This is a genomic window from Microcoleus sp. C2D2, assembly GCF_036702495.1.
Classification (GTDB): domain Bacteria; phylum Cyanobacteriota; class Cyanobacteriia; order Cyanobacteriales; family Microcoleaceae; genus Microcoleus.
Genome location: NZ_JAUBTO010000041.1, coordinates 1 through 55,277, shown reverse-complemented (window position 1 = coordinate 55,277; position 55,277 = coordinate 1). Strand labels below are relative to the sequence as shown.

Genomic DNA, 55,277 nt, shown 5'->3' with positions numbered 1-55,277 from the left:
TCTGGCTTTTCGCTCATCTGACTACATTACCATATTTTTCGGCTCTCTGCGGAACTATTTTTTACCTGAATCCTTACATAAAAGGTAATGCGGCAATGGGGAGAAAAAGTGTTAGAACAGATAGAAGAAGTAAGTATAGACATGAGTGGTAATTATAAATAATTAGTACGAAAAATTTGCCCAAGTGCTGAGGTAACAGTAGACAGATTTCAGGGGGTGACAACCCGGTCTTGACCCATAGCTAACAAAGGTTAGACCCATTTATGGTAAAAAAAGATGGGGTCACTTTTCATAAGCAACCCCATCTATATAAAATGTTACCTCAATTTTACTAAAATTGTTTTTCAAGACAACTAAAAAAAGCGGAATACTTAACTCGGCAAATTTTAGTTTTTCTGCTACAAGCACATCAACAAGTAAGCATTGAATTGCTAGCAACAGTCATGCCATACCCGCTCGCATTTGAGAGTAGAAGGCGCGCCATTCAAATATTTGTGAAATTACCGGATCGAACTATTGAAAAACTGTGGTTTCCTCTGATTAAATACTTCTTTTGGACTCAATTCAACAAACAGAAAGAATTGATAGTTGCTATTGATAGGACGCAGTGGCGTGACCGAAATATATTTTTCATCTGCCTAATTTGGCAGCAAAGAGCTTTACCATTGTACTGGCAGATTTTACCCAAAAAAGGGTGCAGTAATATCCGAGAGCAAAAAAAATTAATTATCACAATTTGTCCGCTGAAAAGAAAATATAAATTCGCGGTCTCCTATGAGCGCGAATTTGGTAGCGTCAAACTTGCCAAATGGTTAGGCGAAAAGAATGTAAGGTTTGTTTTACAGCGGTTCCCGCTGTTATGAGGTACAATCAATAATAAAATATCATTGTGTAATCAAAGCTAATGAAAGCATATTCACTCGATCGAGCGAAAAAAAATAGTGACAGCATATTTAGTAGGAAAAATGTCAATTAGGAAAGTAGCCGACTAATTTAATGTTAGTAAAATTCAAGTTCAAAAACTGCTCAAGCAACAACCAACTGAGGGAAATTTACAATCTAAACAAAGGGGAAAACCGCAATGAGCGTCATCTGACTTCTAAATCTGAAGAAGTCAGAGCGCTAGTCGCAGAGCATCCCGATGCCAATGCAGGTAGAGTTGTGTGAATTATTTGCACAAAAAACCGGAAATTGGGTGAGTCGGGCAGCCATGTGTCGTTACTTACAAAAATTAGAGCTAAATCGAAAAAAAAACATGGTACAGTAGCCAAGCTGCGACAGAAAGAGTCCAAAAATTGAGAGTGGACTATTGGGAGAAAATCAAGGATATCAAGCCAGAAAACTAGCGTGCTTTTGGATGAAATAGGTATTTTATTGAGTTTGACTAGGACTCATTCTCGTTCTCAGTATGGAACAAGAGTTGCCGAAATTCAACCATTTTATCGAGGGGCAAAAGTCACAGCTATTGGCGCAATTAGTATGAACCAAGTGCTAGCAGTGATGACAATGAATGATTCAATGGATGGACGAGCATTTGCCGTATTTATTGAAAAATTTTTATGTCCTCAATTATGGAAAGGAGCCGTAGTAGTTATGGATAATACCAATTTCATAAAGTTCTGCTACAAATATAGTCTCTAAAATGAATTGCCATCCCGTCAAAGAACCAATGATTTCATTCGTCAACTTGTTTAACTCTTTTTGCACCGCAGCTCTCAACTCCTCTATTTGTTCAAATCTCAACCATTTCAATTGTTCTTTTATCTACCCTCAGAGTCTTTCTATTGGGTTTACTTCCGGGCTGTAAGCAGGTTGAAACAATAAAATCACATTTTCTGGTATACTCAAATTTAAAGAGTTATGAAATCCGACCTTATCTACTTAAATTATATGTAAATCAAGTGGATACTTACTAGCAAATAGCTCTAAGAATTTTTCAAAGCATACTGTATCCAGATGCGTAAACTTGTAAAAAGAACTCTCTCCTGTTAGTGGTTCTACTGGCCCGTACAGCCACAAATAAATAAAATCACATAGCACTTGGACTTGCGGTTTTATATCGCTCCTAGTTAACTTTCTTCTTTGAATTGTATGCAACCCCATTCGACTTTCATTTTCACTCCAATATCGCACTTTTTTCCACTGTTTTAAAAAGCTCTCACTCTGGCTCAGACTGCTTTTAATTAGAGATGACAGTTTTTTTAAAATTCTTCTACTGCCCCTGCTTTCTGTTTTTTACTCACAGGACGTGGGACTTTTAATTTTCCTTTGAGCCTATATCTGGTCCACTGATGTACTGTCCGATATGCCACTTTTACTTCACAGCAGCTTGCCAACCATTGATGTACTTCTTTGTAGCTACTGAATCCTTCTGGCTCTTGCAATTGGTTTGATAATCTCTCTATAGTTTCGCAGTTCATTATTTTTGGTCTTCCCGAACGGGGTTTCTGAAATAATAATTTTTCTATTCCTCCCGCTCGATAGCTAGACAACCATCTTTGTATTGTGGTACGATATTTTCCTAACCGCACAGCAGCCGATAATACGGTTTCTACCGTTTGCGTCTTGAGCCAATACAGGACTTGCAGTTTTTCGTAGCGAGTCGCATCTTTTTCTTTCCTCAGAAGAGCTTTCTGTTCAGATTCTGTTTCCCTAATTTCAATCTTGACACAGGACTGACATTTTTCTCCTTATATTTTGGTACTAATTCACAAAAGGTACACCTACTAACTGTAGCATTATTTTAGTAAATTTCTATAACTTACCCGCCCATAAATTAGCATCAATTGTACCAATAATTAAATCTTGCGGTGCAAGTGTCCGGAGCTTATCTCCATATTCTCCAGATTTTAATCCCATTGAGGCAATGGTAGTCACAGCTTAAATCTTTTTTACGAAGATTCACTCCAAAAACCACGTCAATGATTGATAAAATTATTGGAGTTTCCTTAAGTTAATGAACCATAAACATTTAAGAAGTTGGTTTACTCATTGCTGCTACTGTACCTCATTACAGCGGCAACCGCTGTAAGAATACAAAAAGGGCGATATATTGAAGAAGGAGAAAATTTTAAACGGTTAAGTGATTTAGGTTTAATGCCAGGTACTAGCTTTTATTTTAAGGATGTTCAAGAACCGCAAGCAAAAAGGGTTTGGCTTATTTGATATTGCAGGTTATTGTCAGCGTCGATATAGAGGTCATGGGGAAGACGAAGGTTGGTATCTGCTCACAAATTTAGGAACTCTGAAAGAAGCTGTCGCCACATTTAAATGTCGGAGTGGAATCGAAGCTATGTTCAAAGATTGTAAAACTATCGGCTATAATCTTGAAAAAAGTCACGTTTCTAGTGAGCGCTTGAAAACTTTAATTTTATTGATAGCTTTGGCGTACATTTGCGCCACTTTACAAGGAAAAGCAATTCAAAAAATTGGTATCCAAAAATATGTGGGCTGCCTCAAAGAAGTTAATCGAACTATACGCCGACATAGTAGTTTTTGGATGGGATTGTATGGTCATTCTTGGGTAATAGGAATAGAAGGTTGTGAAAAAATGATTGAGGAATTAATGGCAATAAGACGGAAAATCTACCAGTTTTCCAGAGGGGTTTGAGGGCTATGTCCCTGATGATACAGACGTTTTGACGGCGTTGTCACCTCGTGAACCAATTCAGCGCCCAACCTCAATATTCGGTCTTTATGAGTTAAAACTAGACGACCTACATCACCCTGCATAATTCGTTTAAGAAGTTTTTGAAGTCCTCTTTTGTTATAGTTTAGACTACTACCTAAATCTTGGATTGTTTCAAATTGCTAGCCATTAGTAGCACTAAAAGCTTCTAATACTTGCGCTTGACGTACTCTCGTCAGCTTTCTGGTCATGACTACTAACACGGGCATAATTAATAGTTATGCGGTCGTCTAACTGATTGAAATCTCGGTTGAGTGATCCGCTTGATATCTGCGAGAAAGAAACGTCGTTGCCCTGTGGGCGACCGCTCAAACTCGATCTTCGCAGTATCCGTCCAACGTCTTAAGTTTTGGTGGATATGCCTAATTATGAGGCGGCATATCCAATACTTATGGTCACTTCAGAAATATTCTCCCTATCGGTTGATGATAGAAACTACAGCTTAATAGTTACCCATTTGGGGAGGAATGTCAAGGGATGTCTAATAAATATCTTTCAGTTACTAACCTTCGTCAGGGGGTATTTTTATCAGTGGTCAGGCTTGGGGTACTTATTAAACCAAGAATCCTTCGCAGGAATGACGAGGAAGTGTCAAAATTAAGGTAGTGCTGCCAGAAACAGGGAAAAGGAAATCTAGCCTGTACTGGTGGCACGCTGGCAACATTGATTCCTCGCTTGTCGTGCTTGCAGGTGGTGGCGGACGGTTCGTCGCATTTAATCTCAACAGTAATTGTCAGTAACTCAAGGCTAAAGCCGTTGAGCTTGTAAGAGAAATCGAAGCAAGCTGTACTGACGAGACCGCTCGAAAGAGCAGCCGTTATTTGGGTCACAACACTCCTTGAATGCGAAGCTAGTTTTCCGCTCTGTCGCTTTCAATTAAACAGTTCTAAAGTCACGCTCAACAGTGTTGTAAGCCGAAAGAGCCCAGATAACCAGGTCGAAGCTAACATTACCCCGCAAGGGAGGCTCATAAAAGAGCAAACATTATGCGTGAGCGGGTTGCGACCTTCGAGATGGTAATTGTCCCATCGAAAGTACATCACAGAAGTACACCGAATTTAGCAATCCCCGTGTAATGGAAAGATTCACGGCGGTTGAAACCGCCGAGCCGTTTTCCACGAGCGGTCTAAAGACACGCTCGTTTCCCACCTCCCGAATTTTTTTATGAAAGATCTCACTCGTTATCGAAATATCGGCATTTTCGCCCACGTAGATGCTGGCAAGACCACCACAACAGAAAGAATCCTGAAACTGACAGGTAAAATCCACAAAATTGGTGAAGTTCACGAAGGGGCGGCGACGACTGACTTCATGGAACAGGAGCAAGAGCGCGGTATTACGATTCAATCCGCTGCTACCACCTGCTTCTGGAACGAGCATCAGCTCAACATTATCGATACTCCCGGACACGTCGATTTTACGATCGAGGTGTACCGTTCTTTGAAGGTTCTTGATGGTGGCATTGGTGTGTTCTGCGGTTCGGGTGGAGTTGAACCGCAATCTGAAACAAACTGGCGCTACGCTAACGATTCCAAAGTCGCTCGCGTCATCTACATCAACAAGCTCGATCGCACGGGTGCAGATTTTTACCGCGTTGTCGAGCAAGTCGATAAAATCCTTGGCGCTAAACCGATGGTGATGGTATTGCCGATCGGCATAGAAGAAAAGTTTTGCGGCGTAGTCGATTTGCTGACCCGCAAAGCCTGGATCTGGGATGACTCCGGCGATCCGATGAACTATAAAATTAAAGATGTCCCCGCCGATATGGTCGATGATGTCGAAACTTGGCGCGAAAAGTTGATCGAACTGGCCGTCGAGCAAGACGACGCAGTGATGGAAGAGTATCTCGAAGGCAACGAGCCGAGCATCGACGACCTCAAGCGCTGCATTCGTAAAGGTACTCGCGATCGGGCATTTTTCCCCACCTACTGCGGCTCATCGTTTAAAAACAAAGGCGTGCAGTTGGTTCTCGATGCCGTAGTTGACTACCTGCCGAACCCGATGGAAGTCACACCGCAGCCAGAAGTCGATCTCGAGGGCGAGGAAACCGGCGAGTTTGCGATCGTCGATCCCAACAGGCCATTGCGGGCACTGGCGTTTAAGATCATGGACGATCGCTACGGTGCTCTAACCTTCACGCGCCTGTACTCCGGTACTCTCTCCAAGGGCGACACCATACTCAACACCGCCACAGGCAAAACCGAGCGCGTCAGCCGTTTGGTGGAAATGCACGCCAACTCTCGCGAAGAAATTGAATCGGCCCAAGCCGGGGACATTGTGGCGATCGTGGGCATGAAAAACGTCCGCACCGGACACACCATCTGCGACCCCAAAAATCCCGCCACCCTAGAGCCGATGGTATTCCCCGATCCCGTTATTTCGATTTCGGTCAAACCGAAACAAAAAGGCGGCGAAGAAAAAATGGGAGCAGCCCTCACCAAGATGGTGCAAGAAGACCCATCCTTCCACATGGTGACGGATCAAGAAAGCGGCGAAACGATTCTCAAGGGGATGGGCGAGTTACACCTCGACATCAAAGTAGACATTCTCAAGCGCACCCACGGCATCGAAGTAGAAGTCGGCGAACCACAGGTAGCCTACCGCGAGTCGATTACCAAGCGCCTCGAAGACGAATACACCCACAAAAAGCAATCAGGTGGTTCCGGTCAATTTGCCAAAATCGGCTATGTGATCGAGCCTGGTGAGGTTGGAAGTGGCTTCCAGTTTGAGTCAAAAGTGACCGGTGGTAGCGTGCCGAGAGAATATTGGCCAGCGGTCGAAAAAGGCTTTGAAAGCTGCATCGACAAAGGCGTCTTGGCGGGATTCCCCTGCTTGGACTTGAAATTCACCCTACTAGAAGGCGGTTTCCACCCCGTTGACTCGTCAGCAATGGCTTTTGAAATTGCTGCTAAAGCGGCCTACCGGCAGTCTCTGCCTAAAGCGGGGCCTCAGTTGCTCGAACCGATTATGAATGTTGATGTATTCACTCCAGATGATTACATGGGCGACGTGATCGGCGACCTCAACCGCCGCCGGGGGATGATGAAATCTCAGGAGACAAGCCAGACAGGAGCACGGATCAAGGCAGATGTGCCGTTGAGCGAAATGTTTGGTTACATTAGCGACTTGCGTACTATGACATCTGGGCGCGGCCAGTTTTCCATGTCCTTCTCGCACTATGCTCCTTGTCCGAGCAACATCGCGGAAGAAGTGATCAAGGAAGCGAAAGAGCGTCAAGCCGCCAAGTAGTTAATTCAATGGGTTCCTAGGCTCGGCCTGGGAACCGATGTAAGCGAGGAAGAGCCTCGATCGCACAGGCAAACAGGAGGCAGAGTCTCCTGTTATGCGTCCCCCGTCGGAGAAGATCCTCCGCTACCGCACAAAACGTTCTTTCGCATAATCCCTCACCAGGGGTTGCAAGCCAGAATCAGCAGCAGTCCTTTCGATGAGCGATCGCGCTTTCAGGAACTTCAGAGAGTCTAACAGAACTCTTGTTGAGCTGGGGGGGGGTAACAAAGAGGTGTACGATATCTACCCCATAAGGGTTGCAGCCTGTATACCCTGTTGATAAAAGCGACGTTTATTTCGAGTTAACTTCATTAACTCGCTTGATTTCTAATGAATGTCGCTCGAGATACAGCATATTGCCAGCTTATGGATGACAGTAAAAGCATTTAGTAAACCAGTTTTTTAGATGTTGAGGATTCATTAAATCGAGGGATCCGGCAATTAATGTATCAATCATTTTTGTCATAGTTGGATAAAAGTGACGCAGAAAAGACCTGACGGGGTGACAACCCCGTCAAAAGCCCCACCGATGGCGGATTTGGCCAACTCGCAGCTCCAAAAAGATGGGGTCTCTGTTGTTTAAGTGTCCCCATCTACATAATTATGTTTCCTCAATTTTACCAAAACCATCTAGAAAAACAACTCAAACCGACAGAGTACCATAGGCTCAAAGCTCTGGTATATCTGTTGCAGAGCCATAAACAAGTTAGTATTACCTTGCTGCTTCTTTCTGGCCTTATCCGATTCAATTTGAGAGTCGGAGGCGTAGCCTACAAAGATTTCTGAAATTAGACTCCCTGAACATAAAAACCCTATGGTTTCCACTTGTTAAAAAAATTTAACAAGCTAAATTTAAAAATCTCAACCTTTGAAACTTGCGATCGATAGAACGCAGTGGCGATCGCATAATGTATTTATGGCCAGCCTAATTTGGGAAAAACGAAGTATCCCCTTATACTGGCGATTGCTAGACAAAAGAGGATGTAGTAATATTGACGAACAAAAAGCTCTACTCACTCCTGTGTTAGAGTTGCTATCAGATTATGAAGTGATTGTGTTAGGCGAGCGGGAATTTGGTAGTGTCAAGCTCGCATCGTGGCTCTGTCAGAGACAAGTAAAGTTTATTTTTAGAGTCAAAAAAGGGCGCTATATCCAAGAGGAGAACTCTGATTACACTCGCTGATCTGACAGGGGTTTAGTGCCGGGAACCAGTTTTTATTTAGTCTCGACAAAATTTACCAAACAAAAAGGTTTTGGGAATTTTGATATTGCTGGTTATTGGCTCCGACAAGATCGAGTAAAACAAGAAGATGTTGCGTTGGTATCTTTTGACTACTGTCGGCAGTTTAAAACAATCGATCGATACTTTCAAATATCGCAGTGGGATTGAAGCGATGTTTAAAGATTGTAAGACAGGTGGTTATAATGAGCGAGAGAAGTCACGCTAATAACCAACGATTAAGCAGTTTAATATTATTGATAGCGCTCGCCTACAGTTGTGCGATAATACAAGGTCAAAAAATCAAGACAATGGGAGTGCAAAAATATGTAGGTAGGGTAACTGAGTGCGGGCGTTCGATACGTCGTCATAGTAGTTTTTGGATAGGATTCTTGGCGTCAATGTTGGGCCCAGCGAAGCGGAGGGAATTGGCATGGAATTTTGTCAAGATATTATTACTGAATTAATGAGAATCCGGCCCAATAAACTACCTTTTTTTCAGAGGGGTATAAGGGCTATGTCCTTTATTTTATCCATGTTTTGACGGGGTTGTCACCCCGTTAGCTCCATCCAGTTTTAGTCCATTATTCACTCCAGTCAGTTTTAGTCCATGAAAATCTCGTTCTCCATTGGCATAACGAAGCAAAAAATTTTGTTGGTCTATTTCAATATTTTCAGAAACTTCTAATTTTCCTGCGGATGAGTTAATGTCTTCATTTGAGTTATTTAAGCTAGCCTCTGTACTCGCGTACAAAAGATTTTGTTGGTCTATTTCAATATTTTCAGAAGCTTCTAATTGTACGGCGGATGAGTTAATGTCTTCATTTGGGCTATTTAAGCTAACCTCTGTAATTCCGGCTGAAGCTATTTTGTTTTGATTGTCAGTATGTAATGAATTCAAAATCCATTCCGTCTGTGATCTTATTGGTCTTGCACGAAGACTATCTGTTCTCCATCCAGAGTTAGTCTTTCTTTTTACTGATACATGATTAACAAAAATCCTTTCTGGTGGAATATACCCTCTAGGTTCTAGAAAAATTTGAATTTTTTGAGTGTAGCAGTTAAAACATTATCCCCTTCCTCTATTTTATCAACAGAGCAATGTCCTGGTGTACCAGAAACCACTCGCACATCAAGCCTGGTTTGAGGTAGAGATATGTGCTTGACTTCTGATTCAAAAGCGTGAAAGGCTTGCTCTAGTAAATGGTGAGTATTGATTTGTCTTGCCGTATGTTTTGAACTCAAAAACTAACATGATTTACCTCCGATTCTTATAAGAACACACCCATAATAAACTAGAGCCGAATCAAGAAAAGCAGCCCTAGAAGGGCAGGGCTTTAGACCCATTGTTTCGGTAACTACTGTGCCGTCTGAGTCTCTGCCTCCGAGCCTGCTGATTTTGACAGCGCTGTTGGGTGCTAGCGCAGCGTTGCTGCTGTTGGCTGATAGGAAGTTGGTTGGGTGTTGACTGCGCGCTGATGGCGGTGGTGACAGTGGCTCTGGGCTCGGAACCGTTGTTATTGCTGGGTGCGGGGTCAAAAGTGGTCGATCGGCTCCCGGATGTATGGCTAATGATGCCCGTCGCTGGAACGACTAATTTTACATGGCGGTTGGTGTTGCTGCCGCTAGTCAAGCTGGGAATTGTTGGGAAGGTGACAACCCCTGTCACTGCGTCGTAAGTCCCGTTATTGGATGCCCTGACTCCCGTTAAACCGGGAATGATGCTGTCTGTAATCACTAGGTTTTCAGCAGCATTCGGTCTTTTGTTGGCGGTAGTTATAGTATAAGTCACAGAACTGCCAGCAGGAGCAGATGCGAGAGAGAGCTTAGACGTCACCAGGTCGGCGCCGGCTGCATCGATCGAGGTGGTGACTCGACCCCCCGCCTGACCGGGCCCTGCGACTATCGAGCCGTTGTTATTCGTTAAGTCGGGGTCTGGAGTGTCCGATCGGCTCAATACAATGTTAGTGATGCTCGTCAGGGTAGGCGGCGGTACAAAGCTGATGGTGCGGCTCTGGTTGGTGCCGCTGGCTAAAGTCGCGATCGCTGGGAAATCGATCGCCCCTGTGGCCCAATTGTAGGTTCCGCCGTCAGACACGGTGACATTAGTTAAGCCGGGAATCAGGCTGTCGATGATGACGGAGTTGGCCGCGGGACTCGGCCCGTTGTTGCTAGTAGTAATTGTATAAAGGAGCGTGCGGCCCCCGTTGATGCTGGCCGGAGCCGTTTTTTGGGTGACAACATCGGCCACAGCATCGATCGAGGCGGTGACGGTGGCGTTGGGGTTTGTACCGTTGTTGTTTGCCGGAGTGGAGTCGGGAGCGATCGAGGTACTTCTGGCCGTGTTGCGGATGGAAGTTAGGGTGGGCGGTACTCTGAAGCCTCTAGTCCGGGTGAGTGTCTCACGGGCGATTGCCACGGGCCCTTCGGGGACAATGCCTGTCGCTGGCTCGTAAATGCCGCCGTTAGATGCCGTGACTCCGGTTAATCCGGGAACTATGCTGTCAGTGATGGTTACAGATTCTGCTGGACTCGGGCCTAAATTGGCTGTGGCAATCGTGTAGCTGACCGAGCTACCGGGGGTAGCACTCGTAGAGCCGGTTTTGGTGGTTGCGAGGTCGGCGTTGAGCGCAATTCTTCTGGTAACCGTAGAGTTAGTAGGAGTACCGTCTTTGTTGGTTGGCGAGCCGTTGTTGTTAGTGGCTCGGCGATCGAAAGTCGCCTCGCTGCTCCGGGCCGTGTTGCTGATGCCGCTACGGGTGGCTGGGGCTATTACGGAATCAGGTCTCAAAAAACCAATAGAGGAGCCGGGAATCCGAGGCGGCTCCTGACCTCCGGACCCTTCTGTGGATGTTGAAAAATTGCCAAACTCGTCAAGCTCAAGGCCTAAATCACCTCCCTCCATACCGGGTATACCCGATCGGGTCGCGTAGGCACCAGAACCGCCATAACCCTCAGTCCTTTCTGGGCTGGCAGTGCCGTCAATCAAGAAGAAACCCAGGCCGTCCCCTGGCTGAGGGTTAATAGAGGGGTCCTGAGCATTATATTGCTCGTTTGAACCGTTTGAATAAAAATCAAACCGGACTGTGAAACCGTCGGTTGAACTAATGGGGTTGTTGTATATGACAAAGGCTTCCGGGTCATCTGCTGCTTTCGTCGATCGCAGAGCGCCATCGCCGGGACTCGAACCGCCCAAAGCCGGAATCATGCCGGATACTGTGCCTCCGGTAATGCCGGGGATACGTTGATTTGCTGCTGGAACCCCGTTGCTCGGATTCAACAGGGCCCCGTCGTTTCCCCCGTAAATCCCAGGCCCCCTAACTGTGGAGTTCTTGAAAGTTTCGTTTTTGCCAAGCGCGTAAGTGTAGGCTTCGAGCACTTCTTTTTCAATGGCGATACTCGCCTTTATTTCCCCGGTCGCAAAGTTTAATTCCCAGTCGCCGCCGAGTGCGGCACTCCCCGTCAAGTTGTCGGAAGCTGCAATATCTGCACCTGCAATAAAGCTCAGCCGCCGCACGAAGGCCGCGCCGCTTTCCCCCGCTGCGACGCTGCACCCGAATAACAAGATATCTCCTTTCTCGCTGAGCGCTTTTCCCCACTGCTGCAACAAATGGCTGTAGGTTTCTAAGTTGTCGCGCCACAGTTCGATCGATCCGAGTTGCACTCGGGCTTCTCGACCGTGAGAAACTATCTGAAGGCTGTCTAAATCTCTGCAATTAGCCAGAATTCTAGTAATTTGCTCGACTCCATCCCGCGTCGAGTCCAGTACAAATACCTCTGTATCGGCTGTTGCTCCTCTTGCCAAGCTGTCCCAGTTCTCTACTCTGGCATCGACGAACAGTACATTTTTTACAATCGGGGCGCCCACAGACTCGGTTGCTCGCAAAAATTCTCTGTGGGGATGCCCAATTCCCGCGCCGCCACCGAGTTTCTGGGACAGGAAACACTCCTCTGTTTTTACTTGTTTTATTGGTTTTTTCAGATGATAAGTTGCTGTTGTTCGGGAGCTTTTTCCAGCAATCCTGGCGGTAGAGTCACCTATTTTTTTGCTTAGAAGAATTGGTTTGTTGCAGATGCTTTGCATAGTCAATTTGTCTCACGGATTGTATATGATGTACCCACTTTAAGATAATAATAATTATTACCTATTGAAAAGGTTTAATTGCAGAGTAAGAGGCTCTGCTGCTCGACTTCGATCGAGAGCAACAAGCGAATTTAACTCAGCACAAAGCAGTGCTATCTTGATATTGGATAGCAGGGCAAATATCGCCGACAGAAGCGCTGAGGATTTAGAGTTTAAATCCCAATAATCTATCTATGGGGTGATATTTTGCCTTCGGCTTTCTTTTCTGTTAGCGAGCGTATCTGTTAGACACATATCTCTTACATCCCGCAGTAGATAATAACAGGACTTCTCAAAAATTTACTTGATGAGGTTTTCTGTATATCGTCTAATGGACTTTATTTGCAGAGAATTTTCACTGTTTATGGACGCATAAACCGGATTAGAGGGACGAAAAGGCTTCGTTGCAGCCCTCCATCCCGGTAAAATACTCGGTTTTTTTGGTTTTGGTGCGCAAGCCCTGTTCACAATAGCAACCAGACATTAATTAGGGAGTTATAGCCGTGACATAATTATGCCGGCCGTGCCCGAAGTGTCATTCAATTGAGATCTTGCACCATTGTCAATAACCCTTCTATGGGCGGGCTCTCCTGCCCAACCCCTACTCCCCACAAGAAAATGAACTTTTTGTGGAACAGGCCCGAAAGGCTTTTTAAGCGAGAATGGTGCCACATATGAGATGCAATTGAAATCGGCATACCCTGTACCGACGAGGCGTCTTAAAAATTCCTGACTTGCAGTCTGGAGACAGCAATGTAGGTTTGAGGCTGCGAAAGCTGCGATCGCAAAAACAGATTACTGTCGCCGACAAGCAACTTCTCAAACTGTCAACAAGCGAGTCTTCGAGCGGGTTTCTGTTTAAGGTAAATGCTCGGGACAATTGTTCGTGCACAATTTTTCAGGATGTTTTGGAGAAACTGGCTTGGAGATTTGCCCATCAGCTACTTGCGATTTTTGTCCGCTAATTTTCTTAACTGCAGGAGTTACGCCCAGGAGACTAGAAACCCTATTTATTCCGAGATTTCTCGTCGCCCAAACAAAATTTATCGTCTAAACTTGGTTTGCGATCGCAACTCCTCAACTAGAAAAACACCGATCGGAATCCGCCAGTTATGGCAACTGTCACCCAGCAATACTGCTCGATTAGGTTTTAATTGCTGAGTTTTGGCCCGGGTCGTCCAAAACAAGCTCAAACAATAATCCTTACACGTAAGTACATACTAACTCATTGATTACAACATCTGCAAATATGCGTACATATAAGCTATATCTTTTCACCGCGAGCGTCAAGAGTTCTGGCTTGGTAGTACCGACAATCTTGACAGGGTCCAGAAGGATTGACGGCGCAGCGAATGTAATTAGAGCGGGCGTTATACTCGCAAGTGATATCCCCGATCGGATAACCGAGACCTTCTATGTAGGTGCGATCGGCAATTGGTAGTTGAGTTCGCATGGGTCTATTTGCTACCGCAAGCCTAGCCACTGCAATTCTATGGCGGGCTTGGCTCTCGGCAGAGCGCATCACCCACAAAGACAGCAGCGACGGAGCTAAACCTATGAAAATAATCAGGAGAGCGGTTAACACTTTTTCAAAGCCTGCAGGTGGGAATATTTTTTTTAATTTAGACGATCCGTAACAGAAAATCCTCCCGGAAAAGACGGTTTTAAATCACAAAAGTTCCGGGCCAAGTCTGAAACTATTATGCCGTTAACCGCCCGTGTGTTAACCGTTTGTTGGCGGGTGTATCGCTTCCGGTTGCACCGTCGCTGCTTGTTGACTGTTGACTGTTGACTGTTGACTGTTGACGAATGACTAATGACTAATGACTAATGACTAATGACTAATGACGAATGCAAGTCATCATAAAAATCAGAGGACTTGGATTCATCACTACAGACGCGAGGCGAGGTTATTCTACAGGGCTAGATATGAAAAACCGGGTCGAGTTCAAAAACAACCAAGCCAGAAAAGAGCGCAGCTATTGTTTGAGAAACTCGGTTTCTCTCAAAAACCAAAACGGTTACACTTTAGCAACCTCCCTCGCTAAATCCATTACCGCACCGGAAGCCTCTACCTTAGCAACATCTAACAAAGTCTTCAAAACCGAATCGGGATTCAAACTAATCGAATCAATTCCCAACTCAACCAAGAAACGAGCAAACTCAGGATAATCGCTGGGCGCTTGACCGCAAATCCCAATCTTGCGATCGTAATTCTTCGCCGCTTTAATAGCAATTTCTATCATTCGCTTGACAGCTTCATTCCGTTCGTCAAAAATGTGCGCGACTAAACCAGAATCCCGGTCTAATCCTAATATTAGCTGAGTTAAATCGTTAGAGCCGATCGAGAATCCGTCAAAAACTTGCGCGAATTCGTCAGCAAATATGACATTGCTCGGCAATTCGCACATCACATACACTTGCAAGCCGTTTTCGCCCTTGACTAAACCGTGTTTTGCCATCTCGGCCAACACTTTCCGCCCTTCCTCCGGGGTGCGACAAAATGGAATCATCGGAATCACATTTGTCAAGCCCATTTCGTCGCGAACTCGCTTCAATGCTTTGCATTCCAAAGCGTAAGCTTCGCGGTAATTCGGGTCGTAATAGCGAGACGCGCCGCGCCACCCGATCATCGGGTTTTCTTCCTTGGGTTCAAACTGCCGCCCTCCCAAAAGGTTAGCATATTCGTTGCTCTTGAAATCGCTCATCCGCACGATGACTTGATTTGGATAAAATGCGGCGGCAATTGTGGCAATTCCGTGAGCTAGTTTGTCGGTGAAAAAATCGGGTTTGTGTTGGTAAAGCGCTGTCAGTTCTGCAATTTCTTCCTTGACTGATTCATCGGCCAATTCGTCAAAGTGAATCAGTGCCAGCGGGTGTGCTTTAATGTGATTGGCAATGATAAATTCCAGCCGCGCCAAGCCTACGCCGTCGCAAGGAATTGCTGACAAACCAAAAGCTTCTTCTGGATTTCCCACATTCATTAAAATTTGAGTGCGGGTGCGGGGCAAATTCTCGATCGCAGTTTCTTGAATTTCAAAAGGAAGCAAACCGGCATAAACTTTGCCTTCGTCTCCTTCCGAACAAGAAACAGTGATTTCTTGATGGTTTTTCAAGATTTGGGTGGCGTCGCCGGTGCCGACAATGGCGGGAATTCCCATTTCTCGGGCGATGATCGCGGCGTGACAAGTGCGGCCGCCGGAATTGGTGACGATCGCACTTGCTTTTTTCATAATCGGTTCCCAATCCGGGTCGGTTTTGTTGGTAACTAAAACTTCTCCTGCTTGAAATTCAGCGATTCTGTGAACATCTAAAATCACGCGGGCTTTGCCTTGTCCGATTGATTCGCCAACGGCGCGTCCTTTTGCCAAAATTGCACTGGAACCTTGCAATTTGTAGTTGCGCAAAACTTTAGCCGACTTTTGAGATTGTACTGTTTCGGGTCGCGCTTGGACGATAAACAATTCGCCCGTATTGCCGTCTTTTGCCCACTCAATGTCCATCGGGGTATAAGTCCCGCGCACTTGAGAGTAGTGTTCTTCTATGACTGCGGCCCACTCTGCTAGTTGCAGAATTTCATCATCTTGTATGGCAAATTTATTTTTTTCGGCTGCTATCACCGATACGTTTTTGGTGTATTTAGAACCGCCGATATCGTACACCATTTTGAGTGTTTTGCTGCCGAGGCGTTTGTCTAAAATCGGGCGAAAACCTTGTTTTAATGTTGGTTTAAAGACGAAGTATTCGTCGGGGTTGACGGCGCCTTGGACGACGTTTTCGCCTAATCCGTAGGCGGCGGTGACTAATACGGCGTTTTTGAATCCGGTTTCGGTGTCGATGCTGAACATGACGCCGGAGGATGCTAAGTCCGATCGCACCATTTTTTGCACGCCGACAGACAAGGCGACTTCAAAGTGGTCGAATCCCCGCTGTTGGCGGTAGGAAATCGCTCTGTCGGTGAATGTGGAGGCGAAGCATTTGTGACAGCATTCGAGGACGCCAGCGCAAGCTTGGACGTTGAGGTAGGTTTCTTGCTGTCCCGCGAAACTGGCGTCTGGTAAGTCTTCGGCGGTGGCGGAGGAACGCACTGCTACGTCGGTATTGTCGCCGTAGCGATCGCACAATTTCTCGTAAGCATCCGCGATCGCCGCTTGCAATGCTCGCGGAAACGGCGTATCCAGAATCAATGACCGCGCTTGCTTGCCTTTTTGTCGCAGGCTCTGCAGATCTTCTACGTCTAAATCCGCAAAAATTTCGCGCAATTTAGCTTCTAAACCCGCCGACTCGATGAAGTAGCGGTAAGCGTGTGCTGTAGTTGCAAATCCATTGGGAACCCTGACTCCTTTGGCGCTTAACTGTTGAATCATTTCCCCCAAAGAAGCATTTTTCCCACCTACTAATGGGATGTCGGCGATGCCGACTTCATCAAACCACAATACTAAGGCTTTTTCTTTGGGAATTAAAACTTGTTTTTCTTGAATAGCTAATTTTTCGAGCATTGCTTTTTTCCTCTCAACTTCAGCTCAGTTCGGTCAAAAAACAGTAAACAAATGACAGTAAAAAAACTGCTGTCATTTTTTTGACGTAGTTTTGTTGCGAAAAATCTCTAAGTTCTCCCGAGGCTGTATCAATCGACTTTTCGATTTCCTCTATTTCAAGATTATCACTTTTTTGCTAAATAGCAAGGCCTGTGGAGATAATTTATTTAATTGCAAAAAGTAAAGAAATGGCTCTGGGGAGATTATGTAAGCTATCATAAAAAGACTGGTGAACAGATGAATATCGAAGATAGTTGCCACCGCTTTTTTGGCGCTGAGCGCGAATTGGTGCGGCGATCGCGCTCGGATTGTGTTGCTAGGGGAATCGAAGGGCAACAAAGGGTGGGTTTCGCTCGCGCGAGCCAAACCCACCCAAAAACGGATACAAGTTTCCGACAAAAGTCGTGAGCCGGCCAAAATTTTATACTAAGGTTCAACCTCCCCGATTCATCTGTGGAGTAAATCTCAAATCTCAAATCTCAAATTGACTGACAGGGGATCTCGCCCAAAAAACAAAACACCAAGCAGCTTAGTTTCCTCCTGAAACCGAGCTTCTAAAAACCGTAAAAATTTTTCCTTTGATTGCGTAGATTTACTTAGAGCAAAAACACAGTCGTAGAGAGTGGATTGTAATTTTTGAACCCGAGAGTTTTTAACTTGGAGCGGCGGTTTTTTTGCTAGGCAATTATTTATATGCTATAATAGTAAGCTCGACTTTTTTATGACCAAAAACAAGGTATATGATATCAGTTTTGAGCCCAGGCGCAAAGCGAAACGGCTTTAACGTTCTTCTGGTCGAAGACAATCAAGCCGAAGCCGATCTGATCGAAGAATTATTATTAGAAACAAATGTCTGCCGCTCCGATCCTCAAACGCTGTCAGTAAGGTGTACAGACCGTCTGAGCACAGCGCAACAACTTTTGGTCGGCGAACGTTTTGATGTGATTTTACTAGACCTTTCGCTGCCCGACAGCCAAGACTTAAGTACAATTGTCAAAATCCAAGAATACAGCCTAAATACTCCGATTGTCGTACTGACAGCCCGCAACGATGAAGAACTTGCGGTGCTGTCAATCCAAGCCGGAGCTCAGGATTATCTAGTCAAGCGAAACATCGACAGCGAAGTGTTAATTCGATCGCTCCGCTACGCAGTCGAGCGGCAGCACAACCAAGAAGCTTTGCGAAAAAGCGAAGAAAAATATCGCTCGGTAGTCGAGAATTCTCTCGTCGGAATTGCCATTCTTGCTCCTGGAAATTTCCCCTCAGAACCAGAAAAATGCGAGTGCTTGGAAGTGAACGACGCTTTGTGCGATTTGCTGGGATACGATCGCCAAGATTTTTTGCACAAAAATTGGGAAGAGTGGGGTTTCCCTGAAGATTGGGAGGCTACCTTAGTGGAGTTAAAAAAAATTTTTTCCGGGGAGAGCGAAGGCTATGTTTTAGATAAAAAGTGGCGCAGAAAAAACGGAGAAACCGTTTATACTAGAGTTTCCCTGCGCTGTATTCGCGGCCGGGACGGCTCCATCGACCGGATGATTAAAGTAGTCTTGGATGTGAGCGATCGCTACCATTACGAAGCTAAATTAAAAGCATCAGAAGAGTTTTTAAATCACACGATTAATGCTACTCCCGACCCAATTTTTGTCAAAGACGAGCAGCACAGGTGGGTCGTGTTGAACGACGCTTTTTGCGACTTGATGGGAAAAAGGCGATCGGAACTAATAGGCAAGTCGGGATATGAGTTTTTCCCCCCAGCACAAGCCGATTTTTGGGAGCAACAAGACGAGCAAGTATTGCAAAGAAGCATTCCTGAGCAAACGGAAGAAACTTTTACAGATAGCGCCGGCAAAGAACGCATTCTATCTACTAAAAAAACTGTCTTCACCAAAACCGACGGCACTAAAATGTTGGTCGGAACAATGCGAGATGTGACAGAGTACAAGCACCAGCAAAGAGCTTTGCAGGAAAGCGAAGCTCGAGTGCAAGTAATGACCGACAATGTGCCGGCAATGATTTATCAATTTCGGCTTTATGTAGATGGTAAAATATCTTTTACTTACGTTTCTTCTGGCAGTTTGCCGCTCTACAATTTAAACCCCAAAGAAATAGAAGAAAATGCCAGTTTGCCTTTTGCAACAGTTCACCCAGACGACATCTCAGACTTGCAGCGATCGATCGCAATTTCAGCGGCGACTCAGGAAGCTTGGCAACACCAGTGGCGGCAAATTATGCCGGACAAAGTGAAGTGGCTGCAAGGCGCGTCGAGACCGGAAAAAAAAGCCAACGGCGATATAGTTTGGGACGGTTTGGTGATGGATGTCACCGAATTAAAACAAACCCAGCAAGACCGCGATAGATTTTTTAATCTCTCGCTGGATTTACTTTGCATTGCAGGTTTGGACGGCTATTTCAAACGCTTAAACCCCGCTTGGTCAAAAGTATTAGGTTACAGCAGCGATGAAATGCTAGCCCAACCTTTTATAGAATTCGTGCATCCAGAAGACCGAGCAATAACTATAGCTGAATTAGAAATACTTAAAAATGGCAACCCCATTATTAACTTAGAAAACCGCTATCTTTGCCAAGATGGTACTTATAAATGGCTGTCGTGGACGGCATCGCCGTTTGCAGAAGAAGGTTTGTTTTATGCAGTTGCTCGCGACGTTACATTTAGCAAGCAAGCTGAAGCTGAATTGCGCAAGAGCGAAGCCACCAACCGCGCTCTTTTAAATGCGATACCTGACATGATATTTCGCTGTCGGGCAGACGGTACTTTTGTAGACTTCAAACCTGCCAAAGATTTCGATAATATCCTACCGCGAAAAAAAGTAATCGGTCAAAAAGCACAAGACATATTGCCTGCTGCTTTTGCTGAAAAAATATTGTCCGGCAATCAACAAGCGATCGACACCGGCGAGATTCAAGTCGTAGAATATCAAATGCCAGTTAATGGTGAACTGTACGATTTTGAAGCCAGAATTGTCTTCTGCACGGAGGACGAAATTATCGCGATCGTCCGCGACATCACTCAACGCAAACGTTCCGAGTCACTACTCCACAGGCAAGCAGTAGCAATGGCCCAAGCTTCCGAAGGTATCGCCATAGTCAGTGCCGCCTCAGAGGTGATTTATTGCAACGCAGCCCGACTAAAAATCTACGGTTACGACTCTCTCGAAGAAATCTTAGGCAAAAGTTGGAAAATATTCTACGAAGGTGCAGAACTGCAAAGGTTCGAGCAAGAAGTCATACCGGCTTTAGTGCAGAAAGGTTGTTACAGCACCGAAGCAGTAGGATGCCGCCGCGACCGCTCGAAAGTCCCTCTAGATGTCTCGCTGACCATGCTGCCCGACGGGGAAATCATTTGCATTGTTCGCGATATTTCCGAAAGAAAACAAACAGAAGCAGCACTGCGAGAAAGCCAGCGGTTCACTCAACAAATTGCTGAGGCAAGTCCTAATATTTTGTATGTTTATGACTTAATAGAACAAAAAACTATCTATGCGAACGCTTCTATATACCACATTCTCGGCTATACAGTAGAGGAGATTCAGGGAATCGGGCCGTGGATGAAGCCAACTTTAATGCACCCGGAAGATTCAATCAAAATACCAGATTATTTACAGCAAGTCGAAACGGGCACGGAAGGGGATATCTTTGAAATTGAATACCGAATCAGGCACAAAGATGGTTCTTGGCGCTGGATTGTCAGCCGAGATACTGTATTTGCAAAAACAGCAGACGGTAAGTTAAAACAAATTCTAGGCACGGGAACTGATATTACAGAAAGCAAGCAAGCAGAAGATGAAATTAAGCTGTTGCTAGCAGCAACTCAAGCAATTAGTCAGTCTGCTGATTTTCACAGCGCCCTCCCAGAGATTCTGCGGTTGCTGTGCAATGCGATCGGCTGGAATTTTGCGGAAGCCTGGATACCGACTGCTAACGGTACTTTTTTGGAACACAGCGAAACTTGGTACGCTAGCGATCGCGATTTAGATAGCTTCGGCCGCGAAAGTAAAAAAATTAGATTCGCCGCCGGAGTGGGAGTACCCGGACGGATTTGGTCAACCCGAAATGTAGAATGGATTGAAGATATTTCTCTAGCCACAAATCATCTTTTTGCCCGATCGCAAATGGCGGCAGAAGTCGGATTGAAAGGTTGTTTCGGAGTGCCAATCCGCGCTAGCGCAGAGGTGCTGGCAGTTTTAGTATTCTGCAAGCGCGACCGATCGATTATGGAACCGCGTATAGTAGAGTTGGTCAAGGCGCTAGCGACTCAGTTGGGCGATCATCTTCAGCGCAAACAAGCCGAAGAAGAATTGCGCAAAAGTGAAGAACGCTGGCAGTTAGTTCTCAAAGGCAATCAAGACGGAATTTGGGACCTGAATCTTCAAACAAATGAAGTTTTTCGCTCAGCCCGCTGGCTTGAAATTATTGGTTGCGCAGACGGCGAAATCGACAGCAGCAGCGCATGGATCGATCGCGTCCATCCAGACGATCGCTCGCGGGTGCAAGCAGCAATCCAAGATTATCTCGATCGGCAAACCCCCAATTACGCCGCCGAATACCGCTTGCAGTGCAAAGACGGCAGCTATAAGTGGGTGCTCGCCCGCGCTCAAGCAGTATGGGACAAAGCCGGCAATCCCCTGCGGATGGTGGGTTCGATGACGGATATCAGCGATCGCAAAGCAGCAGAATTAGCTTTACTGCGGGTCACTCAAGCCGTCGAAAGTACCAGCGACGCGATCGCGATCGCCGACTTGAAAGGGCGGCCTATTTACCACAATCAAGCCTTTATTCAGCGTTACGGCTACAGGGTGGAAGAACTCAACGATATCGCCGATCTCGCCGTGCTCCATGTCCGGCATAAAAGTTACAAACAAATCTATAAAAGCATTCGCAAAGGTCGCTCTTGGTGCGGCGAACTTGCGCTGCGAACTAAGAGCGGCGAAGCAGTAACTGCTCTGGTGCGAGCCGACAGCATTAAAGATATAAATGGCAGTTCAATCGGCTTAATTGGAGTGATTACAGACATTACTAAACGCAAAGAATCAGAATTAATTTTGCGCCAAAACTTAAAGCGCGAACAGTTGGCAGTAGCCATGCTGGAACGCATTATATCTTCTCTAAATTTAGAAGAGATTCTCACCAAAACCGTCGAAGAAGTGCGGCATTTTTTGCAAGTAGACCGCACTGTTATTTACCAATTTAATCCGGATTGGAGCGGGTTTATCGCTGTCGAGTCGGTTGCCGAAAATTTCCGATCGATTGTAGGAATGGAAATTTATGACCCCTGTTTTGGGCAAGCCTACGTTACTCTTTACCAAGAGGGCAGAATTACAGCCACAGAAGATGTTTACAATGCCGGCCTAGCCGAGTGCCACTTGGCTTTGTTGGCTCAGCTCGAGGTGAGAGCGAATCTGGTAGTACCGATTTTGCAAGGCGAAAACTTGTGGGGGCTGTTAATTGCCCACCACTGCACGGGCCCTCGTCGCTGGCAGCAATTGGAGGCAGAGTGCCTGAAACAATTGGGGGTGCAGTTGGCGATCGCCATTCAGCAATCGACGCTATTTGAACAAGCACAAACCGAAATTGCCGATCGCAAACTTGCAGAAGCCGCCCTGCAATTAGCTAAAGAATCCGCCGAATCCGCCAACCGCGCTAAAAGCGACTTTCTTGCCAACATGAGCCACGAATTGCGGACGCCTTTGAACGGGATTTTAGGATACATTCAATTGCTGAAACTAGATAAGAATTTAACCGCCGATCAGCACGAAAGTCTCGACAACGTTCAACAGTGCGGCAACCACCTGCTGATGCTGATAAATGACGTTTTAGACCTCTCGAAAATCGAAGCTAGTAAAATGGAACTGTCACCGACAAACGTACATTTTCCCAGCTTTGTTAAAAGTATTGTTGATTTGTTCCAGATGCGATCGGAGCAAAAAGGAATTGCCTTTAATTACGAGCAGTTGTCTGCGCTGCCAGACGGCGTTTTTGCTGACGAAAAAAGGTTGCGCCAAGTTTTGATTAATTTGCTCAGCAATGCCGTTAAGTTTACGGAGAGCGGCGGCGTTACATTCAAAGTCGGTTATGCACAAAATTCAGCCGAAAATTCTCCTCAAACCAACAGGGCAAACTCTAGTTTGACAGCGTCCAGTGGCACTCAAACAATCAATTTGACCGCTCCTGTAGACCCTCCGCAAAAGTCGCTCCCGCCGCAGGAAACAAAAGAAGCACGCGAGGTGATAACAGCAGCAAATACGGGCGATCGCGCCCCTACCGCTAAAATTCGCTTTCACATCGAAGATACTGGCATTGGCATCGGGCAGAATAAATTAGAAGAAATATTTTTGCCTTTTCATCAAGTGGGCGATCATAACAATTTCGTCGAAGGTACCGGACTGGGACTTTCCATCAGCCAAAAATTAGTCAAAATGATGGGCAGCCAAATTCGCGTCCAAAGTACCTCCGGCAAAGGCAGCATATTTTGGTTCGATCTGGACTTGCCCGCCGTCGCCCAGTGTTCAGAACTCCCCTCCACGCAAGAAAAAGGCCGGCTTGTCGGTTTTAGCGGCCGCCAGCGGAAAGTGCTCATCGTGGACGATCACGAAGTAAATCGCGCCATGCTGCACAGGCTGCTTTCTCATTTGGGCTTTGAAATTGCACAAGCCACAGACGGCGAAGACTGCTTGCACCAAGCACAGGAATTTCTACCGGATATAATTTTAATGGATTTGGTGATGCCCGTAATGGACGGTTGCGAAGCTACCAGGCGGCTGCGACAGTTGCCGGAATTAAAAGATGTGGTTATCCTTGCTTTGTCCGCTAACGTTTACGAGACTACCAGGCAAGAGAGCATACTTGCAGGTTGCGATAATTTTCTCACCAAACCAATTCAAACTAACGAGCTTTTAGAATTATTGCGCCTGCATTTGAGACTAGAATGGGTTTACGAAGAAGGAGCCCAAACCAAAAAGCGGAAAGCTCAAACTCCCACAGCATCACCTGAGATTGCTGCTGCTGACTCAACGATGGTGTCTCCTGCCTCAGAGTCAGTCTTGGCCTTGTTAAGATTGGCTGCAATGGGCGATATTGAAGCTATTCTGGAAGAAACTGCTAAACTAGAACGTTCTGACCCGACATTAGGGCCTTTCGTTCATCACCTACGCCTACTTACTAAAGGATTTCAGCTCAAGCAAATTCGAGATTTTTTGAAGCAACATTTGTCATAAAATTGACGGTAGCTAACAGACCACTTAAAATCAGTTAAATCTCGCGCAAGCGAGTACCATTCTCAATCAGGGGCTCCCTTGCTCCGGCGAAGTGACAACTTAATTTGCTTGTGGTGCCCGCACTCGCAGCCCGCTCCTAAAAGGGTTTTTGCAAATAGAAGCATCTACGAAGCAACCGGGTTTCTAGAGCCGCATAAAATCCCTTGAATCCGATTTAAAGTCACAACCCACAACTCTCAACTCAAAAATTTGAATGTTTCCCTTGAATATGAACGATAAGAATTCCGAAAGAAGCATCATACTAATTGTCGATGACAACCAAACAAATCTTGACGTACTTTTCGAGTTGTTAAGGAATTACGGGTTTAAAGTATTAGTGGCTCTAGACGGCGAAAGTGCGATCGAGCAAATTGAATACATCCATCCAGACTTGATTCTTTTGGATATCATGATGCCAGGAATTGACGGTTTTGAAACTTGCCTGCGTTTGAAAGCAGACCCGTCAACGGAAGACATTCCCATCATATTCATGAGCGCCCTTTCCGATACCCTTGATAAAGTAAAAGGCTTTCAAACAGGAGCCGTTGACTACATCACTAAGCCTTTCCAGCACGAAGAAGTATTGAGCCGCATTCAAACTCACTTGACAATCCGCAGCTTGCAAAAAAAACTCGAAGAAAAAAACCTCGAACTTGCCCACCTCAACCAAAACCTGGAAAGACTTGTCGAACAAAAAACCAAGCAATTAATCGACCAGGAAAAAACAGCCATCATCGGACGTTTGACCCAGGGAATGGTTCACAACCTCAAAAGTCCGCTGCAAGTGATCCAGACTAGCGTCGATTTGATTGAAACAAAAGCCACAAAAATTCAAGAAGACTCTCTGTTTAATTATACTAAGTATATCTTTCAAGCTGTCACCAAAATCAATCAGATTATGGATACTCTGATGATGAAAAGCAGAAAAGAGCAAAAGCAAGATTTGCACCCTGTGAATATCAACGATTTAGTGCAGCGAGAAATTCAGCTACTGGAAGGCAACCTGTATTTTAAAAATAAGATTAGAAAAAAATACTTTTATGACGAACAGATTGCCAGCATTCCATTAATTTATTCCTATATATCTCAAGTATTTTATAATTTAATCAATAATGCAATGGATGCTATGTGGGAAAAGAAAAGCAGGGAACTAACTATCGTAACTAGGCAAGACGACTCGAACATCTACATGGATATTGCAGATACGGGATGCGGCATATCATCTGAAGATTTGCCAAAAGTTTTTGACCCTTTTTACACCTCTAAGCCACCTAAAGGCGAGGAAAAAAGTGAAGGCGAACCGACAGGAACGGGTCTCGGACTTTATACTTGTATTGAACTTTTAAAACCTTTTAACGGTGAGATTGCTATTAGCAGCAATGTCGGCAAAGGCAGCGTCTTTACAGTTGTGCTGCCCAAACCGCCGAAAACTTGATCCACTCAACTGAGTAAAATTGTGTCCGGTTAGACAACCGTAATTAAGTTTGTAATTAGGTTCGTAGTAAGGAATGCAAGTCTTGGTTCCTCCCTAAAGAGAGGACTTGCATTGCTCAATACAAACAGATGCTAATTGCGGGTAATTTACCGGATACAATCGAGCGAGCGTGTCCCGTAAACTAACGGTAATTCTCCTAGGTTCGTAGTAATACCAGTTTGAAAAAAGAATGCAACTTTAGGCAAGCTTCAAACCGCAATTTAAAATCTCAAATCTAAAACTTAAAATCGTATAAGGAATGCAAGTCCTGATTCCTCCGCGCTCTTTTGCCTTACCCCTTGCTATTCTCCTGCCAAAGGTTGTAAATTAAGACAGAGTTGAGTTGCAACATTGGTAAGAGTGTCAGTAACTCAGCCCTAAAGGGACGCTCGCTTGTAAGAGAGATCGAAGCAAGCTGTACTGACGGGCCTACGTCTTCATTGACTACGTTTTTTGGGTCACGACACCGGAGAATGCGACGCTAGTTTTGGGCTCTGTCGCTTGTAGTTAAACAGTCTTAAAGTCACTGAGACAGTGCTGCAAGCTTAACAAGCCCTCAAAACTTTGGCAAAGCGAACATTACCCTGAAAGGGTGAAGGAGACAACCATATCTCCCAAAAGGGGCAACCATACCCCTCTCCCCGCAAGGGGATTCAAGGCGGTTGAAACCGCCGGGTCGTTTCCCACGAGCGGGCTAAAGCCGCGCTCGTTTCGCACTTACCGAGTATTTTTTATGATGATTTTGGGTACGAGGTTTGGGGCGAGGCGCACAACTTGCAGCGCACAACTCAATTCTACAAATAAATCTGGGGCGTCTGCAAGCACCCAGCGCACTCTAAAGCCTGGGCTTTAAGTTCCCCAATTAATGAGCTAGGTAAGTGTATCACCTGCTGAGATTTTTTTATAACTAAAAAATAGCAAAAGGATACCAGTTTAAAAAAAATGCCACTGTACGCAAGAGCAAAACCGCGATAGTCTTCAGTCATTCCAAATCTAAAATCTAAACTCTAAAATCTAAACTCTAAAATCTAAAAGGGTATGACATCTGTTTTTGAGCCAACTTTAACGCCTGCTTGCTTGAAAGTTCTTTTAGTAGAACACTGTGCAGAAGATGCAGAACTCTTTCAAGAACTGCTGTCTCCTCGCCGACTGGGACAATCAATTGATTTGACGAATGTAGTTAGCCTCCGGGAAGCGATAGAAATTTTAAGCTGCGAGATTTTTGATGTAATTTTATTAGACCTTTCACTTCCTGACAGCCCAAAACTTAATACTTTTTTCCGGCTGCAAGATTGCGGTATAAATATTCCGATCGTCATTCTGACAGCCGCCGATGACGAAGAACTGGCCAGAGAGTTAATTGCCGCCGGCGCCCAAGATTATCTGGTGAAAAGACAAGTAGACAGCCGGCTGCTGGTGCGGACGCTCAGGTGCGCGATCGCCCGCCAGAAACGGCAAGCAGAATGGCAAAAAAGTCAAGAAAAATACCAGCAGGTTGTTGAAAATATCAAAGAAGTAGTTTTTGAAACAAATACTGCTGGCAATTGGACTTTTCTCAATCCGGCTTGGACGGAAATTACCGGATTTACCGTTGATGAAAGCTTAGGAAATTCCTGTTTGAGTTATATTCATTCTGACGATCGATACCAATATTTAAATTCGTTTAGAGGTCTGAGCGAAAATCAAAAAACATCCTGTTGCTATCAAATTCGATATCTTACCAAAAATGGCGAAATTCGCTGGGTGGAAGTGCAGGAAGGTTTGATTTTTGACTGCGACGGCGCGGCGCAGGGGACGACAGGAACTATCCACGATATTACGGATAAAATTTTAGCACTCTCAGAACTGGAAGCTAGTAAAAAGTTTTTGAATTATACGATCGATGCACTGGCTGATCCAATTTTTGTCAAGGACGAACAGCACCGGTGGATACTGTTAAATAATGCTTTTTGCAAGCTGATAGGCAAGCAGCGCGAGGAACTGCTGGGCAACTCTGATTACGACTTTTTCCCAAAACAAGAAGCTGATTTTTTTTGGCAGAATGACGAACAAGTGTTTAGGACGGGGAAAGAAAACGAGACCGAGGAAATATTTACGGACGCCAGCGGTGCAAAGCACATTCTGTCTACTAAAAAAACTGTCTTTGAAAATACCGACGGCAGTAAAATTCTCGTCGGCATAATTCGAGATATCACTCAGGATAGGCGCCAACAATTAGCGCAGCAAGAAAGCGAAGCTAGACTGCGGCAACTTGCTGCTAATTTGCCGGGAATAATTTATCAATTTCGCCTCTCAACCGACGGCAAAAAAAGTTTTCCTTACATTTCTTCTGGCAGCCGCGATTTATATGAATTGCCGCCAGAAAATCTTCAGCATAATCCCCAACTCGTTTTTAGTTTGATTCATCCAGACGACCGCCAAAGATTTGAAGAATCAATTGCTTTTTCTGCGGCAAATATGCAGCCCTGGCAGCAGGAATGGCGCGCGATTGTGCCGCCGGGAAAACTTAAGTGGATGCAAGGGATTTCGAGACCAGAACGAGTTGATTGTCCGACTGAAATAGGGCCGGAAGGGGATATAGTTTGGGAAGGCATGGTGCGGGATATTACTGAGCTAAAACAGGCAGAAGTAGCTTTGCGGGAGAGCGAAGCAAGATTTCGCTCGCTGGTTGAGAATATCCCCGGCGCTATCTATCGTTGCCTGTGTGATGCTGACTCGACGATGGTATTTATTAGCGATGAAATTGAGGCAATTAGCGGATATCCTGCTGGGGATTTTATTAGCAACAACCGCTTGAGTTTTGCGAGCATCATCCATGAGGCAGATACTGAAATGGTCGATCGACAAGTCAGCGCAGCAGTAGAGTCGAAACAGCCGTACAATCTAGAATACCGGATTGTTCGCGCTGACGGCGCGGTGCGGTGGATTTCGGAAAGAGGTAGGCCGACTTACAATCTAGAAGGGTTGGTTTTGTGGCTCGACGGAGCGATTTTTGACATTACCGATCGCAAACAAGCCGACCTGACTCTGTGCCTGGTAACTCAAGCTGTAGACAGCGCTAGTGATGCGATCGCGATCGCAGATTTGGACGGTTATTCCGTTTATCACAATCAAGCATTTATTCAGCGCTACGGCTATACAGTTGAAGAACTAAATAATGCCGGGGGCCCAGCAGTAATGTACGCCAAATCTCAAGATTTGAAAAAGTTATTTAGGGTGCTGCGGAAAGGTTTTTCCTGGGAGAGTGAAATTGAAATCAAGACTAAAAATGGCGAGATTATAGAAACTTCATTGCGAGCTGACAGCATTAAAGATAGCGCCAGTAAACCAATAGGAATGATAGCCATAATTGCCGACCTCACAGAAATAAAACGCACCGAATCGGCCTTAAAACTCAGTCAAGAGCGATTGCAGTTAGCGCTTTCAGGCAGCTCTTTGGGGCTGTGGGATTGGAATATAGTTACTGGCGAAAATTATTTTGATTTTCATTGGAAATCAATGCTCGGTTACGCAGAAACAGAAATTGAAAATAAGTTCCAAGCTTGGGAAAGTTTGCTGCATCCCGAAGACCGACCGAAGGTAATGGAATCTTTAAACTCCTATTTGGAAGGTCGCACTGATATCTATGAAGTTGAATTTCGGATGCTCAACAAAACCGGAGATTGGCAGTGGATTATGGCGATTGGCAAGGTAGTAGAGTACGACGAATGGGGTGGGCCGTTGCGGATGGCTGGTACTCACAAAGATATCAGCGCCCGCGTTGCAGCAGAAGCGGAAAAAACGCTGTTGATCGCATCTCTGCAACAACTTGCCGAACAGTTGCAAGAAGCGCAAAAAATAGCCCGCATCGGCAATTGGGAATTCGATAGGGAGGCAGGAATTATTACTTGGTCGGAAGAACTGTTTCGAGTTTACGGTCGAGAATTGAATCGGCCGCCGACAATGGAAGAACTTTTAGAGCTAATTCATCCCGAGGACAAAGAAAGGTTTACACAAGTTGTGCAAAAGGCAGTGACTGAAGGGATAGCTTACGACATCGACCACCGCATCTGTTTTCCATCAGGAGAAATTAGGCACGTTAACGCTAAAGGAAAAGCTGTTAAAAATGAGTTTGGTCAGGTGGTGCGACTGTGTGGCACGGCAATGGACATTACCCATCGCAAAAAATCCGAAACTGCTTTGCAACAAAGCGAACAGCGATTTCGAGCTGTATTTGAACAAGTGGCGCTCGGCATTGTTAAAGTGTGGCCAGACGGTCAATTGTTGAGGGTAAATCAAGGCTTTTGCAATATTGTCGGATACTCTGAATTGGAACTGAAAGCGCGAAAAGTTCGGGATATTTCTCACCCAGAAGATGTAGAAGTAGATGTCGAGTCTGCCAACAGACTGTTAGCTGGGGAAATTTTTAATTATTCACTTGAGAAACGCTTTGTTCGCAAAGACGGTTCATTTGTGTGGACTAATGTGACTGTATCTTTAGTGCGGGATAGAGTTGGGAAACCGAGCTACTTAATTGGTGTGATTGAAGATATTAGCTCTCGCAAACTTGCCGAGGCTATCTTGCGCCAGCAATTAAAGCGAGAACGCTTGGTGGTAGGGATGCTGGAACGCATTCGCTCTTCTCTAAATTTAGAAGAGATTTTGACAAAAGCTGTTGCTGAAGTACGGCAATTTTTGCAAACAGACCGGACAGTTATTTATCGCTTTAATCCCGATTGGAGCGGTTTTGTAACTGTCGAGTCTGTCGGCCAAAATTGGCAGTCGATTCAGGGACTAACTATTAACAATTCCTGCTTTGAATACAGCTATGCTTCTGCTTACGAACACGGTCGCGCTGTAGCTGTGGATGATATTTACAAAGCTGGTCTTTCCGAGTGCTACATTAATTTATTAAGTCAATATCAGGTGCGAGCTAATTTGGTAGTGCCGATTTTGCAAGGCGAGAAGTTGTGGGGGCTATTGATTGCCCACGAGTGCGCGGGCCGCCGCCGCTGGCTGGAAATTGAGGTTGAGTGTCTGCAACAAATTAGCGTGCAGTTGGCGATCGCGATCCAGCAATCGACGCTGTTTGAGCAAGCACAAACTGAAATTGCCGAGCGCAAACAAGCCGAGTCAGCTTTGCAGGAATCGGAAGCGCGAGAACGTTCAAAAGCGCTAGAGTTAGAAGCAGCTATTAACAAACTCAGAACTACTCAAGCTCAGCTCGTTCAAAATGAAAAAATGGTGAGTTTGGGTCAGTTAGTTGCTGGTGTTGCTCACGAAATTAATAACCCCGTTAGCTTTATTCACGGCAATCTCAGTCCGGCTCGTAATTACACTTTAGATTTGCTGGAATTGATTAAAGTTTACCAGCATTACTGTCCTAATCCTCCGGTCCAAGTCTTGGATAAAATTGATGCAATAGACTTGGATTATATTGCTGAGGATTTCCCGAAATTGTTTAATTCGATGCAAGTAGGAACCGAGCGAATTGTCGAGATCGTGAAATCCTTGCGCAACTTTTCCCGCTTGGACGAGTCCGCTGGGAAGTCGGTCAACATTCACGAGGGAATTGATAGCACTTTGATGATTTTGCAAAATCGGTTAAAATCTCACAGCAGCCGTCCGGGGATTCAGATAGTTAAAGATTACCAACAATTGCCGCAAATTGAATGTTTTCCGGGCGAGTTGAATCAGGTATTTATGAATATTTTGATTAATGCGATCGATGTTTTGGAAGAACGGGACAAGCAGCGTCCGATCGAGGAGTGCGATCGACATCCCAGCACGATCGCTATTCGCAGTTATCAGGCTGCTGCGGGCTTCGTAGCGGTATCTATTGCGGACAACGGGCGGGGGATACCGGAGCAGGTGCGAGCGAGGCTGTTTGACCCGTTTTTCACGACTAAACCTGTGGGAAAGGGCACGGGTTTGGGACTGTCGATTTCTCACTCGATTATAGTCGATCGCCACGGCGGCCGATTGAGCTGTATTTCGACACCAGGAGAAGGAGCGGAGTTTGTGATTGAAATTCCAGTGCGGTCGAATTTAACTGGTACGACCTCAAAGAAAGGGGGAATAAATTAGGAATTCGTAATGGGAAATTGGGGAGCGGTAATGGGTAATATCAAATACGGTAACATCGGAATTATAGCCTGCTTTCGGAGTGCATTCCGCTCGCTCCGGGTCACTCGCTCGCGTCCCGCTGGCACTGCACTCCGAAAATTATTATTCCGATGCAAAGTCAACGATATGAGTTATGAGTTGTGAGTTGTGAGTAAAAAATTAAACACGGTATTACCAATTACCAATTACCTTCAACTTTTACATAAAAATCGGGGAAGATTCCTAGTTACTGCTGGCGTGACAAATGCGATTTTTGCCTTGGGTTTTGGCTTGATAAAGGGCGCTGTCAGCGCCCAGAATTAGGGTGTCGGGAGATTCCTGGGCAGAAGGAATGGCCGTAGCAGTGCCGCCACTGAGGGTAACGTAGGGGCCGATCGACGATCGCGCGTGGGGCAGTTTCAAGCTGGCGATGCGGTCACAAATTTCCCGGGCGACAACGTTTGCCCCTTCGGCGCTAGTGTTCGGCAGCACTACGGCAAATTCTTCGCCGCCGTAGCGGGCGGTCAAATCCCCAGCCCGCTTGGCAGCTGTGGCGATCGCCCCGGCAACTTGGCGCAAACAATCGTCCCCGCCGACGTGCCCGTAAAACTCGTTGTAAAGTTTAAAAAAGTCGATGTCAAACATAATTAAAGACAGCGGCAGTTGCTCTCTTGCCAATCTGCGCCACTCTAATCTGAAAACGCGATCGAACTGGCGACGATTGGCAATGCCAGTCAGTCCGTCAGTAGTTGCCAGTTGGTGCAATTTTTGATTGGCTATTGCTAGCTGGCGGTAAAGTTGAGATTGTTCGATCGCGATCGCCATTTGATTTGCCAAGTGCTGTAAAAAATCTATTTCCCACTGCTGCCATTCCCTGACACCGCTGCAATTGTATGCTGTCAGCATTCCCCACAAACTATTGCCATTGGATGCGATCGAATCCGGCGCACTTGAACCCTGCGCCTGCGGTTTGCCATTCGCCGACAGCCCGATATAATTTTCGGCTGCATCTTCTGTTTTTTCTACTTCCCAAACAGTGCTTCCTAGTCTTTGTTTTACCGTTTCCCAGTCGCCAGATTGCCAAATTGGCACGCTTACAACTGCTGTCATTTCACAATCTGCCAGCAATTCTTTGCAACTGCCAGTCAAGTCGGCAGCGCTGACATCTGCTATTGCTTGTACCGACTGGGATTCGACCAAAACAAAGCATGACACCGCCAAAGCAGCACTAATATTTTGGTTTTCAATATAACCCAATGGCAAACCCTCACCTGCGACGATCGCACCTTTTTGCTCTTCCCCGTCGAGTTGAGACGCCCAATCCTGACAGCGATAAATTAAAACGCGGTCTGTTTTGAGAAATTTGCGCACTTCTGCGACGGTACTTTGGAGAATACTTGCCGCGTCTATTGACGATCGAATATGTTCGATCATTTTGCCCAACAGCCGCTCTCGGAGGGTCTGCTGCCGCAATTGTTCTTCGATTTGCTGGCGTTCGATCGCGTAATGGATTGCCCGCACCAGCATTTCTCTGTGAAATCTTCCCTTTACCAAACAATCTTGAGCGCCCCAGCCCAATACCGACAGCGCCGTATTTTCATCGTTGATATCTCTAAGCACCACAATTGGCACAGTGGGCCATCGCGCTTTCAAAACTGCGATCGTCTCGCTTCCCCCCAAACTGTCTGACACTGACAAATCTAATAGTACGGCGTCAAACTTTTCTACTTCCAGACACGCGACTCCTATCTCCAGAGACTTAACAGTTTGGAGAAGAAATAGAGACTCGCTCAATGACCCTAAAAGGTCTTCGATCATTGTCGGAGCTGCGAGGTCATCCTCAACCAACAAAATTTTCAGACATTGGTTACGTATTAACACAACTATAGCGTTCGGAGCGGGTCGAAGGAAACTTGTGAGTTTTGATAGCGATACTTGCGAGCGGGCTAATCTGTCAGTTTATCAAATTCACTCTACACTCAAACTATCGATTTAGCCCTCAATTAAAGCTTACATATCCGGCGGCAGTGAAACAATTTCAAACCAATACTCACATAAAGTCTTCATTACTTCAAGCAATCCTTCAAAAGTGACTGGTTTGGATATGAAAGAATTGGCACCCAAGCGGTAGCAAAGCAAGATATCTCCGCTGCGGTGCGAAGTTGTGAGGATTACAACCGGAATCTGTTGCAAATGAGGGTCAGATCTGATCGAAGTTAGTGTTTCTCGCCCGTCAAGCCTCGGCATATTCAGATCCAAAAGTATCAGGTCTGGCTGGTGCCAATTGCTGCTACCAACATATTGACCGCGACGGTACAAATACTCTAGCACTTGTTCTCCATTTTCCACAAACTTGCTCCTAATTCCTAATCGAACTTCTCGCAGTGCTTCCTCCACCAAAAAGCGCGTGTCCTCGTCATCGTTTGCTATTAAAAGAGTAAATTTTTTCTTTTTATAATTCACGCCTTTGCCTCACTAAGAACGGCTTTTGGGAGGTGGCGGGACTTTGATCCGTGTCTGAGCGCCTGCAAAGCATCTGTTGCCATCATCCGGCAAATCTGGCTGAGAATACTGAATTTGTGTTGCAGCAATTTACGGTTTTCGTTGATTTGCAAAGGTTTGCGAATCATGCTTGTTTCACTTGGCAGTCTGTCCGAGAACCGGCAAACTGCAAAGACATCACAAATCCTTGTCCGCGAACTACTAGGGAAACTACTGCATCCCAAAGCAAGATGCTCTGGATACAGTTGAAAAAAACTGACAAGTCTTACGCGCACCGCTGATTTATAAATTGTATAAGGATCGAGCTAATACATTTATCCTGATAGATTTTTAGCTCGATGTCATCAGTGAATATGCTACACTTTATGAGCATTTTTGTAAAGAAAAGATAAAGATATTTAAAGCTTAAGTAAAGGACGGGTGACTGCTGCAGGCGGAGTGCTGACTTCACTTTGGTATAGGAATAGAAAAATAAAAAGTCGAGCCTCGATTGGGTTCTGATTCTACCCAAAGGCGGCCGCCATGCCGAGCGACAATTCTTTGACAAATCGCTAAACCGATACCAGTTCCAGAATACTGTTTTTGGCTGTGCAAGCGCTGAAAAAGCTGAAAAATTCGCGGATGGTACTGTTCGGCAATCCCAATACCGTTGTCCTGCACTGAAAACACCCAGCTATCCCCCTGACGCGAAGCGCTGACGCGCACCATCGGCGCCTCGCTGCTGCGGTACTTAATCGCGTTGCCAATTAAATTTTGAAACAGTTGCAGCAGTTGAAAACTGTCACCTCTTACCCTTGGCAAATCGCCCCTAGTAACAGAAGCTCGATCTTGGCGGATGGCCAACTGCAAATTAGCGCAAGCATCCTCAAAAACCAGATTGCAATCTATCATATCAAAAGGTTTCTCGCTGCGACCTACCCGCGAATATTCCAGCAAATCATCAATCAGTGCCTGCATCCGCCCGCAAGAGTTAACAATATTGCGGATAAATTTATTTCCTTGGGCATCAAGTTGGTTGTGACAGCGCTTTTCTAATAGTTGAGCGTAGCCCGCAATCGTACTCAAAGGCGCTTGTAAATCGTGAGAAGCCACGTAGGAAAACTGTTCGAGTTCGGCATTAGAACGAGTTAATTCTTGAGCGTAGCGGGTTTGAGTGTCTAAACTCGCTTGCAGCAGTTCTTGTACTAGCTTGCGCTGGGAAATATCCTCGATAGCACAAATCAAATACTGCGGCGTCCCATTGGCATCGCGCATTGCCGAAACAGTAACATTTGCCCAGCGCACTGCCCGATCTTTGCAGAGCAAACGCTTTTCCATAGAAAAAGTTTGAATGTTCCCGGATAACAGCGATCGCACGTATTCTCTATCAGCTTCGATATCATCCGGGTGAGTAATTGCCTGCCAATTTTTCTGCAACAATTCCGATTCTGCATAGCGGACAATTTGGCAAAAGCCGGGATTTACCCGCATAAATTGACCGCTAAGCGCAGTTTTAGCTATGCCGACCGCAGCTTGCTCGAATATGGCGCGGAAGCGTTCTTCGCTGTCTCGCAGGGCAATTTCTGCTCGTTTGCGATCGGTGATGTTGCGAAATGTTACTGCCAGGCCATCGTTTAACTTGACCGCAACAATGTGCAGCCAAACAATTGTATCTCGCTCATGTTCGTAAGAAAATTCTCGGTCTACAGTTTCTCCTGTTTCTACTACAGAAACATACAAATCAAATAACCCATTATTGCGAACTTGGGAAAGTTCGGCCAACAAATTCTTGCCAACTATCTCATTTAATAGCAGACCATAAAATTTTTCTGCTGCAGGGTTAATCGACAGCCACTGGAAATCCACAATATTTCCCTCACTGTTGCGGACTGCAGAATAAGCCACCACACCGTCTAAGGAACTATTTAATATGCTAGCAAGCAGCGACTGCGACTGTTGCAGTTGATAATTTTGCTCTTTTAATTGCTGTTGCAGTTTTTGCAAGCCGACTTGCTTGTCGATGCGCGCTAAAACTTCTTCTACTTGAAATGGTTTAGTAATATAGTCGGCGCCCCCAACTCTAAAAGCTTGTAATTTATCGTTCATTTCATCTAATACGCTTAAAAAAATCACCGGAATTTGTTCGGTTTCCGCTGTCGCTTTCAGTCTCCGACAAACTTCATAACCGTTCATTTCCGGCATTCTAATGTCGAGCAAAATTAAATCGGGGCAATGGGCGATCGCCACATTCAACGCCAGTTGACCGCAAATAGCTTGGTAAACTTGATACCCCTGGGCTATTAGCAGCTTGGATAAAAACCGCAGATTGCTCGGTTGGTCATCAACCACCAATACTTTAATTTCGCTATTATCCATTTATTTTAAACTCGATTGAGTTAAATCCATTATCTTGTCGATTCGGTAATCAGTAAGTAAATCTTTTAAAGCATGAGCTAACGTTGGATGACTTTCCCAAATGCGATCGACAATTTCAATCGCCAGCTCCTCATTAACATCATTAGCTGCCTCGTAGAGTTCCTGCACCCAACTTTGAGGCATCTGGGCCAGCAGCCCTCCGAAAAATGAATCGGGTTTTTCGCTCACAAAATAACGCCCTAAACCCCCGACTGGAAGCCGGGGCAACTCTTGATAAAGATAGCGCACTCCCAAGTAGCAAGCCATCTTATCAAAGAGGATTTGTTCTTGAAAAGGTTTTCGCACAAAATCGTCGCAACCTGCAGCAATAATTTCGCCTTTTCTTTCCTCAAAAGTGCTAGCAGTCAGAGCAATAATTACAGTTCGCCGCTGAGTTTGTTTCTCTTTAGCTCTAATTTGTCTGACAGCTTCAAAACCGTCCATTACTGGCATTCGTGTATCCAGCCAAATTAAATGAGGCTGCCAACTTTCCCAAATTTCAACACCTTGGTGGCCGTTTTCCGCTTCTCGGATTTCAAAACCAATTGGTTGCAGCATTTTAACCAGCAGCCGCCGATTTTCTTGATTGTCGTCAATTGCTAAAATCCGATAAATCGGTTGATCTGCTTCTAATCCGATCGCCCGCTGCAATGTCGCCACTGTTATTTCCGACGAAATAGCGGGAAATACTCGGATATTAAATTTAAAACTCGTTCCCTCACCTAAAACACTTTTGCACCCAATATCTCCGCCCATAATCTGCACATATTTTTTAGTAATTGTCAAACCCAATCCCGTACCGTCAGCCGCATTTCTACCTGCTTCAGTTTGCACGAAAGCATCAAATAAAGTGTCAATTTCGGCTGCTGCTATACCAACTCCCGTATCTTCAACTTCAAACAAAATTAAAAATGGCTCGCCCGAGGTAGAGTTAGGATAAATTTCCGATTCGGCGAGCTGCTGCTTGCTTTCCACGCTCACGCGCAGGCAAATACGGCCGCCGTCGAGAGTAAATTTTATGGCATTTCCCAGCAGGTTAATTAAGCAGACGCGCAGCTTTTTTTCGTCAGTTTTTATATAGTGGGGAACATTCGGCTGCACGAAAAATTTCAGTTGCAAATTCTTAGTTTCAGCTTTGATTTGAAACATCTCTTCGAGAGTGTCAAGAAGTTGATAAAGGTCAAAGCTGCGTTCATCTAAGGCAATTATCCCTGCTTCTATTTTCGACAAGTCTAAAACATCGTTAATTAGTTCCAGCAAATGTTGACCGCTGCGGTTAATAATTCGGAGATTTTCGAGATTTTCGTGGCCCAGGAAAGAGTCGCGGCTCATGACTTCGGTAAAACCCAGGATGGCGTTCAGGGGAGTCCGCAATTCGTGGCTCATGTTGGCAACGAATTGACTTTTTGCGAGCGATGCTGCGGCCGCGGCTTCTTCGGCTTTTTTGCGTTCTATTATTTCTTGTTGCAGTTCGGTATTGCGATCGAGCAATTGTTTTTTCAGTCTTTGGATAGTTAGTTGGTGTTCGATTCTCGCTAATACTTCTGCTACATGAAAGGGTTTTGTGATAAAATCCACACCTCCAACTTGAAAGGCGGTTACTTTGTCCAATACTTCATTTAAAGCGCTGATAAAAATAACGGGAATTTCTGATGTTTTCGGATCTGCCTTGAGCTGCATGCAGACTTCGTAGCCGTCCATTTCCGGCATTTTGATGTCGAGCAAAATCAGGTCTGGAGAACCCGCTCGCGCCGCTCTGATTGCCATTTTGCCGTTAATTACGCCCCGAACTTTGTAGCCGCGATCCAACAGCGTTGCTGATAAAACTTGCAAATTTTCTGGAGTATCATCAACAATTAATATGTTGGCTTTATTCTCTTCTGTTTTATTGGTGGTCATCGAGCGATATTTTGTGTTAAATTGAGAAGAGTTGAGATTATGAAAACTGGTTAAATAATCATTATAGCACTCCCTCGTGAATCAACTACTTTTATATTTACATAACTTATAACAGTAGAGATTTTAGATTTTAGATTTTAGATTTGGGAATGACTGATGATTAGCAGGGTTGGGAGCTTGGCTACAGGTAAATTAGCCGATCGCCCGCAGGCAATTTTACAAATAGTCGATCGACCTAAATCATCAATCATCCCGAACCCGCCCCTCGCACCTCGAACCTCAACATCCATCCCTTAAATCCGTTATACAATCCGTTGCCGAACTTCCTTCAAAAATTTCTAAACTCCTCAATCAAATCGATAATCCGATCGCACCGGAAGTTATTCGCCAAATCCGCGAGCGCCCTGCTAAAATCAGCATTAATCGGAGGAATCAACAACAGCAGCCGAAAAATCTCCTCGTTATCAACCGCATCCGCCGCCGCGTACAATTCATCAACCCATTCAGCAGGCATAGCTTCAAAAAATGAAGCATTGAGCGTAAAAGGAAAATCAGCCGTTTCAGTTGCCGTAGAAACCTCACCCGACGCCACAGGCTCAGAACTTGGCGAAGCTTCTCGATCGTAAACATAGCGGACTCCCAAATACTTAGCCATCTTTTCCAGAATCACTTGCTCCCGAAAAGGCTTCGCTACAAAATCATCGCAACCAGCAGACAAAATCAGCGATCGATCCTCATCAAAAGCACTTGCCGTCAGAGCAATAATCACCGTTGCTTGACCTTTCAAATGCGCTTTAATCTGTTTAGTAGCTTCATAGCCGTCCATCACCGGCATCCGCATATCCATCCAAATCAAATGAGGTTCCCAACTCGACCACATTTCCACAGCTTGAACGCCATTTTCAGCGTCCTGCACAGCAAACCCGAGGGATGTCAGCATTCTGACCAACAGCAAGCGACTTTCCAGGCGATCGTCAACAGCTAAAATGCGGTATTCCGGCTGTCCGGGTTCGAGACTCACAACGCGACGAGCGGTTTGAGCCACCTGAATTTCCACTGCATTAGGGAGCGACACTTTAACATCAAATCTAAAAATGCTGCCGCGACCGACGGTGCTTGTCACAGTTATTTTTCCTCCCATTAAATGCAGGAATTGTTCGCTGATAGGCAAGCCTAAACCCGTTCCTTCTTGAGCTTTTCTCCCGCTTTCTGTTTGTGCAAAAGGTTTAAACAACTTGTCCATTTCTGCCACAGAAATTCCCAAGCCCGTATCTTCAACTTCAAATAGTAAGCAGCAAGTGTTATTTAGGGAAATCAGTCCGTCATTTTTATTTGCTAACAGCTCATGTTTAATTCTCAAGTTAACACCACCTTCCGCAGTAAACTTAATAGCATTACCCACTACATTAATCAATACTTGGCGCAACTTGCTTTCGTCGGCTTCTACGTATTGAGGTAAGTCTGGCGTGGAATCAAAAATTAACTGCAACCCTTTTTTTTCCGCTTGCAGCTTCAGCATATCTTCAGTATTCTTTAGCATTTTATGCAAATCGAAGGTGCTGTTATTAAGTGTCACAAGCCCGACTTCAATTTTTGACATTTGCAGAATATTATTGATCAGCTCGAGCAAATGTTCCCCGCTGCGGCTAATAATTCCTAAGTATTGCTGTTGGTCGGCACCGAGGGCTGCGGAGCGAGCCAGCAGTTGGGTGAAACCGAGAATTGCGTTGAGGGGAGTTCGCAATTCGTGGCTCATATTCGAGAGGAATTCACTTTTCGCCCTGTTGGCTCTGTCGGCTTCTTCTTTGGCTTTTTGTAGGGCTATTCCTGCTTGTTTCCGCTCAGTAATATCGCTAGTTGTGCCCGTTGTGCCAGTGATGTTTCCTTCTGCGTCGAAGCGCGCGATCGCCTTCGTATTTACATCAATCAATCTGCCGTCTTTTCCTAATACTATACTTTCGTACTGAAACACAGCATCTCCCGTCAGCAAGCACTGCTGAAGTTCCCAGCTGCGGTCTATTTGTCCTGCCGCTAAGAAATCGCTAAAAGAACAGCCGATCATTTCTTCAGGGTCGTAACCGTAGATTTGTTTAACGGCTTGGTTCACAAAAGTAATATGTCCTTCAGCATCGCAAGACCAAATAATATCTTGGGAAGTTTCCACTAAATGGCGGTATTTTTCTTCGCTCTCTGCTAGGGCGATCTCGGCCAGCTTGCGGGGGGTAATGTCCATCAAAGTTGTGAAGAGTTTTGTCACTTGCCCTTGTTGGTTGACAACTGCTTCCCCTCTGGCTTCGATGTAGCGGATGAAGCCACCTTCACTTGTTTGTGCCGGGCAGTTATCCGCAGCAATTGTCGGTTCCCGCCGCAGAATTCGATATTCCAAACTGTAGCATTGTCCGCTAGCAATAGCAGCGTCGATGGTTGTTTGCCACTTCTGTCGATCGTCCGGATGCACGTATTGCGAAAACTCAGTTAGTGTTGGCGGCACCTGGGTTGAATCGAGCCCGAAAATCCGAGATAATTCTTCCGACCAAGTAGTTGTGTTAGCCGAGAAATCGCATTCCCAATTACCGACGCGGGCGATTCTTTGCGCTGCTGCTAAAGAAGCCGCTACAGCTTGGAGTTTTTCTTCAGCTAATTTGCGATCGCTAATATCTTGAATCACAGAAATCACCGAGGTTTCGCCATGAATGTCAATAATTTCTGCTGACAGCAGCCCGGTTCTGAGTTCCCCACTTTTAGTGCGAAAATTAAATTCGTAGTTGAGAACTTTTTTTTTCTCGTCTAACATTGTCAACAACTTGGCGCGGGCTTCTTTACTTTCCCAAAGATTCAAATCAAGCGCCGTGCGATCCATAATTTCTGCTGCCGAATAACCGATTGTCTGGCAAAAAGCCTCATTAATTTCTAAATAACGACCATCTTTAAGTCTGGTAATAGTAATCGGGTTGGGAGAAGAACGAAAAGCTTTGGCAAACTTTTCCTCAGACAAGCGTAGTTGTGCAGTCCGCTCCTCAACCACAGTTTCCAATTCTTGATTCAGCTTTTGGAGTTGAGCGTTTTGTTCCGCTAATTGCTTCTCCATAAAATAGCTGTTGACCGCTTCTTTCACAGTCAATTTCAAATCTTCTGACTGCCAAGGCTTCGATATGTAGCGGTACAATTTAGCATATTTAATAGTATTCGCCACTGCTTCAAGGTCTGCTTGACCCGTCAGCAGAATTTTGATAGTTTTTGGCGAAATTCTGTGAATCTGCTTCAGCAATTCGTCTCCTTTGATATTTGGCATCAGATAGTCGGAAATTACTGCCACGATTTCGCAGCCCTCTGCCAGCAATTCCTCGATTAGCTCTAAAGCATCTTCGCCGCCTTCAGCGGTTTCTAATAAGTGTTCTTCTCCCAGGGCTTTTTTTAACTCAATTTTCAAACTTTCAAGAATTATCGGTTCGTCATCCACGCAAATAATCACAGGTTTATTGTTCATATTTTTGCCAAACCCGATTTGAGAGTTTCCACTAATTCTTTGCGATCCCAGGGCTTATACAAACAGCGGTGCAAGTTTGCTTGCTCTTTCACCCGTGCTATTGCTACTTCGTCGGCTTGCCCGGTCAGCATGACTTTCACAATCTTGGGATATTTTTGGTGAACCCGAATCAAAAATTCGTCTCCTTTAATACCTGGCATTAACCAGTCAGATACTATGACAAAAATATCACTTTCATCTTCTTCTTGAATTTCCTCGATAATTTCCAGAGCTTCATCTGCATTTTCTGCTACTTCATAGAGGTAAGCATCCCCAAATTCTTTTTTAAGTTGAATTTTTAAACTGTTTAAGACCACAACTTCATCGTCAACGCACAAAATTACTGGTTTTGGCATAAAACTTTACTTCTCTTTAATTTGAAAATTTGGGGCATTTCCCCATTTTTTTAATTGCTATCCGGGATTTCGATGGGCAAGGATATAGTAAATTTTGTTTTACCGGGAACGCTTTCTACTTGCAGTTCACCTTGGTGTTTTTCCAGAATTTTCTGAACTATATCCAATCCCAAACCGCTGCCTTCTCCTGGAGGTTTGGTCGTGAAAAACGGCTCAAAAATTCTCGGCATAATCTCTGGGGGAATGCCTTGGCCACTGTCGGTAATACTGACTAATATTACGTTATCTTGGTGTTTGACATCAATTTTCAACACTCCTTTGTGGCCCATCGCTTGTAAAGCATTGTGAATCAAATTCGTCCAAACTTGATTGAGCTCATCAGGATAGCATAGCACAGAGGGCAAATCAGTACCATAGTTTCTGACTACTTCCACACCGTGTTTGATTTGGTAGTGGTAAAGCGTTAAAACAGTCTCAATACCGTCGGTAATATTAGCGATGACCTTGGAACCAGACTGGTCGTAACGAGAGTAGCTTTTCAAAGCAAAAACGATTTTAGCTGCCCTATCTGTCGCCGTAGCAATATTTTTAGTGCTTTTTTGTACCGTAGCGAATTGGTAGGCAGTTTGTAAAATATTTTGACTTTGGCTATCTTTCAATAAAGGTAAAAATTTTTCTAAATTGCCTATGCCAATATCTAATAATGTACAAGCAAGGCTGTCCGCGTTCTCAATTTTTTCTGATTCCAATTGCCGCTGCAAAAGTTTTTTCAACTGACGTTTTTCTTTACTAGATAAGGTGTCTGTTTCTTGGCTTGACTTGTGCAGCAGCGCAAAAAAATCCTGCTGCCTTTCCGGGGATAGTTGCTGGAAAAATATCGGCAACTGCTGCAATTGTTCGGCCCAGAAGTCGGCGATGTTCTGCACCGAGGAGCGAATCGCCCCTAAAGGAGAATTGATTTCGTGAGCAACTCCGGCAATTAACTGTCCGAGGGCTGCCATTTTTTCTGATTGAATCAGTTCTTTTTGAGTGCGCTTCAGTTCTTCCAAGGTATGAAATAATTCTGCATTTTTTTGGCACAGCGCTGACTCGGCTATTTTGCGGGCGCTGATGTTGCGGGCAACCCAAATCACTGCATCTTTTGAGAAGATAGAAATGCAGGCAGAAAACCAAATTTCGCGGTCGCCAACTGTTAAGCTGTAGTCGAAATTGAGCGTTTGTTGCGTCTCTAACACCTGCTGAACTAACACCCACCAATTATCCGGGTTGTTGTCGTCAAAAAAATGTTCAATCGTCAGGCTGACTAGATCGCAATCCGGCTCGGAAAACGCAGCAGTATTTGTCGGCAAAACTTCTATGTTGCCCTGATTGTCTAGCACGAAAACGATGTCTGTCATCGCTTCAAAAACTGCGCGCACTTTGCTTTCCGAAAAATGCAATTTTTTTTCTAGCAATTGGCGACCGCTAATTTCTTGCTGCAATTCTTCGTTGCTGGCTGCTAGTTGAACCGTGCGGTCTTGAACTCGCTGTTCGAGTTCGCTGTTGAGGCGGCGGACTTCAGCTTCAGCGGTGGCGCGGTCTTGTATTTCCTTTTTTAACTGACTGTTAGCATTAATTAATTCTAAAGTTCGCTGTTTAGTTTCTTCTTCTAAACTTTTATTTAAAATCCTCAACTGTTCCTCTACTGCGGTTCTCCGAAGTGCTTCTGTTTGCAATTGTTCGTTGACTTTTTTTAACTCCTGGAGCTTTTCGGCAACTGTTTCTTGCAAAAGCTCGACATTCGCTTGCATTTCAATCGGATCTAAGGCTTGCAGCAGGGTACTTTGGGTGACAATTCCGGCTAAATATCCTCCCTCGTCCACCACCACCAAGCGCCGGATGCGGTGCTGCTGCATGAACTGGTGAGCCTGCCACAATGTGGCTTTTACCTGCAGCGACATCAGGGGAAAACTCATGGCGGCGGCGGCAGGAGTGCCGGCGAAATCAAGTCCAGAAACTTGGAATTTAACAATGTCGCTTTCTGTAATTATGCCCACAGGTTTCTGATGTTTGTTGTCGCTGTCAGTGCAAATGACTGTGCAGCTTTGGCGCTGGGTTATCATCTGTTTTGCGACTTCTAAAACAGAGGTGCTAGTTGAAGTAACTATTACTTCTGCGGTCATAATTTCTTCTGCGCGCCACATTTTCAGCAAGTCGCCCGGTTTCAGGATTTGACGGATGCTTTCGCAGGTGATGGCGCCTCGCAAGTTTCCGCCTTCGTCTGTGAGGGGCAAGTGACGGATTCTTTTCGATCGCAATATGCTCAATACCCTGAAGATATTCCCCGCTTTATCGAGGTTCAGGGCGATCGGGTTTTCAGTCATTACCTCAGAAATTGCCACCCCTGCTAGCGGTATTTCCCTAGCAGTTATTTTCACAACATCGCGCTCTGTAAAAATTCCGAGCAGTTGCTGGCCCTGAGCGATTAAAATGCAACTGGCCCTCGCCTGAGTCATGGCAGCGATCGCGATTTTCAAGGGTGTTTCTGGAGGCAGCACCGGCGGTTTGGGGTCGATAGCCTGTTCTAGCAAGCTTTGGGTATCAGAAACTGTGGTTGACATGGGCAAATCAAGGGGGATAGATGCAGGTGGAACCGGCAATTAATACCATTTTAGATTTCAGATTTTACAGTTGCGGCACGCTGACCGCAATCGAGGTTTGACATCGGTCTAGAGTTGCATTTTTAGTCGCGCATCGGTAGGATTTTTAGTGCGATAGCGCTAAACGGCGATCGGGATTGACACGTTAAAAGTCCTTTGACTTATAACTGACGCTACTTCTATTTTAACCGAATGTTTTTCCACAATTTTTTTAACAATATCCAGTCCCAACTTGCAGCGTTCGTTAGCGTTTTTTGTGGTAATGAACCGCTCCAAGATTCGCGGCAACATCTCCGGGGAAATCCCCTTGCCGCTATCCGTGACGCCCAAGAGCAGGATCGGATTTTCATCTATCACCCCTACTGTTAAAACTCTGCAATTGTCCATTGCCTGAATAACATTGTAAATCCGATTTGTCCAGACTTGAATTACTGCGCCTGGATAGCACAGTAATTCAGCGAGTCGGTTTTGATAATTTCTGGCAACTCCTACTCCGTATTTTAGTTAGTTGTAAAAAAGAGTTAATATAGTTTCACTGCCGTCATTAATATTGGCAATTACCTTTTTTTCTGTACTGTTATAGCGAGATTTTTGAAAAAAAGCCAAAAATACTTTTGCTGCTCTATCTGTAGCAGTAGCAGCCGATGCTCTTCTTGGCCTGTGGATAAAGTGCAGGGAATATCTGCCTGACTCAGGCAGTTAAGCACCCCTTGATGAAATATTTGATTGCACTGCCAGTTTATTAATTGTTTGAGTTGAGCGAGCAGGTTGCTAGACTCGGCAATCTCATGTTAGAGGTCGGTAAGCTCTTGCCCGACAAAATAGGAATATTGAGATTTGTGTTTGTCACAATAACCGACCACTTCCAAATCTCCGTTTTTGAGCGCACTTTGATAGCTTTCTCGAAACCTTGGCAGGGTTTCCCTGACATGATACTTGCTCTCAGAGAGCCAAGCTGCTACTCCATATAATATCCTGCCTATGAGGCTTTTGGTATTGAACATCGATACTAAGTTTAAAGCCAATTCGCCTAACTTATTTGCCGAGTTAATGTCTTGAGATTCGCAGTTTAAAACAACGCCCCAAGGCGGATAGAAAAAGGCAGAAATCGGTGAATTTCCATACTGCAACACTTCGGACAGTTTTTGATGGCAAACCGTAGAATAAGGGTTTCAGGGCGATAAGTCCGAGGGCTTCGCTTGCCGAGGTACACTATAGGCTTTCTGGTAAATCAAGGGTTTCAGACTAGGACCTCAAAACTTAGTTCGCTTACGCACGCAGACCGCAGAAACCCGGTTTATTAGTATATTTCTCCTTCCTCGACGCAAAATTTTTCGTAGAAACCGGGAATAAGGGCCTCCATGCTTAAGCCCTGAAACTGTCCAAAGTGTTGCAGTAACTCCTAACCCAGAAAATTACTTTGCCAGCAATTGTAAATAATAACCCTGCCTTTGTGCGCAAGCATTTAAGGCAGGGTTATTATTGAGTATTCCGAATTCTCAACGTTGACACTCAAGCGGGCCCAAGCCGTACTTGATTCAAGAATCGATCGATATGCGACCCTCAAAGGAATTGTCAAGGTGCCTCCTTACGCTCAAAACAACTGACTTTCGTCGCTGCAATTGCGCTTACTTTTGATATGGGGATTTGCTTTCGGAGTCCATCACTCAGCCTGTTAGGTGCGCTCAACAATTCACTATTACTCGTTCAACCAGGCTACGGCAATACCGAGACGAGCTAAATCAGGAGTTTCACCTTATTAAAATTGTTTCGACACGCAGACAGTTATTCTTACTTGCTCCTCAACTATAACAAAAGATTAATGGGGAATAAATTCCCTCGGATCCTCTTTCCTCAAGCGGGCCGGGGCCACTCAGCTTCCCGACTCCCGTATTATTTTTGTGAAGCGAGCGCGCTGCTGCCGGATTCGGCTACCGACGAGTACACTACTCGCCCAATCGAGTTATTTTAGCGCTGCGTTGGGCCAACATCAGCAGTACATAAATAGTCATTACATAGCCGGCGGCCAGAATGGGAATAATTAGAGGAATATCGCGATAAATCATAATTAGAACCAAAAGTCAAGGACAAGGAGGAGGAGGAGGACAAGTTCAAGACCTACTACATTAAGTCAGCACGCAAGACCATGCCTTGGTTCTGAAGGCTGCTTTTCCATATCAAGCCTGCGGGAACATTTAGGCGTTCCCGGTCAATAATGATTTACTGCTTTACAGATGCTTAAACAGCCTAAAACCATCCACTTTAGCTGCTTTGAGCTACCGTGCATATAACATGGGCTAGTCTTAACTCCTGAAAAATTTTAGCTACGAGGAACTAAAAATCTGTCCCAGAAATTTTCGCTGCGATCGACTAACTAGGCTGGCTCTAAGAAACTCTTACAGGGCCCTAGAAGCTACCTGCCAGTCTGGCTGTACTTAATGTATAGAATTGTTTAAATCCTTAACTCCTATAATAGCACAGGGTTTCTGGGATTTAGAGATTTTTGGGCAATGTCCTTAACAATTCTATACAATAGGAGCAACCCCTCTGGCAGCCGGCTACTCGCCTCTGGCAGTCGCGTGGCTAGGATCGGCTGCAGATGACAAATAACTGCCGATCGCCTAGATTTTTCTTTCCTATTGCAGAGAATTACCTTAAAATAAAGATATGATATGTAAAATTTTGTTACTTTACCGCTTGAGTCGGCGTATCCATGATCTCTAGCACTCTCCTATTTTCCTCGGTTGAAGAAGACCTGCGACTGTTGACAGAAAACTTAAAACAGTTAGTGGGTGCCCGCCATCCCATATTGTACGCGGCTGCAGAATACTTATTCGGCACAAAGGGAAAACGGGTGAGACCCGCAATCGTCCTGTTAATAGCCCGGACAACTATGCCCGATCGCCCAATCACAGAAAAACACCGCCGCCTCGCTGAAATCACGGAAATGATCCACACAGCAAGTTTGGTTCACGACGACGTGGTAGACGAGTCGGATCTGCGGCGGGGAGTACCGACGGTACACAGTCGGTTTAACAACCGAGTGGCAGTATTGGCGGGAGATTTTCTGTTTGCTCAATCTTCCTGGCATTTGGCAAATCTGGACAACCTGCCAGTAGTCAAACTGCTTTCGGAAGTGATTATGGATTTAGCGGAGGGGGAAATTCAACAGGGACTAAATGGATTTGACACCAGCTTGTCGATCGAAGCGTACCTCGAAAAAAGTTACTACAAAACAGCGTCTTTAATCGCCAACAGTTCCAAAGCAGCCGGCTGTCTGAGCGAGGTTTCAGCGGAAATAGCAGACGATTTGTACAACTACGGGCGCAATATTGGTTTAGCCTTTCAAATAGTAGATGATATATTAGATTTCACCGCTTCAACGGAAACTTTGGGGAAACCCGCAGGCTCGGATCTCAGAAGCGGGAATCTGACAGCGCCAGCCCTATTTTGCCTAGAAGAAAAGCCTTACTTGGAAGTTCTCATAGAACGCGAGTTCGCCGAAGAAGGAGATATAGAGCAGGCCCTGGCATTGGTAGAAGATTCTAAAGGCATAGAGCGATCGCGAGAACTAGCCACCCATCACGCACAGAAAGCCGTCGAATACTTAGCTCCGCTGTCGCATTCAGAGTCCCGCCAAGCTTTGATTGACTTGGCAGATTACGTTTTGAGCCGACTTTATTAGAGGTGAAAAAGTTACATACACTTTACGAGGAATTGGTAATGGGGAATTAGTAGTGGGGAATTGCAATGAGTAATGCCCCATGCCCGATGCCCAATGTCTAATGCCCTATTACCAATTAATAGGAAATTGAGTTGTTTAAGCAATATCCGGCGGTGGAGCCGATCGATACTGTTGCAAGTAAACGTTAATTAAATTCTGCACTTGCTCGCGAGGGATTTCGGTTCCGACTTCCTGATTGCCGGGACTTTCAAAAAAAACAATGCTGTCGAGACCTTCAAGAGCTATCATCTGAAATAAAATGTGAGTGACAGGCAAAAGCACCGGTCTGAGGCGATCGCCCCCAGCAGCCGCAGCCTGCGACGCATCTTTAAGACTGGTCCAAGCATAAATCACCCTCTTCTCCCGTCCTGGTTCCTTGAGATTGCTCAAAACCACGATCGCCCAACTTTGGTCTACCGCTTGCAGGATCGAGTATTCGAGGTGCTGTAGCTGTTGGGCAATTAACACCAGGGCCGGGGCGATCGCCTGTAAGATTTGTGGCGTCGAACCGTCGCGCGGAGCTTTTTCGATCAATGCTTGAATCTGTTGGTCTAAATCCATCAGTCAGTTCTTTGATATCTAAAATTAAAAATTTCAGGTTAGCAGGTGCCCGTCCAAGTATATATTACCCAGGACTGCCCCATAGAGATAGTACGCCATGTGGGGAACGAGCGTCTCGATCGCGAGCCCGCCTGGAAAACGGAACTAGGGACTTGAGCCCCCGGGATCTAACAAACAGACTTGCCACATCAAGCTATTTCCACTATAGTTCAATACGGTTTAGTTAAGGCTCAAATAGTAGTAGACTAGATATTATATACAAAAATGGAAATAAAGTACAGTACATCTTAAAGAATGTTCATTAGTCTCTCCCACTATCCAAAGTACCGAGATATTTAAAGCCATAGAGATAGCGATGACCGCATCTGCAATCGCCTCTTCCATTGCGAAAACGAAGGTTGAAGAGAAACGTCATCGCCAAGAGCCAGCACAACTGGTAGTGTGTCTGGTCATAGCAATGAGCCTGCGGTCAAAAGATTCAATGCGGGATGTACTAAAAAATCTGATTGATGGTCTTAATGAAGCATAGGTAAAAATTGGTAAGAATTGGCGTATCCTTTGTAAATCAGCCATTACCCAACCCCGACAGAGATTAGGAGCAGGCGCGATCGGACAGTTAGTTCATCAGTTGGTGCGACCAATGCCTACGGGAGAAACAATAGGAGCTTTCATAATAAACTCAGAATCGTAGTGATAGATGGGACTTGCTTAGATCTCCTACATATTGATGAAAAATCCATAGTTTTTGGTCGGGAAAGGAAGTCGTCCAGGTACAATATCCGCATTTCCCTGCATCTAGATTACTCATTTTAGTAGAAGCAGGAACACGTTTAATCTTTGATGCCTTAATCAATACTTCGGACAGTTTTTGATTGCCAACCGTAGAATAAGGGTTTCAATGCTCCAAGGCAAGTTCCCTACCAACGGAAAATCGAGGGTTTCAGACGGCGAACTAAAAACTGTCCGGACTATTGTTAATCTGTCCATATAAAATAGGAGAGAAAGTAAGAGCGTTAAAGTTGTGACGGTCAGTCACAGAAGAAATGTTTTTGATGTGAGATAGAAGTTGGTATTCCTATCCGATGGTGTCAGCCAAATTCCGTAAAGGTTGTGACTATCTGGGGCGAATTCCATCCCACGTTAAATTCACAAACGAAACGCAAGAAGAAGATGGTTCGTATTGGAGTGCGATTTATCCATCAGGTAAATTAATAAAAAAGGATTTCAGCCAATACAGCTAAAAGTTATCGAGTACACAATTTTTGCCAGATCTGGTGGGTCGATCGGCTAATCAGCCTTAAAATTGAGCCTGACAGCTCACAACTATCCACAATCCGCATCTAATCGTAATTTGGTGCCGCCGCGTGCCCCGACACCGGATTTTTGCCCGCAATGTCATCAAAAAAGTCTAACCCTAGGGTGCTTATCACCAGCCCTGTCTGGCGTGTTAAATCTGAGCCGGATACAAAGCAGAAAACGGCTATTTCACGTTCGGATTTTTCAGACGTAAAGCAATAAAAACTGCTTGGGGGAGCTTGGTTTCAAAATCAAAACGCCCAAAGTTAGTAACCTCGTTGCTTACTGAGTCCAGCGGTGCTTGCGGCGCACTCTACAAACTCAACCGGTGCGCCGAATACCAGTCGAACGCAGCCCAAAGTCCGTCGCAAAAGTGATTCTTGCTCGGTGGTGGGATAAGCTGTGTTGCATCTAGATTGCCTATGGTATTAGAGAGGGAGAGGGGGTGAAGGGGAGAGGGGGAGAGGATTTGACGATTTTTGATCGGGACTCGAAATATACAATTTAAATGCACAACAGCTTAGAAGCGGTAGCGATAGGCTTTTTCCATGCCGGACATTTTACCGCGTTCCCTGTAAAGCCGTCCTTACAGGACGGGGTTTCAACCCTCCGCTACGCTCCGCCCATTTTTCTGATGAAGAAGATTTATCTATCGCCCCCTATGACATTTCCAGCGTTTGGGGGACTTCTTCACCACTCATGAGCGGGCTGGGTGTTTATGGCGCACCTTACCCCAGATGGCGGCTCAAAGGATTTGTTGGCCTTAGTCCTATATATGTATTGTTCATATTTATAGTTGGTCGATCGTCCTTGACGCTACCCATACCTGCCGCTGCACCGATGCCTCATCAGCTACACCCCTAACTTTTCCGTTGTTAACTGCCCCAGAATTACGTCAAGTGTAACGAAATATTACAAGATGACGCTAAAGCAGCATAGAGGCTTGACAGCAAAGAATGAAGCGGCTAATCTGATATACATACCCGGGTAAGTCAATTCACTGTCATATGCAAGAAAAGCAAAAAGTTACATTGTATCTTCCACCAGAACTGCATCGCCAGCTCAAAATCCGAGCCGCAGTCGAAACAGAACCGATGTCATCAATTGCAGAAAGGGCAATTGTCTTCTACCTAGGAAATCCCGAACTGGTTGACGAAGTAGAAGCCTCCTACGGACAAACCCATCGGGTATACAACTGTCCAGAATGCACGGGTTCAGTAGTAATGCGAGATGGAGAACTGGCATCCATAACAAGTCAGCCGAGCGTATTGGCTGAGCAGGATATTCCAGTAAAGCAGGTGTCGGGCGTCAGTGCCAGCACGGCCAAACCGGGAGAGGAAGAATTGGTTCCCTGCTAAGAATGCCTTGCTTCCCCAAAAAGCTAGAACGGAAATTTTCAGTAAGAGGGCGAAGGGCAGCATTGAGATTCAGCAAAGATAGCACCGTCTCTAGTGGGTCGAGGACTATGCAAGAAGAGATCAGTATTCTAATCCAAGCTCAATATCCTCTGATCTACCTCGTGACATCCGAGGAAGAGCGGTGTGAGCAAGCAATATCGACAATAGCTCAAGCCAAACCACAGCGACGAGTATTTATCTGGACTGTAACTCACGGCATTGTGGAGTACGGTCAACCCCGCACCACCACCCAGCACAACACCGTCTCGCCAGAGGCAGCAATTGAATGGGTGATCAGGCAGCGAGAACCCAACAGTAACGCTAGCATCTACATTTTCAAAGATCTGCATCCTTTTATAGATTCTCCTCCGGTAACGAGGTGGTTGCGCGATGCGATCGCCAACTTCAAAGGAACGCAAAAGACAATTATACTGATGTCTCCTTTGCAGCAAATTCCGATCGAGCTAGAAAAGGAAGTAGTGGTATTAGACTTCGCGCTCCCAGACATGAAGGAACTCAACCAAGTATTGTCTGGCCAGTTGGAGCAAACGAAATCGCGACGCATTACCACAGAATCGCGAGAAAAACTTTTAAAAGCAGCCTTGGGATTGACCAAGGACGAAGCTGAAAAAGTTTATCGAAAAGCCCAAGTTTCTACGGGGCGCCTAACAGAAGAAGAAGTAGACATCGTTCTGTCGGAGAAAAAGCAATTAATTCGGCGCAACGGCATTCTAGAGTTCATAGAAGAAGACGAAACCCTGGATGCAGTCGGGGGTTTAGAAGAGCTCAAAAGGTGGCTCAGGCAGCGTTCCAACGCCTTTACAGAAAGGGCGAGAGAATACGGTCTGCCCCAACCAAAAGGGATGTTAATTCTCGGCGTACCGGGATGCGGAAAATCGCTGATTGCCAAGACCACCTCCCGCCTCTGGGGACTGCCCCTGCTGAGGCTAGATATGGGTAGAGTCTACGACGGCTCGATGGTGGGTCGATCGGAAGCCAACCTCCGCAACGCCCTCAAAACAGCCGAATCCATCTCTCCAGCCATCCTCTTCATCGACGAACTAGACAAAGCCTTTGCAGGAGGCACTGGTTCGGCCGACTCAGACGGAGGCACCTCCAGCCGGATTTTCGGTTCCTTCCTCACTTGGATGCAAGAAAAGACTTCCCCAGTCTTCGTAATGGCAACAGCCAACCGAATCGAGCGGTTGCCGGGAGAATTCTTGAGGAAAGGTCGGTTCGACGAACTCTTCTTTGTTGACCTGCCTACCAAAGAAGAACGCCAAGATATATTTAAGATTCACCTGTCAAAGCGGCGTCGGGAAATTACTCGCTTCGATTTAGAGCAACTTTCCAATGTTTCCGACGGCTTTTCCGGTGCAGAGATTGAGCAAGCGCTAGTAGCAGCCATGTACGAAGCCTTCGCTCAAGATCGAGAGTTTACGCAGCTTGACATCATCGCGGCCATTAAATCCACAATGCCACTGTCTAAAACAATGACCGAACAGGTCACCGCCCTGCGAGATTGGGCTAGACAGCGTGCACGGCCCGCTGCGTCTTCCGTCGCTGAATACCAGCGAATGGAATTCTAAAAGCTTTCTCCTGGTCCAAACAGGAGCAAAGGCTAGCAACAGCTAGCAGTTCGATTGAAGAGCCGCCCAGCGGCACCGTTAAATCCAGACCGTTGTTGTTTCTCTCTCAGTTTTATTAGGAGGAAATCCAATGTCTCACTTTAGCACTCTGCGTACCAAAATCACCGATGCCGAAATCCTGAAAGCATCCCTTCGCGACTTGGGCATTTCAGTCAAGTCAGAAGCTGATGTTCGTGGCTATAATGGTCAGCGCGTTCGCTCCGACATCGTGGCGATTCTGGAAGGCGAATATGACCTGGGTTGGTCTCGCAATAGCGATGGTTCCTTTGACCTGATTGCCGACCTCTGGGGCGTCGCCAAAAAGCACAATCAAACTGAGTTAATCAACTCCATCAACCAGAAGTACGCAGTTAACAAGACCTTGGCAGCAGTCAAGCAGCGCGGTTTGCAAAACGCCAACGTCAAGCTGGTAGTGCAAAACTAATCGCTGTGCACGTTCCCAAGCTCGCGGGTTAACCAAACAAACGGGTTAACCCGTTTTTAGCTAGCTAGGATGTAGAGTGGGCTTTTTGAACCGCCACATACTTTTTTAGCACCCCCAAGCAGCAGCTCTCAACCAGAGAGCTGCTGCTTTAATGGTCGGCTACCTAAGGCTTCGGGTAAGCGTCCATGGTTTGTTGATAAATTTCAAGTATTCGATCGACTTTCCGTTCCCAGTCTAAATGCTGCCGAACGCGCTCCCGTCCCGCACAACCCATACTCTGCGGCAATTCAGGCGACAGGGTGAGCTTCAGCATCGCATCTGTCAGTCCCTTGACAAAGCCTTCTTTAGAAGCGGGTTCTACTAAAATACTCCAACTAGAATTCAGATAATCCGCTGGGCCGCCCCAGTTGGTTGCTATGACGGGCAGCCCCACGGCCATTGCCTCCATCACCACTGCCCCTCCACCCTTCCGCAAACTCGGCAGCACCAGTGCATCAGCTTGTTGCAGTTTGAGAGCGCACTGCTCCTGAGACAGCCAGCCACTAAATACCACGCTGCTGTCGATGCCTAAACTAGCTGTTTGAGCTTCAAGTTCCCCTCAGATGTCGCCATCGCCGATGATTTTCAAGACAGCATCAGTTTGAGCGACGACGGCGGCGAAGGCTTCCTGCAGCAAGTCTACAGCTTTCAAGAGGATCTGCCGCCCCAAAAAAATAAAATGAACCTGCCTGGTCGCTGCTTTTGATAAGCTAGAGTCCGATCGCCACACCGAGAAATCCACGCCGTTTTCCACAAGTTCAATAATTTTACCGCGCACAAGGGCCGTCCGTGCCTGCTGCGTGCGATCGTTTGCCACTAACACCGTCTCGGCTTTTATTTTACCGCGCAAAAGACCATTGAAGAAATCGACAAACAGGTGGCCGATCGGGATGAAAAGATCGAGGGTCGGATTTTGGCGCGATCGAAAAGCCAGAGGAAATTTAACCGCCGCGTTCAGCGGCCCCATCGCTACCGGCGCCCCCAATCCGAACATCAGCGAAGGGAATGTTGCCGAGACTGGTGTCGGTTCGCGTACAACATCAATCTGGTGTTCGCTCACGGGCCGCCCGACAATACGACGCTGTACCACTTGGTTGTACTGGTGACTGATACCATTTTTCTAAAGATGTGCTAGAGATAAAGAATGTAAGATCCAAGACCATCCTGTGAGAAAACCAATGACATT

General features: G+C 45.6%; 31 protein-coding genes and 5 pseudogenes. 14 read left to right on the top strand and 22 right to left on the bottom strand.

The features are described 5' to 3' along the window. The first annotated feature begins 1,347 nt into the window (after positions 1-1,347). Positions 1,348-1,641, top strand: coding sequence for a transposase (locus QUB61_RS15620; protein WP_333129763.1), 294 nt, complete (start codon positions 1,348-1,350; stop codon positions 1,639-1,641). Between the two features lie 560 nt (positions 1,642-2,201). On the opposite strand, the gene QUB61_RS39920 is transcribed toward QUB61_RS15620, so the two are convergent. Further along, on the bottom strand, positions 2,202-2,624 hold the full coding sequence (locus QUB61_RS39920) for a helix-turn-helix domain-containing protein (RefSeq protein ID WP_445300246.1): 423 nt from the start codon (positions 2,622-2,624) through the stop codon (positions 2,202-2,204). A gap of 500 nt (positions 2,625-3,124) precedes the next feature. On the opposite strand from QUB61_RS39920, the gene QUB61_RS15615 reads away from it, so the two are divergent. Continuing rightward, positions 3,125-3,610 carry a hypothetical protein gene (locus QUB61_RS15615; protein ID WP_333129765.1) on the top strand — a complete coding sequence of 162 codons (486 nt, stop codon included), beginning with the start codon at positions 3,125-3,127 and terminating at the stop codon, positions 3,608-3,610. 50 nt (positions 3,611-3,660) lie between these two features. On the opposite strand, the pseudogene QUB61_RS15610 reads toward QUB61_RS15615, so the two are convergent. Together QUB61_RS15610 and QUB61_RS15605 are read right to left on the bottom strand one after the other, a co-directional pair. Beyond that, a pseudogene (locus tag QUB61_RS15610) lies at positions 3,661-4,048 on the bottom strand (IS607 family transposase); the annotation flags it as partial. 152 nt (positions 4,049-4,200) lie between these two features. Next, the gene (locus QUB61_RS15605; RefSeq protein WP_333129767.1) at positions 4,201-4,518 is read right to left on the bottom strand and encodes a hypothetical protein; all 318 of its coding nucleotides are present in this window, start codon (positions 4,516-4,518) and stop codon (positions 4,201-4,203) included. A 334-nt stretch (positions 4,519-4,852) separates the two neighbouring features. Between QUB61_RS15605 and fusA the strand changes: the two genes are divergently transcribed. Further along, a complete protein-coding gene (fusA, locus tag QUB61_RS15600) occupies positions 4,853-6,937 on the top strand; it encodes an elongation factor G (RefSeq protein ID WP_333129769.1) in 2,085 nt (694 codons plus the stop codon). 907 nt (positions 6,938-7,844) lie between these two features. Then, positions 7,845-8,159 carry a hypothetical protein gene (locus QUB61_RS15595; RefSeq protein WP_333129771.1) on the top strand — a complete coding sequence of 105 codons (315 nt, stop codon included), beginning with the start codon at positions 7,845-7,847 and terminating at the stop codon, positions 8,157-8,159. A 565-nt stretch (positions 8,160-8,724) separates the two neighbouring features. On the opposite strand, the gene QUB61_RS15590 is transcribed toward QUB61_RS15595, so the two are convergent. The 4 genes from QUB61_RS15590 to ppsA form a co-directional block, all read right to left on the bottom strand. After that, positions 8,725-9,096: a hypothetical protein gene (locus QUB61_RS15590; RefSeq protein ID WP_333129773.1), complete on the bottom strand. Its 372-nt coding sequence runs from the start codon at positions 9,094-9,096 to the stop codon at positions 8,725-8,727. Between the two features lie 420 nt (positions 9,097-9,516). Continuing rightward, positions 9,517-12,279: a DUF4347 domain-containing protein gene (locus QUB61_RS15585; RefSeq protein WP_333129776.1), complete on the bottom strand. Its 2,763-nt coding sequence runs from the start codon at positions 12,277-12,279 to the stop codon at positions 9,517-9,519. A 1,303-nt stretch (positions 12,280-13,582) separates the two neighbouring features. Continuing rightward, positions 13,583-13,903 carry a DUF6464 family protein gene (locus tag QUB61_RS15580; protein WP_333129778.1) on the bottom strand — a complete coding sequence of 107 codons (321 nt, stop codon included), beginning with the start codon at positions 13,901-13,903 and terminating at the stop codon, positions 13,583-13,585. Between the two features lie 436 nt (positions 13,904-14,339). Beyond that, positions 14,340-16,817, bottom strand: a complete 2,478-nt coding sequence (gene ppsA / locus QUB61_RS15575; protein WP_333129781.1) for a phosphoenolpyruvate synthase — start codon at positions 16,815-16,817, stop codon at positions 14,340-14,342. 276 nt (positions 16,818-17,093) lie between these two features. On the opposite strand from ppsA, the gene QUB61_RS15570 reads away from it, so the two are divergent. From QUB61_RS15570 to QUB61_RS15555, 4 genes are all read left to right on the top strand, one after another. Beyond that, on the top strand, positions 17,094-17,264 hold the full coding sequence (locus tag QUB61_RS15570; RefSeq protein WP_333129784.1) for a hypothetical protein: 171 nt from the start codon (positions 17,094-17,096) through the stop codon (positions 17,262-17,264). 332 nt (positions 17,265-17,596) lie between these two features. After that, entirely contained in the window at positions 17,597-24,088 is a 6,492-nt protein-coding gene (locus tag QUB61_RS15565) for a PAS domain S-box protein (RefSeq protein WP_333129786.1), read from the top strand. Between the two features lie 253 nt (positions 24,089-24,341). After that, entirely contained in the window at positions 24,342-25,562 is a 1,221-nt protein-coding gene (locus QUB61_RS15560) for a hybrid sensor histidine kinase/response regulator (RefSeq protein ID WP_333129789.1), read from the top strand. Between the two features lie 1,077 nt (positions 25,563-26,639). Next, complete coding sequence (locus tag QUB61_RS15555) at positions 26,640-31,667, top strand: PAS domain S-box protein (RefSeq protein WP_333129791.1); 5,028 nt, start codon at positions 26,640-26,642, stop codon at positions 31,665-31,667. 261 nt (positions 31,668-31,928) lie between these two features. Here the strand turns inward: QUB61_RS15555 and QUB61_RS15550 are convergent, their stop codons facing one another. The 11 genes from QUB61_RS15550 to QUB61_RS15500 all read right to left on the bottom strand — a co-directional run bounded on the left by QUB61_RS15550 (position 31,929) and on the right by QUB61_RS15500 (position 46,134). Next, positions 31,929-33,566: a diguanylate cyclase domain-containing protein gene (locus QUB61_RS15550; RefSeq protein ID WP_333129793.1), complete on the bottom strand. Its 1,638-nt coding sequence runs from the start codon at positions 33,564-33,566 to the stop codon at positions 31,929-31,931. Between the two features lie 129 nt (positions 33,567-33,695). Then, complete coding sequence (locus QUB61_RS15545; protein WP_333129795.1) at positions 33,696-34,148, bottom strand: response regulator; 453 nt, start codon at positions 34,146-34,148, stop codon at positions 33,696-33,698. Beyond that, the gene (locus QUB61_RS15540) at positions 34,145-34,315 is read right to left on the bottom strand and encodes a hypothetical protein (protein WP_333129797.1); all 171 of its coding nucleotides are present in this window, start codon (positions 34,313-34,315) and stop codon (positions 34,145-34,147) included. The genes QUB61_RS15545 and QUB61_RS15540 overlap by 4 nt, the downstream gene beginning before the upstream one ends. Before the next feature lie 319 nt (positions 34,316-34,634). Further along, positions 34,635-36,542 (bottom strand): PAS domain S-box protein, encoded by a 1,908-nt coding sequence (locus QUB61_RS15535; RefSeq protein WP_333129799.1) that lies wholly within the window; start codon positions 36,540-36,542, stop codon positions 34,635-34,637. Beyond that, positions 36,543-38,480 (bottom strand): response regulator, encoded by a 1,938-nt coding sequence (locus QUB61_RS15530; RefSeq protein WP_333129801.1) that lies wholly within the window; start codon positions 38,478-38,480, stop codon positions 36,543-36,545. Between the two features lie 137 nt (positions 38,481-38,617). Continuing rightward, on the bottom strand, positions 38,618-38,770 hold the full coding sequence (locus QUB61_RS15525; RefSeq protein WP_333129803.1) for a hypothetical protein: 153 nt from the start codon (positions 38,768-38,770) through the stop codon (positions 38,618-38,620). 38 nt (positions 38,771-38,808) lie between these two features. Next, a complete protein-coding gene (locus tag QUB61_RS15520) occupies positions 38,809-41,967 on the bottom strand; it encodes a PAS domain S-box protein (RefSeq protein WP_333129805.1) in 3,159 nt (1,052 codons plus the stop codon). Next, positions 41,964-42,362, bottom strand: coding sequence for a response regulator (locus tag QUB61_RS15515; RefSeq protein WP_333129807.1), 399 nt, complete (start codon positions 42,360-42,362; stop codon positions 41,964-41,966). The genes QUB61_RS15520 and QUB61_RS15515 overlap by 4 nt, the downstream gene beginning before the upstream one ends. Before the next feature lie 50 nt (positions 42,363-42,412). Then, a complete protein-coding gene (locus QUB61_RS15510) occupies positions 42,413-44,962 on the bottom strand; it encodes a CBS domain-containing protein (RefSeq protein ID WP_333129809.1) in 2,550 nt (849 codons plus the stop codon). Positions 44,963-45,121: 159 nt separating this feature from the next. Continuing rightward, positions 45,122-45,430: an ATP-binding protein gene (locus tag QUB61_RS15505; RefSeq protein ID WP_333190015.1), complete on the bottom strand. Its 309-nt coding sequence runs from the start codon at positions 45,428-45,430 to the stop codon at positions 45,122-45,124. Positions 45,431-45,792: 362 nt separating this feature from the next. Then, positions 45,793-46,134 carry a hypothetical protein gene (locus QUB61_RS15500; protein WP_333129812.1) on the bottom strand — a complete coding sequence of 114 codons (342 nt, stop codon included), beginning with the start codon at positions 46,132-46,134 and terminating at the stop codon, positions 45,793-45,795. A gap of 1,580 nt (positions 46,135-47,714) precedes the next feature. On the opposite strand from QUB61_RS15500, the gene sds reads away from it, so the two are divergent. Continuing rightward, on the top strand, positions 47,715-48,686 hold the full coding sequence (gene sds, locus QUB61_RS15495; RefSeq protein ID WP_333129814.1) for a solanesyl diphosphate synthase: 972 nt from the start codon (positions 47,715-47,717) through the stop codon (positions 48,684-48,686). Positions 48,687-48,821: 135 nt separating this feature from the next. Here the strand turns inward: sds and QUB61_RS15490 are convergent, their stop codons facing one another. Beyond that, positions 48,822-49,286 carry a hypothetical protein gene (locus QUB61_RS15490; protein WP_333129816.1) on the bottom strand — a complete coding sequence of 155 codons (465 nt, stop codon included), beginning with the start codon at positions 49,284-49,286 and terminating at the stop codon, positions 48,822-48,824. Positions 49,287-49,656: 370 nt separating this feature from the next. Between QUB61_RS15490 and QUB61_RS15485 the strand changes: the two are divergent. Both QUB61_RS15485 and QUB61_RS15480 read left to right on the top strand, forming a co-directional pair. Next, positions 49,657-50,137 (top strand): annotated as a pseudogene (locus QUB61_RS15485) (transposase domain-containing protein); the annotation flags it as partial. Between the two features lie 132 nt (positions 50,138-50,269). Continuing rightward, positions 50,270-50,547, top strand: a pseudogene (locus tag QUB61_RS15480) (IS4 family transposase); the annotation flags it as partial. A 301-nt stretch (positions 50,548-50,848) separates the two neighbouring features. Here QUB61_RS15480 and QUB61_RS15475 read toward each other — a convergent pair. After that, a pseudogene (locus tag QUB61_RS15475) lies at positions 50,849-50,977 on the bottom strand (helix-turn-helix domain-containing protein); the annotation flags it as partial. A gap of 612 nt (positions 50,978-51,589) precedes the next feature. Between QUB61_RS15475 and QUB61_RS15470 the strand changes: the two are divergent. From QUB61_RS15470 to QUB61_RS15460, 3 genes are all read left to right on the top strand, one after another. Further along, the gene (locus QUB61_RS15470) at positions 51,590-51,940 is read left to right on the top strand and encodes a hypothetical protein (protein WP_333129818.1); all 351 of its coding nucleotides are present in this window, start codon (positions 51,590-51,592) and stop codon (positions 51,938-51,940) included. Between the two features lie 107 nt (positions 51,941-52,047). Further along, positions 52,048-53,568, top strand: a complete 1,521-nt coding sequence (gene ycf46 / locus QUB61_RS15465) for a stress-responsive protein Ycf46 (protein WP_333129821.1) — start codon at positions 52,048-52,050, stop codon at positions 53,566-53,568. Positions 53,569-53,698: 130 nt separating this feature from the next. Continuing rightward, positions 53,699-54,052, top strand: coding sequence for a DUF1257 domain-containing protein (locus tag QUB61_RS15460; protein WP_006635781.1), 354 nt, complete (start codon positions 53,699-53,701; stop codon positions 54,050-54,052). A 163-nt stretch (positions 54,053-54,215) separates the two neighbouring features. Here QUB61_RS15460 and QUB61_RS15455 read toward each other — a convergent pair. After that, positions 54,216-54,635: pseudogene (locus QUB61_RS15455) on the bottom strand (glycosyltransferase family 4 protein); the annotation flags it as partial. A gap of 15 nt (positions 54,636-54,650) precedes the next feature. Continuing rightward, entirely contained in the window at positions 54,651-55,181 is a 531-nt protein-coding gene (locus QUB61_RS15450; protein WP_333129823.1) for a hypothetical protein, read from the bottom strand. Positions 55,182-55,277 lie beyond the last annotated feature (96 nt).

Excerpts from the sequence above, each read along its gene's own strand:
- QUB61_RS15460 (WP_006635781.1), top strand. The coding sequence starts at position 53,699 with ATGTCTCACTTTAGCACTCTGCGTACCAAAATCACCGATGCCGAAATC.
- QUB61_RS15535 (WP_333129799.1), bottom strand. The coding sequence starts at position 36,542 with ATGGATAATAGCGAAATTAAAGTATTGGTGGTTGATGACCAACCGAGC.
- QUB61_RS15560 (WP_333129789.1), top strand. The coding sequence starts at position 24,342 with ATGTTTCCCTTGAATATGAACGATAAGAATTCCGAAAGAAGCATCATA.
- QUB61_RS15470 (WP_333129818.1), top strand. The coding sequence starts at position 51,590 with ATGCAAGAAAAGCAAAAAGTTACATTGTATCTTCCACCAGAACTGCAT.
- QUB61_RS15530 (WP_333129801.1), bottom strand. The coding sequence starts at position 38,480 with ATGACCACCAATAAAACAGAAGAGAATAAAGCCAACATATTAATTGTT.
- QUB61_RS15615 (WP_333129765.1), top strand. The coding sequence starts at position 3,125 with ATGTTCAAGAACCGCAAGCAAAAAGGGTTTGGCTTATTTGATATTGCA.
- QUB61_RS15490 (WP_333129816.1), bottom strand. The coding sequence starts at position 49,286 with ATGGATTTAGACCAACAGATTCAAGCATTGATCGAAAAAGCTCCGCGC.
- QUB61_RS15570 (WP_333129784.1), top strand. The coding sequence starts at position 17,094 with ATGAATATCGAAGATAGTTGCCACCGCTTTTTTGGCGCTGAGCGCGAA.
- QUB61_RS15525 (WP_333129803.1), bottom strand. The coding sequence starts at position 38,770 with ATGGATGTTGAGGTTCGAGGTGCGAGGGGCGGGTTCGGGATGATTGAT.
- fusA (WP_333129769.1), top strand. The coding sequence starts at position 4,853 with ATGAAAGATCTCACTCGTTATCGAAATATCGGCATTTTCGCCCACGTA.
- ycf46 (WP_333129821.1), top strand. The coding sequence starts at position 52,048 with ATGCAAGAAGAGATCAGTATTCTAATCCAAGCTCAATATCCTCTGATC.
- QUB61_RS15565 (WP_333129786.1), top strand. The coding sequence starts at position 17,597 with ATGATATCAGTTTTGAGCCCAGGCGCAAAGCGAAACGGCTTTAACGTT.
- QUB61_RS15520 (WP_333129805.1), bottom strand. The coding sequence starts at position 41,967 with ATGAACAATAAACCTGTGATTATTTGCGTGGATGACGAACCGATAATT.
- QUB61_RS15510 (WP_333129809.1), bottom strand. The coding sequence starts at position 44,962 with ATGTCAACCACAGTTTCTGATACCCAAAGCTTGCTAGAACAGGCTATC.
- QUB61_RS15540 (WP_333129797.1), bottom strand. The coding sequence starts at position 34,315 with ATGATTCGCAAACCTTTGCAAATCAACGAAAACCGTAAATTGCTGCAA.
- QUB61_RS15555 (WP_333129791.1), top strand. The coding sequence starts at position 26,640 with ATGACATCTGTTTTTGAGCCAACTTTAACGCCTGCTTGCTTGAAAGTT.
- QUB61_RS15585 (WP_333129776.1), bottom strand. The coding sequence starts at position 12,279 with ATGCAAAGCATCTGCAACAAACCAATTCTTCTAAGCAAAAAAATAGGT.
- ppsA (WP_333129781.1), bottom strand. The coding sequence starts at position 16,817 with ATGCTCGAAAAATTAGCTATTCAAGAAAAACAAGTTTTAATTCCCAAA.
- sds (WP_333129814.1), top strand. The coding sequence starts at position 47,715 with ATGATCTCTAGCACTCTCCTATTTTCCTCGGTTGAAGAAGACCTGCGA.
- QUB61_RS15515 (WP_333129807.1), bottom strand. The coding sequence starts at position 42,362 with ATGCCAAAACCAGTAATTTTGTGCGTTGACGATGAAGTTGTGGTCTTA.